The organism is Niveispirillum sp. KHB5.9, assembly GCF_048066115.1.
Lineage (GTDB): Bacteria > Pseudomonadota > Alphaproteobacteria > Azospirillales > Azospirillaceae > Niveispirillum.
This window is the reverse complement of record NZ_JBLTYX010000001.1, coordinates 687,737-745,407: the sequence shown is the minus strand read 5'-3', so window position 1 is coordinate 745,407 and position 57,671 is coordinate 687,737. Positions and strand designations below refer to the sequence as shown.

At 66.1% G+C, this 57,671-nt stretch carries 47 protein-coding genes and 1 riboswitch (2 of these 48 running past the window's edge); of the genes, 23 read left to right on the top strand and 24 right to left on the bottom strand.

Features of this window, described 5'->3' with window-relative positions:
- Both ACM9HJ_RS02960 and ACM9HJ_RS02955 read right to left on the bottom strand, forming a co-directional pair.
- Positions 1-351 carry the 5' portion of a TonB-dependent receptor gene (locus ACM9HJ_RS02960; RefSeq protein WP_416570186.1) on the bottom strand. Its footprint begins 1,887 nt before the window's first position, so the window shows 351 of its 2,238 coding nt (coding positions 1-351); its start codon is at positions 349-351; the stop codon falls past the left edge of the window.
- A gap of 95 nt (positions 352-446) precedes the next feature.
- Complete coding sequence (locus tag ACM9HJ_RS02955; protein WP_416570185.1) at positions 447-1,451, bottom strand: dipeptide epimerase; 1,005 nt, start codon at positions 1,449-1,451, stop codon at positions 447-449.
- Between the two features lie 163 nt (positions 1,452-1,614).
- On the opposite strand from ACM9HJ_RS02955, the gene ACM9HJ_RS02950 reads away from it, so the two are divergent.
- Positions 1,615-2,265 (top strand): helix-turn-helix domain-containing protein, encoded by a 651-nt coding sequence (locus tag ACM9HJ_RS02950; RefSeq protein WP_416570184.1) that lies wholly within the window; start codon positions 1,615-1,617, stop codon positions 2,263-2,265.
- A 99-nt stretch (positions 2,266-2,364) separates the two neighbouring features.
- Positions 2,365-2,471: riboswitch (SAM-I-IV-variant riboswitch) on the top strand.
- Positions 2,472-2,525: 54 nt separating this feature from the next.
- A complete protein-coding gene (locus tag ACM9HJ_RS02945; RefSeq protein ID WP_416570183.1) occupies positions 2,526-3,569 on the top strand; it encodes a threonine aldolase family protein in 1,044 nt (347 codons plus the stop codon).
- Between the two features lie 9 nt (positions 3,570-3,578).
- Here the strand turns inward: ACM9HJ_RS02945 and ACM9HJ_RS02940 are convergent, their stop codons facing one another.
- Positions 3,579-4,490, bottom strand: coding sequence for a LysR family transcriptional regulator (locus ACM9HJ_RS02940; protein WP_416570182.1), 912 nt, complete (start codon positions 4,488-4,490; stop codon positions 3,579-3,581).
- The gene (locus ACM9HJ_RS02935; protein WP_416570181.1) at positions 4,487-5,887 is read right to left on the bottom strand and encodes a coniferyl aldehyde dehydrogenase; all 1,401 of its coding nucleotides are present in this window, start codon (positions 5,885-5,887) and stop codon (positions 4,487-4,489) included. The genes ACM9HJ_RS02940 and ACM9HJ_RS02935 overlap by 4 nt, the downstream gene beginning before the upstream one ends.
- A 183-nt stretch (positions 5,888-6,070) precedes the next feature.
- On the opposite strand from ACM9HJ_RS02935, the gene ACM9HJ_RS02930 reads away from it, so the two are divergent.
- Genes ACM9HJ_RS02930 through ACM9HJ_RS02920 form a run of 3 tightly spaced genes read left to right on the top strand, consistent with a single transcriptional unit; the run spans position 6,071 to position 8,094 of the window.
- Positions 6,071-6,487, top strand: coding sequence for a hypothetical protein (locus tag ACM9HJ_RS02930; protein WP_416570180.1), 417 nt, complete (start codon positions 6,071-6,073; stop codon positions 6,485-6,487).
- Positions 6,488-6,512: 25 nt separating this feature from the next.
- Positions 6,513-7,520, top strand: coding sequence for a sterol desaturase family protein (locus tag ACM9HJ_RS02925; protein WP_416570179.1), 1,008 nt, complete (start codon positions 6,513-6,515; stop codon positions 7,518-7,520).
- On the top strand, positions 7,501-8,094 hold the full coding sequence (locus ACM9HJ_RS02920) for a hypothetical protein (protein WP_416570178.1): 594 nt from the start codon (positions 7,501-7,503) through the stop codon (positions 8,092-8,094). Before ACM9HJ_RS02925 ends, ACM9HJ_RS02920 begins: the two co-directional genes overlap by 20 nt.
- Here ACM9HJ_RS02920 and ACM9HJ_RS02915 read toward each other — a convergent pair.
- The gene (locus tag ACM9HJ_RS02915) at positions 8,048-8,353 is read right to left on the bottom strand and encodes a type II toxin-antitoxin system ParD family antitoxin (RefSeq protein WP_416570177.1); all 306 of its coding nucleotides are present in this window, start codon (positions 8,351-8,353) and stop codon (positions 8,048-8,050) included. The genes ACM9HJ_RS02920 and ACM9HJ_RS02915 overlap by 47 nt on opposite strands.
- A gap of 73 nt (positions 8,354-8,426) precedes the next feature.
- Between ACM9HJ_RS02915 and ACM9HJ_RS02910 the strand changes: the two genes are divergently transcribed.
- From ACM9HJ_RS02910 to ACM9HJ_RS02895, 4 genes are read left to right on the top strand one after another with little or no spacing between them, the layout of a single operon-like run.
- A complete protein-coding gene (locus ACM9HJ_RS02910) occupies positions 8,427-8,801 on the top strand; it encodes a hypothetical protein (RefSeq protein WP_416570176.1) in 375 nt (124 codons plus the stop codon).
- Between the two features lie 57 nt (positions 8,802-8,858).
- On the top strand, positions 8,859-10,427 hold the full coding sequence (locus ACM9HJ_RS02905) for a glycerol-3-phosphate dehydrogenase/oxidase (RefSeq protein ID WP_416570175.1): 1,569 nt from the start codon (positions 8,859-8,861) through the stop codon (positions 10,425-10,427).
- Positions 10,428-10,429: 2 nt separating this feature from the next.
- Positions 10,430-11,830 carry an FAD-binding oxidoreductase gene (locus ACM9HJ_RS02900; RefSeq protein WP_416570174.1) on the top strand — a complete coding sequence of 467 codons (1,401 nt, stop codon included), beginning with the start codon at positions 10,430-10,432 and terminating at the stop codon, positions 11,828-11,830.
- Complete coding sequence (locus tag ACM9HJ_RS02895; RefSeq protein ID WP_416570173.1) at positions 11,823-13,268, top strand: FGGY family carbohydrate kinase; 1,446 nt, start codon at positions 11,823-11,825, stop codon at positions 13,266-13,268. The genes ACM9HJ_RS02900 and ACM9HJ_RS02895 overlap by 8 nt, the downstream gene beginning before the upstream one ends.
- A gap of 7 nt (positions 13,269-13,275) precedes the next feature.
- Here the strand turns inward: ACM9HJ_RS02895 and ACM9HJ_RS02890 are convergent, their stop codons facing one another.
- Complete coding sequence (locus ACM9HJ_RS02890; protein ID WP_416570172.1) at positions 13,276-14,499, bottom strand: MFS transporter; 1,224 nt, start codon at positions 14,497-14,499, stop codon at positions 13,276-13,278.
- Positions 14,500-14,615: 116 nt separating this feature from the next.
- Positions 14,616-16,634, bottom strand: a complete 2,019-nt coding sequence (locus ACM9HJ_RS02885; protein ID WP_416570171.1) for an alpha-glucosidase — start codon at positions 16,632-16,634, stop codon at positions 14,616-14,618.
- Positions 16,635-16,797: 163 nt separating this feature from the next.
- Between ACM9HJ_RS02885 and ACM9HJ_RS02880 the strand changes: the two genes are divergently transcribed.
- Complete coding sequence (locus ACM9HJ_RS02880; protein ID WP_416570170.1) at positions 16,798-18,426, top strand: long-chain fatty acid--CoA ligase; 1,629 nt, start codon at positions 16,798-16,800, stop codon at positions 18,424-18,426.
- Positions 18,427-18,709: 283 nt separating this feature from the next.
- Here the strand turns inward: ACM9HJ_RS02880 and ACM9HJ_RS02875 are convergent, their stop codons facing one another.
- Positions 18,710-21,025, bottom strand: a complete 2,316-nt coding sequence (locus ACM9HJ_RS02875; protein WP_416570169.1) for a TonB-dependent receptor — start codon at positions 21,023-21,025, stop codon at positions 18,710-18,712.
- 177 nt (positions 21,026-21,202) lie between these two features.
- Here ACM9HJ_RS02875 and ACM9HJ_RS02870 point away from each other — a divergent pair, with 177 nt between their 5' ends.
- Complete coding sequence (locus tag ACM9HJ_RS02870) at positions 21,203-22,654, top strand: NAD-dependent succinate-semialdehyde dehydrogenase (RefSeq protein ID WP_416570168.1); 1,452 nt, start codon at positions 21,203-21,205, stop codon at positions 22,652-22,654.
- A 203-nt stretch (positions 22,655-22,857) separates the two neighbouring features.
- Positions 22,858-23,574: a GntR family transcriptional regulator gene (locus tag ACM9HJ_RS02865; protein WP_416570167.1), complete on the top strand. Its 717-nt coding sequence runs from the start codon at positions 22,858-22,860 to the stop codon at positions 23,572-23,574.
- A gap of 4 nt (positions 23,575-23,578) precedes the next feature.
- Here the strand turns inward: ACM9HJ_RS02865 and ACM9HJ_RS02860 are convergent, their stop codons facing one another.
- From ACM9HJ_RS02860 to ACM9HJ_RS02825, 8 genes are all read right to left on the bottom strand, one after another.
- Positions 23,579-25,144 carry a glycerol-3-phosphate dehydrogenase/oxidase gene (locus ACM9HJ_RS02860; protein ID WP_416570166.1) on the bottom strand — a complete coding sequence of 522 codons (1,566 nt, stop codon included), beginning with the start codon at positions 25,142-25,144 and terminating at the stop codon, positions 23,579-23,581.
- Entirely contained in the window at positions 25,141-26,643 is a 1,503-nt protein-coding gene (gene glpK, locus ACM9HJ_RS02855) for a glycerol kinase GlpK (RefSeq protein ID WP_416570165.1), read from the bottom strand. Before glpK ends, ACM9HJ_RS02860 begins: the two co-directional genes overlap by 4 nt.
- A 121-nt stretch (positions 26,644-26,764) precedes the next feature.
- A complete protein-coding gene (locus ACM9HJ_RS02850; RefSeq protein ID WP_416570164.1) occupies positions 26,765-28,096 on the bottom strand; it encodes a spinster family MFS transporter in 1,332 nt (443 codons plus the stop codon).
- A gap of 45 nt (positions 28,097-28,141) precedes the next feature.
- Entirely contained in the window at positions 28,142-29,161 is a 1,020-nt protein-coding gene (locus ACM9HJ_RS02845) for a YeiH family protein (RefSeq protein WP_416570163.1), read from the bottom strand.
- Complete coding sequence (locus tag ACM9HJ_RS02840; RefSeq protein WP_416570162.1) at positions 29,158-30,084, bottom strand: hydroxyacid dehydrogenase; 927 nt, start codon at positions 30,082-30,084, stop codon at positions 29,158-29,160. Before ACM9HJ_RS02840 ends, ACM9HJ_RS02845 begins: the two co-directional genes overlap by 4 nt.
- Positions 30,085-30,197: 113 nt before the next feature.
- Entirely contained in the window at positions 30,198-31,199 is a 1,002-nt protein-coding gene (locus ACM9HJ_RS02835) for an Ldh family oxidoreductase (protein WP_416570161.1), read from the bottom strand.
- Entirely contained in the window at positions 31,196-32,371 is a 1,176-nt protein-coding gene (locus ACM9HJ_RS02830) for a UxaA family hydrolase (protein WP_416570160.1), read from the bottom strand. Before ACM9HJ_RS02830 ends, ACM9HJ_RS02835 begins: the two co-directional genes overlap by 4 nt.
- A gap of 13 nt (positions 32,372-32,384) precedes the next feature.
- On the bottom strand, positions 32,385-32,672 hold the full coding sequence (locus tag ACM9HJ_RS02825; RefSeq protein WP_416570159.1) for a UxaA family hydrolase: 288 nt from the start codon (positions 32,670-32,672) through the stop codon (positions 32,385-32,387).
- Between the two features lie 186 nt (positions 32,673-32,858).
- Here ACM9HJ_RS02825 and araD point away from each other — a divergent pair, with 186 nt between their 5' ends.
- From araD to ACM9HJ_RS02800, 5 genes are read left to right on the top strand one after another with little or no spacing between them, the layout of a single operon-like run.
- Positions 32,859-34,601, top strand: coding sequence for an L-arabinonate dehydratase (gene araD / locus ACM9HJ_RS02820; protein ID WP_416570158.1), 1,743 nt, complete (start codon positions 32,859-32,861; stop codon positions 34,599-34,601).
- Positions 34,602-34,612: 11 nt separating this feature from the next.
- A complete protein-coding gene (locus ACM9HJ_RS02815; RefSeq protein ID WP_416570157.1) occupies positions 34,613-35,416 on the top strand; it encodes an HpcH/HpaI aldolase family protein in 804 nt (267 codons plus the stop codon).
- Positions 35,417-35,418: 2 nt separating this feature from the next.
- Positions 35,419-36,288, top strand: coding sequence for an aldose 1-epimerase (locus ACM9HJ_RS02810; protein ID WP_416570156.1), 870 nt, complete (start codon positions 35,419-35,421; stop codon positions 36,286-36,288).
- Complete coding sequence (locus tag ACM9HJ_RS02805) at positions 36,285-37,151, top strand: SMP-30/gluconolactonase/LRE family protein (protein ID WP_416570155.1); 867 nt, start codon at positions 36,285-36,287, stop codon at positions 37,149-37,151. Before ACM9HJ_RS02810 ends, ACM9HJ_RS02805 begins: the two co-directional genes overlap by 4 nt.
- Positions 37,148-37,897 (top strand): SDR family NAD(P)-dependent oxidoreductase, encoded by a 750-nt coding sequence (locus tag ACM9HJ_RS02800; protein ID WP_416570154.1) that lies wholly within the window; start codon positions 37,148-37,150, stop codon positions 37,895-37,897. The genes ACM9HJ_RS02805 and ACM9HJ_RS02800 overlap by 4 nt, the downstream gene beginning before the upstream one ends.
- A 17-nt stretch (positions 37,898-37,914) precedes the next feature.
- Here the strand turns inward: ACM9HJ_RS02800 and ACM9HJ_RS02795 are convergent, their stop codons facing one another.
- The gene (locus tag ACM9HJ_RS02795) at positions 37,915-38,658 is read right to left on the bottom strand and encodes a FadR/GntR family transcriptional regulator (RefSeq protein ID WP_416570153.1); all 744 of its coding nucleotides are present in this window, start codon (positions 38,656-38,658) and stop codon (positions 37,915-37,917) included.
- Positions 38,659-38,761: 103 nt separating this feature from the next.
- On the bottom strand, positions 38,762-41,641 hold the full coding sequence (locus tag ACM9HJ_RS02790; protein WP_416570152.1) for a TonB-dependent receptor: 2,880 nt from the start codon (positions 41,639-41,641) through the stop codon (positions 38,762-38,764).
- Between the two features lie 317 nt (positions 41,642-41,958).
- Between ACM9HJ_RS02790 and ACM9HJ_RS02785 the strand changes: the two genes are divergently transcribed.
- Genes ACM9HJ_RS02785 through ACM9HJ_RS02770 form a run of 4 tightly spaced genes read left to right on the top strand, consistent with a single transcriptional unit; the run spans position 41,959 to position 48,442 of the window.
- Entirely contained in the window at positions 41,959-44,160 is a 2,202-nt protein-coding gene (locus ACM9HJ_RS02785) for a chondroitinase-B domain-containing protein (protein ID WP_416570151.1), read from the top strand.
- A gap of 28 nt (positions 44,161-44,188) precedes the next feature.
- Positions 44,189-46,372, top strand: a complete 2,184-nt coding sequence (locus ACM9HJ_RS02780; protein ID WP_416570150.1) for a heparinase II/III domain-containing protein — start codon at positions 44,189-44,191, stop codon at positions 46,370-46,372.
- A 28-nt stretch (positions 46,373-46,400) separates the two neighbouring features.
- Positions 46,401-47,693 carry an MFS transporter gene (locus ACM9HJ_RS02775; protein ID WP_416570149.1) on the top strand — a complete coding sequence of 431 codons (1,293 nt, stop codon included), beginning with the start codon at positions 46,401-46,403 and terminating at the stop codon, positions 47,691-47,693.
- Positions 47,690-48,442, top strand: coding sequence for an SDR family NAD(P)-dependent oxidoreductase (locus ACM9HJ_RS02770; protein WP_416570148.1), 753 nt, complete (start codon positions 47,690-47,692; stop codon positions 48,440-48,442). Before ACM9HJ_RS02775 ends, ACM9HJ_RS02770 begins: the two co-directional genes overlap by 4 nt.
- 31 nt (positions 48,443-48,473) lie before the next feature.
- Here the strand turns inward: ACM9HJ_RS02770 and ACM9HJ_RS02765 are convergent, their stop codons facing one another.
- Positions 48,474-49,442 carry an ABC transporter substrate-binding protein gene (locus ACM9HJ_RS02765; protein ID WP_416570147.1) on the bottom strand — a complete coding sequence of 323 codons (969 nt, stop codon included), beginning with the start codon at positions 49,440-49,442 and terminating at the stop codon, positions 48,474-48,476.
- A 176-nt stretch (positions 49,443-49,618) separates the two neighbouring features.
- Between ACM9HJ_RS02765 and ACM9HJ_RS02760 the strand changes: the two genes are divergently transcribed.
- Positions 49,619-52,426, top strand: coding sequence for a TonB-dependent receptor plug domain-containing protein (locus ACM9HJ_RS02760; protein WP_416570146.1), 2,808 nt, complete (start codon positions 49,619-49,621; stop codon positions 52,424-52,426).
- Positions 52,427-52,484: 58 nt separating this feature from the next.
- Here ACM9HJ_RS02760 and ACM9HJ_RS02755 read toward each other — a convergent pair whose 3' ends face one another.
- Entirely contained in the window at positions 52,485-53,213 is a 729-nt protein-coding gene (locus ACM9HJ_RS02755; protein ID WP_416570145.1) for an SDR family oxidoreductase, read from the bottom strand.
- Between the two features lie 101 nt (positions 53,214-53,314).
- Between ACM9HJ_RS02755 and ACM9HJ_RS02750 the strand changes: the two genes are divergently transcribed.
- The gene (locus tag ACM9HJ_RS02750) at positions 53,315-53,776 is read left to right on the top strand and encodes a YkgJ family cysteine cluster protein (RefSeq protein WP_416570144.1); all 462 of its coding nucleotides are present in this window, start codon (positions 53,315-53,317) and stop codon (positions 53,774-53,776) included.
- Here ACM9HJ_RS02750 and ACM9HJ_RS02745 read toward each other — a convergent pair.
- From ACM9HJ_RS02745 to ACM9HJ_RS02730, 4 genes are all read right to left on the bottom strand, one after another.
- Entirely contained in the window at positions 53,773-55,182 is a 1,410-nt protein-coding gene (locus ACM9HJ_RS02745; RefSeq protein ID WP_416570143.1) for an aldehyde dehydrogenase family protein, read from the bottom strand. The two genes, ACM9HJ_RS02750 and ACM9HJ_RS02745, sit on opposite strands and share 4 nt — an antisense overlap.
- 237 nt (positions 55,183-55,419) lie before the next feature.
- Entirely contained in the window at positions 55,420-55,761 is a 342-nt protein-coding gene (locus ACM9HJ_RS02740) for a carboxymuconolactone decarboxylase family protein (RefSeq protein WP_416570142.1), read from the bottom strand.
- Between the two features lie 15 nt (positions 55,762-55,776).
- Positions 55,777-56,631, bottom strand: coding sequence for a p-hydroxycinnamoyl CoA hydratase/lyase (locus tag ACM9HJ_RS02735; protein ID WP_416570141.1), 855 nt, complete (start codon positions 56,629-56,631; stop codon positions 55,777-55,779).
- Positions 56,632-56,645: 14 nt separating this feature from the next.
- Positions 56,646-57,671: the final stretch of an acetate--CoA ligase family protein gene (locus ACM9HJ_RS02730; protein ID WP_416570140.1), read on the bottom strand. The gene runs 1,107 nt beyond the window's last position; 1,026 of the gene's 2,133 nt are visible here — the last part of the coding sequence; the start codon falls outside the window, past its right edge; the stop codon is at positions 56,646-56,648.

Genomic DNA, 57,671 nt, shown 5'->3' with positions numbered 1-57,671 from the left:
GAACGGCGTCTCGTCCATATAGACCGACACGGTCGATGCCACGCCGCCGGTATTGACGCCGCGCATCACCAGACGGCCCTGGCCGGGCGTGTCCTGGGCCAGTTGCAGGCCAGGCACCAGCTGCAGGTAATCCTGGATGGTGTTGGCCTGCTGCTTTTCCAGCGTGGCGCCGGTGACCACCGACACCGATTGCGGCACATCGATCAGCGTCTGCCGGCGCTTCTGGGCCGTGACGATGATCTCCTCCAGCAGGATGCCGGAGGATGCGGTCGGCTGGCCTTGCGCCAGGACCGGTGCGGTGACGGCCATCATACCGGTGGCCAGCAGCAGCGTATTACGAAGCATCCCCATGAAACTCTCCCGTTTCTGACCCGGTTTCGCGCCTTTTGGCTTGTTTGGGTCGACATCATCCTATTTGGAACATTATTTTCCAATTTCACTATGTGTCAAAGATTTTTCCGATCCGCTGCGTCACGCGTGCCCCAAACCTCTCCACCGACATGGATGTCGCCATCGCGATAGACGGCGCCTGGGGTGCGGTCGCGGGCCAGGAAGATCGGTGAGTCGAGATCGACGATGTCGCAAAGCTGGCCCAGGATGAAGGCGGGGGCCATGGCCAGGCTGGTGCCGACCATGTTGCCGACCATGACACCCAGGCCCAGCTTCCTCGCCTCCGCCGCCATCAGCAGCCCCTCGGTCAGGCCGCCGCACTTGTCCAGCTTGATGGTGACGACGTTGAAACGACCGACGGCGCCGGCGATGTCGGACAGCGACACGATGCTTTCATCCCCGGCGATGGGCATGGGGGAACGGTAGCCTTCGAGGTCGGCGTCGCGGTCGCGGGCCAGCGGCTGTTCCAGCAGGGCGACGCCGGCCGCCTGCAGGGCGGCGATCAGCGGGTCCAGCTGGTCGGCCGTGAAGCCCTGATTGCCATCGACGCTGAGCCAGGCATCGGGCCGCGCCGCACGGATCGCCCGGACTCGGGCGATGTCCAGGGCCAGGTCACCGGTCAGCTTGATCTTGATGGCCTTGGCATCGGCATAGTTGCGCGCGCCCTGGGCCATCACTTCAGGCGTATCGGCGCCCAGCGTGAAGGTGGTGCGCAGCGCCTTGGGAGCCGCCAGCCCGGCCAGTTCCCAGACCGGCCGGCCGCTGCGTGCCGCTTCCAACTCCCACAGGGCGCAATCCACGGCATTGCGCGCACCACCGGGCGGCAGGATATGGCGCAGTTCCCTGCGCGTCACCCCGGTCTCGATGGCGGTGCTGGCTTCGGCGAGCTGGCTTGTCATGTGGGCGACATCGTCGCCCAGGAAGAACACGCCGCCGCCTTCACCGCGGCCCTGATATTCCCCGTCGGACAGGGTCACGACGACGACGTCGGAATGTTCGAACACATAGCCGGAGATGCGGAAGGGTTGGGCCAGACGCAACCGTTCGGTCGCGACCGTCATGTGCAGTCGTGCCATTACTCGATCACCATTGTTCGGGGTGCCGCCACGGGGACGGGCCTTGCTTGCTGATTGCCCTGTCGGCCGGTTGGCAATAGAATTGCCTGGCTAAGTTGCCATGTTTGTCCTGATTGGGACAATATGATCCTGATCAGAAAATTCGTCAATGGAGTATCTGCACTTGTCCTCCGCTCTTCCCACCCTCGGTGCGTTGCTGCGCGGCCTGCGCTCCCGCAAAGGCTGGACTCTCAAGGAAATGAGCGAGAAAAGCGGGATTCCGGTCTCTACCCTGTCGAAGGTGGAGCATGACCGCCTGACCCTGACCTATGACAAATTGCAGCAATTGAGCCGGCGGCTGGGCGTGCGCATGTCGGAGCTGTTTGCCGAGCCGGAGGGGGACCCGTCGCCCGCCGCCGTGACGGCGCGGCGCAGCTTCGGCGACCTGGATCGCGCGGTTCGGGTGGAAACCGACAATTACGATTATTATTATCTGTGCACGGAACTGCGCCGGAAGCGGATGATACCGGTTCTGACCAAGATCAGGGCCAAGACGTCGAAGCAATTCGGCCAGCTCGTCCACCATTCCGGTGAGGAATTCATCTTCGTCCTGAAGGGGAGGGTGGTGGTGAATACAGAATTCTATGATCCCGTCATTCTGGAGCAGGGGCAATCCATCTATATAGACAGCACCATGGGCCATGCCTATCTGGTGGCGGAAGGGTGTGAGGAGGCGGAGGTGCTGGGCATCATGTCCAGTGCCGACGAGGAACTGATGCAGTCGCTTCTCTCCCTGCATGATGAGCGGCTGGCTTCTTAAATATCCGTCCCAATCAGGACTCTATTCTCCAATCGGGATGCATGCCTGATTGGAGAATTTCGCAGCTTGCCAATCCGGCGGCGTCCGGCTACTCACCTGTCCATGCATCGAGAGTCGGGCCGACGCCCGACACCAACCTGCTCCCGGGCAAGGTGGTGCCTCCGATAAGGAGGGATGTGGCCGGACCGGCAAAAAACGGGAAGCCCACGCGCGTCGTCACGTCACTCGAAGGCAGTCACAAGCCGGAAGGGACGTCGGACATGCAGCAATTTCCCCAGCAATTCGCCAGCGACAATTACGCCGGCATCTGCCCGCCCGCCTGGGCCGCGATGGAAGCGGCCAATGCCGGCCATGTGCCGGCCTATGGCGAAGATGCGTGGACCGACCGCGCTTCCGACGCCTTCCGCACCCTGTTCGGGACCGATTGCGAGGTGTTCTTCGCCTTCAACGGTACGGCGGCCAATTCGCTGGCGCTGGCGGTGCTGTGCCAGTCCTATCACAGCGTCATCTGCTCATCCTCGGCCCATGTGGAGACGGATGAATGCGGGGCGCCGGAATTCTTCTCCAACGGGTCCAAACTGCTGGTGGCGCCCACGCCGGACGGCAAGCTGACGCCCGACGCCGTGCGCGCCCTGGCCACCGGCCGGTCGGACATCCATTTTCCCAAGCCGCGCGCCGTCACCATCACCCAGCCGACGGAGACGGGGCTGGTCTATTCCATTGCGGAAATCCAGGCCATCTCCCGGGTCTGCCGCGAGTTGGGCCTGCGCCTGCACATGGACGGCGCCCGCTTCGCCAATGCCTGTGCCGCACTGGATTGCGCGCCGGCCGACATCACCTGGAAGGCCGGGGTGGATGTGCTGTGCTTCGGCGGCACCAAGAACGGCATGGCGGTGGGGGAGGCGATCCTGTTCTTCAACCGCGACCTGGCCCTGGATTTCGACTGGCGTTGCAAGCAGGCGGGGCAATTGGCGTCGAAGATGCGGTTCCTGGCCGCCCCCTGGGTGGGCATGCTGGAAAGCGGCGCCTGGCTGGACAATGCCCGCCACGCCAATGACTGCGCCACCCGGCTGGCGGCGGCGATTGTCGGGCTGGAAGGGGTGGTCGCCGCCTATCCGGTGCAGGCCAATGCCGTGTTCCTGACGGCCCCCATCGCGATGCTGGACGGATTGCGGGAACGCGGCTGGCGCTTCTACAGCTTCATCGGCGGTGCTGCCCGCTTCATGTTCGCCTGGGATGCCGACCCGGAACGGGTCACCGCACTGATCGATGATCTGCGGGATCTGGCGGCGGCGGCCCCATGATCTGCGCCGTCACCCCGCCACCAGCGCCTGCGCCGTCTCGCGCAGCATCCTCACGAAGGCGGTGACGGCGGCACTCTGGCTGCGGTTGCGCAGCAGGTGGATGCCGTCATTGGTCTGCTCCCCCGCCGGCATCGCGTAGGACACAAGATCGCCGTCGCGGCAGGCGGACAGCGCCAGGGAACGGGGGACGACGGTGATGGCCGGGCCCTGGCGCACCACCTCCAGGCAGGCCAAGGTGCTGTCCAGTTCGTAATTGGGAAAGCTGCGCTGGGCGATGCGGGCGCGTATGGGGGCGGCGAAGCGATGCTCGCTGCCCGGCGCCGGTCGGGGCAGGGCCCAGGGCCGCTCCACCACCGCATCGCGCCGCTCCCGCCCCTCGGGCAGCGGATGGGCAGCGGATGTGACCAGCATCAGCGGTTCGCGCGGCAGGGCGGTCACCACCACCTCGTCGGCATAGGCCGACCCGTCGAACTTGCTGATATCGCAGACCACAAGGTCCAGCGACCGGTCGACCAGCCCCTGCAACAGCACATCGGCCGTGCCCCCCGTCACCGTCACCCGCACCCCGCCATGGGCCGCACCGAACCGGCCGATGGCGCGGGTCAGCAGCGGCTGCATCGGATAGGGACCGACGCCGACCCGCACATTGCCCGACCCCGGCCGGCTCAGCTGGTTGGCGGCACTGTCCAGGTTCTCGGTCGCGGCCAGCACATCCTGCACGGGCCGGATCAGCCGGTCGCCGGCATCGGTGGCGCGGACATAGTGGGTGGTGCGGTCGAACAGGACCGCCCCCAGCTCCTCCTCCAGCTTCTGGAGGCTGCGGCTCAATGCCGACTGGGTGATGGCCAGCTCGTCCGCTGCGCGGGCGAAGCTTTGCAGGCGGTACAGGGCCTCGAAATGCTGAAGGCGGCGCAGATTCATGATGGGCCCCCGATGAACAGTCGCGTCACCCATTGCGTCATCTTTCCATAAGGGGCCGCCACCAGATGCGACTGGTTGAAGCGCCCCACGCGCAGCACGGCGCGGGCATGGGACAGGCGCTGGAACCCTTCACGGCCGTGATAGGCGCCGGTGCCGCTTTCCCCCACGCCGCCGAAGGGTAGATCCTCCTGCCCGACATGCAGCATGGTGGCATTCACCGTGACGCCGCCGGACCGGGTGCCGTCCAGCACCTTCGCTACCCGGGCGCTGTCGTCGGAATAGCAATAGAGCGCCAGGGGCTTGGGGCCCGCATTCACGAACGCCATCGCATCTTCCACCCGGTCATAGGGGATGATGGGCAGGATGGGGCCGAAAATCTCCTCCCGCATCGCCATGCAATCCACCGGCGGGTCGATCAGCAGGGTGGGGGGGAACAGCCGGGCGGCATCGTTGCCCGGATCGCGATGGCGCATCGCCTGTGCCCCCGCCGCCGTCGCCTCGGCCACCATCGCCACCAGGCGGGCATGATGGCGGTCGGCGATGATGCTGGTGTAATCGGGATTGCCGCTGATGGCGGGATACATCGCCTGCACCCGGTCCATCAGGATCTGGGCGAATGCGTCCAGCCGGTCGCGTGGCACCAGCACATAATCGGGCGCCACACAGGTCTGGCCGGCGTTGAAGAACTTGCCCATGGCGAGTGTGCGCGCCGCCTTGTCCAGCGGATAGTCAGGCAGGATCAGCACCGGCGACTTGCCGCCCAGTTCCAGAGTGACGGGCGTCAGGTTGCTTGCCGCCGCCTGCATCACCGCCCGGCCGACGCGGGTGGAGCCGGTGAAGACCAGATGGTCGAAGGGCAGGCGGGAGAATTCCTGCGCGATGTCCGCCCCGCCCGCGACCACCGCCACCCGGTCGTCGGCGAACAGGGTGCCCAGCAGGACGCGCAGCATTTCCGCAGTGCGGGGCGCCAGTTCCGACGGCTTGATCATCACCCTGTTGCCGGCGGCCAGCGCATCGACCAGCGGGCCAAGCGTCAGGAACAGGGGATAGTTCCAGGGGGCCAGGATGCCGACGACTCCCAGCGGCTGGTATTCCACCCGCGCGCTGGCCGGCTGGAACGCCAGGCCGGCGCCACGCCGCTGCGGCTTCATCCAGCCCTTCAGGTGACGGCGGACATGGCGGATACCGTTCATCAGCGGCATCAACTCGCCCAACTCCGTCTCCTGCCGGGGACGGTTGCCGAAATCGGCACTGACGGCTGCGATCAGGTCCTCAAGATGCCGGCGGACCAGGGCGGCCAAGCCATCCAGTGCCGCCAGCCGTTCCTTCAGGCCGGGCGCGCCATCGCGCAGCACGGCCAGGCGCTGGGCTTCCAGCAGGCCGCTTAAGTCCGCCATATCACTTGCTCCCCTACGCCATCGCTCTTCCGGCGAAGTGCTTTGCTGATTTTCTTATCTCCACCATACATCACCAATCCTGCCTTGATGCATGATGCGTCCTGCATCAGGTGATGATTTTTTGGCAAGAACGGGAACACTCCACCCCGAATATGATCGCCAGGGCTGCAGAGGCGGAACCTGATGACACTTCTTTATCTGATTGTGGGCAGCAGCCTGTTCATGCTGTTCATCCTCGCCCTGCACCATTGGCTGGGCCAGAGTGCCATTGCGCCCCTGGCCGACCGCGAAACCGCTCTTCGCCGCTTCCAGGAACAATTGCCCGATGCGGGTGCGGCGGGGGCGACCCTGTCGCGTGACGGGCTCTCGGCCCTGGTCGATCTGGGTGATGCCGACCGGTTCGGCCTGCTGCTGCCCATGGGGCGATATTGGGCGGCGCGGGTGGTGGGGCGGGGTGGCATCCGGCGCTGGACGCTGCGCGACGGGGCCCTGAGCCTGACCTTGGCCGATTTCACCGCACCCGCCTTCCGTCTGGTCTTTGCCGATGCGGCGGCGGCGGAGCATTGGCAGGAGCGGCTGGCGGCTCTGCCGCAGAAGTAAAAAACGAGGAAACGGGGGAGAAACGATGCCGGACAATCTGAGCTATCCTGACGTCGCCACCCTGGCCAGTCCGCTCTATCTGTTGCTCCTGGTCCTGGAACTGGTGCTGATGCGCCTGCATCTGGTGAAGGCGCATTACGAGACGCGTGACAGTGCTGCCAGCATGGCCATGGGGGTGGGGTCGGTCTTCGCCGCCATGCTGTCGGGCCTGCTGATCGGCGGTGGCGTGTCGGCCGTGATGTTCTGGGTGTATGATCACCGGCTGTTCGACCTAGGCACGTCGTTGTGGGCGATCCTGGCCTGCTTCCTGATCGACGATATGCGCTATTACTGGGCGCACCGGTTCATGCACCGCATCCGCTGGCTGTGGGCCAGCCATGTCGTCCATCATTCCAGCCAGCATTTCAACTATGCCACGGCCCTGCGCCAGCCCTGGAGCAGCATGGTCATGGGGCTGTTCGTGCTGAAGCTGCCGCTGGCCTTCCTGGGCTTCCACCCGGCCATCCTGATCTTCGCCTCCTCCCTCAACCTGCTGTACCAGTTCTGGGTGCATACCGAAGCCATCGGGCGCATGCCTGGCTGGTTCGAGGCGGTGATGAACACGCCGTCGCACCACCGGGTGCATCACGGGTCAAACCCGCGCTATCTGGACAGCAACTATGCCGGCACCCTGATCATCTGGGACAGGATGTTCGGCACCTTCGTGCCGGAGCAGGACCAAGACCCGGTGCGGTTCGGGCTGGTGCGCGATCTGGGCACCTTCAACCCGCTGCGTATCGCCTTCCATGAATTTGTCGGCATCTTCAAGGATCAGGCGCAGGGCGGGTTGTCCCTGAAGGACCGGTTCCTCTATCTGTTCGGCCCGCCGGGCTGGAGCCATGATGGCAGCCGCGACGATACCGAAAAGATCAAGGAAGCCTATCTGCGCCGCCATCCCGACCAGGCCGGCACGCCGGGCCTCCCCGTTCCCGGCGGCCCGCATCCGGTGCCCGTCATGACGCGGGAGATAGCCGATGCTGCTGGCGGGGAGTGACGCGATCCTGGCCCTGGCCTGCCTGTGGGCGGGCTGGGTGCTGCTGACGCTGCCGGGTGGGAATGGGGGCGTGCGCCTGCTGGGGGCCGCCATCCTGGCGCTTTCCATGCCGTCGGCGGCGGGGGCGGCCCGGTTCGGCGGGGTGGAGGGGGATTGGCTGCCGGCCTTGCACCAGGGGGCGTCCGACCTTTATGCGCTGGTGGGTTTCGCCAGCGCGGCGGCGGCCCTGTTCCTGGTGCCGGACGGACGGCGCTGGCCGCTGGTGCTGGGCATCGCCGTGCTGCTGGTCGCGGGGCTGGCGCTGATGGGGCAGAAGGCGCTGGTCGGACCGCTTGCCAGCCTGTTCATCCTGGCGGGGACGGTGCGGCTGATGCGGGTGGGACCGGGGCGGCTCTGGCTGGGCCTGTCGATGGCGGGGGTGGTCGTGGCCGCCCTGACGCGGGTGCCGGGCCTGCTGGACACCGATGCAAGGATCATCGGGCTGCATCTGGGGCTGGCGCTGTGGGTCGCGGCGCTGGGGGCGGGGGTCAGGGCTTATTCGTCTTCGGTGCCCGCCCCTGCTTACGCTCCTTGATCATTGCTGAATACTTGGCCTCCAATCGGTCGAAGACCTCCTCTGCTGGTGTCACGCGCCCTGCGGCAATATCTTCCATGCTCTCAGCAATGGCTGCTTCAACCTTAGCGACGGCATCGGCGTAGATGAATTGTACCAGTTGATCCCGCCGGATCAGGTCGCGGACATAGTCGCTGGCGCTGGCATAGTTGCCGCTGTCGACCTGGGACTGGACCCAGTCGCGCATACGGTCGGGTACCGAGACATTCATCGTCGCCATCGCGACCTCCATCCAGAAACAGACAGTCAGTTTGCCATCTATTGGCAAAAATTGCCATGCCGGAGACGAACCCATGTCCCATGCCGCCCGATCCGTCCGCCTGTTCGCGCTTTATCTAGGGGCCAACGGCCTGACCCTGCTGTTCGTGCCCAACCTGCTGCTGGGCCTGCTGGGGCTGGCACCGACGCAGGAGCCGTGGATACGGGTGCTGGGGGTGATCGTGTTCAATCTGGGCCTCTATTACCATGCCGGGGCGGAAGGGGTGGGGTTCCAGCGTATCACCATCGTCACCCGTGTCATCGTGCTGGCCAGCTTTGCCGGGCTGGTGCTGACGGGGCTGGCGCCGGGACTGCTGGTCCTGTTCGGGCTGGTGGATTTCGCCGGGGCGGTGTGGACGGCGCTGGCCATGCGGCGGGACAGGGCTGTTTCCCAGAACGCATCACCATAGGTCCCGCAATTCCCGTACCGTCTGAGGAAGACAAGAAGACAAAGGCGGGAGGAACGGATGGGTATGGGGGCCAGCCTGAATGCGGGGGAGCGTGCCGCCAGCTTCGCCCGGCTGGAAGCTGAAACCTTTGATCTGGCGATCATCGGCGGCGGCATCACCGGCGCCGGTATCGCCCGCGATGCGGCGCTCCGCGGCCTGTCCGTGGCGCTGGTCGAGGCGGCGGATTACGCGTCGGGCACCAGCAGCCGGTCATCGAAGATGATCCATGGCGGCCTGCGCTATCTGGCCCAGGGCGATGTGGCCCTGGTGCGGGAGAGCGCGTCGGAGCGTCAGGTGCTGCGCCGCATCGCCCCGCATCTGGCCCGGCTGACCCCGTTCGTCATCCCCACCACGTCACTGGCCACGCAGGCCAAGCTGCGCGCCGCCCTGTGGAGCTTCGAGAAGCTGGGCGGGGTGCCGGCGGCGGAACAGCATGAGGTCTGGGGCCTGGACGAGCTGGCACGGCGGGAACCGCATCTGCGCCGTGACCGGTTGAACGGCGCTGTGGCCTATCCGGAATTCCTGACCGACGACGCCCGCCTGACCCTGGCCAATATCCGGTCCGCCGCCGCCGCCGGTGCCGTGGTGCTGAACCATGCGCGGGTGGAGCAGTTGCTGGAGGAGGGCGGGCGGGCCGTGGGCCTGGTCGCCCGGTCCAGCCTACTGGGGGAGGACAGGGCGGCGCGGGTGCGGGCCAAGGTTATCGTGAATGCCGCCGGCCCCTGGGTGGATGGGATCCGGGCGCTGGCGGCGGGAGATGGCGGGCGACGGCTCGCCATCTCCAAAGGCATCCATCTGGTGCTGCCGCGTGCGTTGCTACCGGTTTCATCGACCCTGATCCTGCGGGCACCGGACAAGCGCAACATCTTCGCGGTACCGCGCGGTGGTTTCACCTATCTGGGCACGACCGACCATTTCCATCCCACCGTCGATTACTGGCCGGAGATCGGCGCCGCCGACATCGATTACCTGCTGCGCGCGACGGAGGCGGCCATGGATGTGGCGCCCATCCGCGACCAGGACATCGTGGCCCTGTGGGCCGGCATCCGCCCCCTGATCGGGGAGGCGGGCAAGAAGGCAACTGAGGTTTCCCGCAAGGACGAGATGTGGGTCGGCCCCAGCGGCGTCATCGCCATCGCCGGCGGCAAACTGTCGGCCTATCGCGCCATGGCGGCGCGCATTGTCGATGATGTGGCGGTCCGGTTGGAACGGCGCCTGCAACCTTGCCTGACCGCCGACCTGCCTTTGCCGGGGGGGGAGCGGGTGCTGGACGGCGACGACCGCCTGGACCGGCTTTATGGCACGGAGGCGATGCTGGTGCGGGCCGGGGGCGACGACGTGGCAGCAGAGGCGCGCCATGGGGTCCTGCATGAGGGGGCGGCGACGCTGGAGGATTACTGGGTCCGGCGCAGTGCGCGGGCCTGGTTCGACAAAGAGGCGGGGCGTGCCGCCTTGGCCCCGGCGGCCGATGCCATGGGCCGGCTGCTGGGCTGGGACGAACGCCGCCGGGCCGCCGAGATCCATCATTGCCTGCAACTGGACCGGAACAGCCGGCGGGCCCTATTGCCCGACGCGGGAGGAAAATAACCATGAACATCACCAACCTGCTGGCCGAACGCATCGGCCGCGACAAGGTGCTGGGCGACGCCGAAGCCGTGCGCGCCCGGCGTTTCGACCAATGGTGCGTGAAGCATCTGCGCGACTGGCGCGGGGAACAGGTGCCGGTGCCGGGCGTCGTCGTGCGGCCGGAAAGCGTGGCGGATGTGCGCCAGGTGGTACTGCTGGCCAACGAATATCGCGTGCCGCTGATCCCGTTCGGCCTGGGCAGCGGGGTGTGCGGCGGGGTGGAACCGACGCCGGATGCCATCCTGCTGGACATGGGCGGCATGGCGTCGGTGCGCTTCATCGACGAGACCAACCTGCTGGCCGGTTTCGATGCCGGGATGAACGGGTTGCTGGCGGAGGAGACGGTGGCGGCCCATGGGTTGACCATCGGGCACTGGCCGCAATCGATCGGCATCAGCAGCGTCGGCGGCTGGGTCTCCACCCGCGCCTCGGGCCAGTTCTCCACCGCCTATGGCAATATCGAGGATATGATCTACGCGGTGGAGGCGGTGATGCCCAATGGCGACATCGTCACCCTGGGCAAGGCGCCGCGCGCGGCGGCCGGGCCGGACCTGCGCCATATCCTGATGGGGGCGGAAGGCACGATGGGCGTGATCACCGGCGTCACCCTGTCGCTGCGCCGGGCGGCCCCCTTCCGCCAATGCTCCGTGTTCTTCGCCCAGGATATGGAGGCGGGGTTCGAGGCGCAGCGCCGCATCGCGCAGGCCGATTGGAAGCCTCCGGTGATGCGCCAGTATGATGGGCGCGAGGTGCGCCGCCTGTTCAAGGATTTCCAGCGCGACGGCAAAGCCATGCTGCTGATGGTGCATGAGGGGCCGCGCGAGCGGGTGGAGGCGGAATTGCCCGCCGTGGCCGCCATCGCGATGGCCGCCGGGCTGGAGCCGGGGGATGCGGAGGCGGCGGAGATGTGGCTGCGCCGGCGCAACCATGTGCCGACCTGGAAGGACATGTTCGAACGCGGCTATGTCGCCGACACGGCCGAAATTTCCGGCAGCTGGACGCAGATCGGGGCGATCTATAACGACGTCATCGCCGGGCTGAACGGGGTGGAAGGTGTGGTCAACGCCTCTGCCCACAGTTCCCATGTCTACCGGTCCGGGATTAACCTGTATTTCTCCTTCGCCGCGACGTTCGAGGATACTTCCCGTATGGAACCCGCCTATTTCGAATGCTGGCACCGCATCCTGGAGGCCACGGCCCGCCATGGCGGCGGTGTCGCCCATCATCATGGCGCCGGCCGGCTGCGCAAGCCGTATCTGGCGCATGACCTGGGGGCATCGGGTGTCGATCTGCTGCGCCGGCTGAAGGCGGCGATGGACCCCAATGGCGTGATGAACCCCGGAAACCTGATCCCCGATGCCTGAACTGCTGCTGGCCCTCGATTGCGGCACCACCGGTGCCCGCGCCCTGCTGGCCGATCCGGCCGGCACGGTGCTGGCCGGGGCCAAGCAGGCGATTCCGTCCGCGTTTCCGGCGCCGGGACGGGTGGAGCAGGATGGGGAGCAGGTCTGGGCCATCTGCCGGTCGGTGATCGCCCGCGCGCTGGAACAGGCCGGCCGGCACATGCGCGATGTGGCCGGCATCGGGGTGACGACGCAGCGATCCAGCACGGTGATGTGGGATCGGGCCACGGGCCGGCCCGTGGCGCCCGTGCTGGTGTGGAGCGATCTGCGCGGCATGGACCGGTACAAGCAGCTGCGCGCCGCCGGCTTCACACTGTGGCCACAGGTGCCGGCCGCGAAGCTGGAGGCCGCACTGGATCTGGTGCCCGACGGACGGGCTCGCATGGGGCAGGGGGAGCTGTGCTGGGGCACGCTGGACAGTTACCTCATCCACCGGCTGACCGGCGGTGGAGCGCATGTCACCGATATCGGGTCGGCCTGGCTGTCGGGTTATATCGGTTATCCCGACCATGCGGGGTGGAACCCGGCGCTGATCGCGCATCAGGGGCTGGATGCGGGTCTGTTCCCCGACATCACCGACAGTTGGGGGCCGATTGGCACCAGTGATCCGGCCCTGTTCGACGTGTCCGTGCCGGTGGCGGCGGTGATGGCCGACCAGCAGGCGGGGATGCTGGCCCATGGCGACCTGTCGTCCGGTGCATGGAAGGCGACATATGGCACGTCGGGGGTGGTCATGGCATCGACCGGCGACACCCCCATCAGCCCGCACCGCACCGTGCCGATCCAGGCCATGACAAGGCTGGATGGGGCGGTGTCCTGGTGCGTGGAGGGCATGGTCATCACCTGCGGCGCCTTCCTGACCTGGCTGTGCCAGGAGATGGGTATGTTCGCCAATGCGGCCGTCCTGTCGGCCGCTGCTGCATCGGTGTCCGACACGCGCGGCGTGGTGGTGCGGCCATCGCTGCAGGGGCTGGGGGCGCCGCATGGGCGCTTCCATGAACGCGCGCTGATCTCCGGGCTGGATGCGGGGGCCGGTCGCGCCCATGTCGCCCGTGCGGCGCTGCAGGGCATCGCGTTGCGCTTTCGCGAGATCGCCCATACCGTAGCGGCCACGCCGGGGCTGACGGTGCCCGGTCACCTTCCCGTCGATGGCGGGGTCAGTGCCAGCGACCCGCTGCTGCAATTGCAGGCGGATGCGCTGGGCATGCCCGTGCGCCGGCATAAGGTGAAGGAGGCGACGGCCTATGGGGCCGCCATCGCCGCCGGGCTGGGCGTGGGGTTGCTAGGCCCTGGCGATCTGCCCCGCTTCGCCCAGTATGACGCGGAGTTTTTGCCGCAGGTGGGAACGGACGAGGCCGAGGCGGCGTATCAGGCCTGGGCCAGGGTGGCCCTGGCCTGACCCCGCATCACGCCGCGTCCGCCGGCTTCAGCACCGGTTGCAGCAGATGCAGCCACCCCAGCGCCAGCAGATATGACACCGACACCAGCGCGAACATCGGGGCGTAGGACCCGCCGGCCGCCAGCACCCAGCCGGCTGCCTGCAGGATGGCCATGCCCGCCAGGTTGCCGCACAGCGCCCCGATCGACACCACCGTGGCCACCCGGCCCTGGGGCACGATGTCGGTGGCGATGGCGAACAGGTTGACGGAGAAGCCCTGGTGGGCGGCCAGGGTCAGGCCCAGCAGCGCCACGGCCAGCCAGTAATTCTCCACCAGCAGCACCAGCGGCACCGGCAGCACCAGCAGCGCGCAGATCAGGAGGGTCAGCTTGCGCGCCTTGTTCAGGCTCATGCCCGCCGCCAGCATGCGGCCCGACACATAGCCACCGGTCAGCGACCCGAAGGCGGCGATGGCATAGATGGTGGCCAGCGGCACGCCGAAGCTGCGCATGTCCAGCCCGAAGACCCGGGTGAACAGGTCCGGCATCCACATCAGCAGGAACCACCAGACCTGATCGGAAAACACCTTGGCGCCGGCGAACGCCCAGGTGCGGCGGTCGCGCAGCACCGTGCGCCACGGCACCTGCGCCCCGCCGGTCACCGCGGCCGGTGTCGGCGGCGTCTGGAAATAGGGCAGGCGGGTCAGCGCCCACCACGCCACCACCCAGACCAGCCCCAGCCCGCCCATGATGTAGAAGGCCGACCGCCAACCATAGGAGAGCGCGATCACCGGCACGATCAGCGGCGCGATGATGGCGCCGATATTGCCGGCGGCATTCATGAAGCCCAGTGCCAGCGACCGTTCGCGCGCCTGGAACCAGAGGGAGATGGTCTTGATGGCGGCGGGCGTGCCCAAGGCCTCCGTCGCCCCCAGGGCGATGCGCACCGCCTTGAACTCGCCCAGCGTGGTGGCCATGCCATGGACGATGGCCGCCAGGCTCCAGGATCCCACGGCGGCCGGGTTGCCGACGCGCCAGCCCAGCCGGTCGATGGTCCAGCCCGCGAAGACGAAGGCCACGGCCGCCGCGCCCTGGAACAGGGCGACCAGCATGCCGTAATCGGCATCGGACCAGCCCAATTGCTGTTCCAGCATGGGTTTCAGCACGGCGATGATCTGCCGGTCGGTATAGTTCAGGATGCCGGCCAGCATGACCAGCGCCAGCAGCATTGTACGGTGAAGGCCGAAACGCATGGGGGCGTCCTTTTGGGGAAGAAACGTAGGTCAGGTCGAGCCGAAGGCGAGCCCTGACAAGCGACGGTGCCAGTGGTGTCAGGGCTCGCCTTCGGCTCGACCTGACCTACGGCGCCTCACGTTACCCTGGCGATTCCCGCGAACAGCCCCGCCCAATCACTCCCCGCGCGGTAGAACAGTGGCGGCTTGCCCAGCGGCGCGTCCACCGTCACCTCACGCCCGCCGGCATGCGTGGCCCCCGTCCACACCTCCACCCAATCCGCCCCCTTGGGCAGATAGGTGGTCCAGCGGTCAACCCCCGGCTGGATCACCGGTGCCACCAGCAGGTCGGCACCGTAGAGATAGCTTTCCTGCAGCGCGTAGGTCGCCCGATCGTCCGGGAAATGCAGGAATAGCGGCCGCTGCACGGGCAGGCCCGTGGCCACCGCCTCCGCCGACAGGGCCCGCAGATAGGGTGCCATATGCACATAGATCCGGGTCATCAGCGCGAAATGCGCCAGGACCTGCGCATCCTCATCGATCTGCACATTCTCGCGCGGGCGGTTGCCCTCATGGCTGCGCATGAAGGGGGTGAAGGCGGCCATTTCCGACCAGCGCATCACCAGTTCCGGCGTGCGCACATTGCCGAACAGGCTGGTGTATCCGCCGATGTCGCTATGGTGATAGGCATTGCCCAGCAGGCCCGACGACAGGGCCGCCGTGATCACCGTGCCGATACCGTCATGGCGGCTGAAATCCACCGACTGGTCGCCGGCCCACAGCAGGGGGCAATGGCGCTGCACACCGCTATAGCCGGCGCGCATGAAGAACACGGCCTCCCCCGTCTTGCCCCGGCTGGCCAGCGCCTTGGCATTCACCTCCGCCCACAGCACGGGCCAGGCATTATGGGCCAGCATGCCGTCGGTGCCGTCGAACAGGCGCACATCGGTGGGCAGATATTCGCCGAAATCCGCCATCCAGCCCGACAGGCCGAAATCCAGCATGTTCTGCCCGATCACCCGTTCGGCGAACCAGTCGGCGGCGGCCGGGTTGGTGAAATCCACCACGCCGCAATCGAACTCCCCGAAATCGACCGTATAGGTTTCCTCACTATCCAGCTTCTTCGCCAGATAACCAGCGGCTTCCGCTTCGGGGTACAGGCTGCCATCAACGCAGAGATAGGGGTTCACATAGCCTAAGAACCGGATGCCGCGTTCATGCAGCTCCTTCATCCGCACATCCAGGCCGGGATAGCGGGTTTCGTTCCATTTCCAGTCCCAGAACAGCCGGTTGCCGAAACTGGTGATGCGCAAGCCCACCCAATCCTCGCACCACAGGCCGGACAGGGCCGCCCCGGCATCGGCATATTTCTCCAGCCGCTCGAAGCTCTTGGCACCGTCCTTCAGGCCGATGACGGCCCCTTTCAGCACCCAGTCGGGCAGCGCCGGCTGCCGGCCGAACCGGTCGGCGAGCGCGGTGACCAGATCGGTGAAGCTGTCCCGCGCCCACAGCTCGATCACCGCCGGGGCGGCCCAGATTTCCAGCTCGTGCCAATCGGGTTTGCGGAAATCGAAGGCGCTGTAGGCCGTCGTGTCGATATGCAGGGCATAGCGGCGCGACGACAGGTATGTCGGCTGGGGATAGTTGGTCTTGTAATAATCGCCGCCGGCCTTGCCCTTCTGGTCGGCCTGGAAGGTCAGCAGGGTGGACTTGTCGCGCCCCACGCCCGGTTCCGAGGTCCAAAGCGGGAAGCGCCGGCCGCGCATGTCGAAATAGGAAAGCTGTTCGCCTCCGCCCCACAGATGCTCCCCATCCTCGGCCACCACACGCAACCACAGGCGGTTGAGGGATGGGTCGACGGCATCGATGCGGATGCTTGCATCCTGCACCCCGCCCGACAGGGTCAGCATGACCAGCGGCGGCAGGGACGGGGCGATCGACAGGGCAATGCGGATGGCATCGTCGTGCGTGACCGCGGCGTGACGCAGGCCCACACGCTCGATGACATTATCCTCGATATCGAAATGGCCATGATACATCTCCACACGCGGATCGCCCAGGCCGACATAGAGGCAGGGTGCGTCAGGCCGGTGGCGCAGAAGCGGCCGACCTGCCAGGATCAGGTCGAAGCCGCCCGCCGTTTCGATCAATTGCATCTTGTTCCCTTCCCTCAACATCCCATGCGCGGCGGGCAAGGCCCGACGGTGGGCTTCCTGTTTCTTGAAACTCTTATATCTAATATAAGACTTAACACAGCGCCCTGTCCAGCCATCGGGTTGGGAATAAGGAAATGAGGGCGCACTGAAAAGGGAGATGTGGATGCTCGGGCTGATGCAGGACTGGCCGCTGACCGTGAACCGTATCATCGACCATGCCGCGCGCTGGGACGGGGCGCGGCCGGTCGTGACGCGGCGGGTGGAGGCATCGGCGGATGGCGCCCTGGCGGTCACCAATTATGCGAGATTGCGCGATCGGGCGCGGCGCCTGACGACGGCCCTGCGCGGGCTGGGCATCGGTCTGGGCGATCGGGTGGCGACGCTGGCCTGGAACAGTGACCGGCATGTGGAGGCCTGGTTCGCCATCATGGGCATGGGGGCCGTCTGCCACACGCTGAACCCGCGCCTGTTCAAGGACCAGATCCGCTTCATCATCAACCATGCCGGTGACCGGGTGATCCTGGCCGATCCGGTCTTCGCCTCCCTGGTGGCGGAATTGCTGCCCGATTGCCCGACGGTCACGCATGTCGTGCTGCTGTGCGGGGAGGGGGACGTGGACCGTTCCCGGCTGCCCCAGGCCATCGCATATGAGGACTGGATCGCGGCGCACAGCGATGATGGCCGACCCTGGGGCGATTTCGATGAGCGCCAGGCCGCCGCCCTTTGCTACACCTCGGGCACGACGGGCAATCCCAAGGGCGTGCTCTATTCCCATCGTTCCACCATGATCCATATGTGGATGAGTTTGCAGCCCGACGTCATGGGCCTGTCGGTGCGCGACGTTGCGCTGCCCATCGTGCCCATGTACCACGCCAATGCCTGGGGCATCCCGCTGTCCGCGGCGGCCGTGGGGTGCAAGCTGGTGCTGCCGGGGGCGCGGCTGGACCCCGCCTCGCTGCTGGACCTGATCCATGGGCAGGGGGTGACGTTCGCCGCCGCCGTGCCCACCATCTGGCAGGCCCTGATCCAGCATCTGGAACGCCATGGCGGGGATTTCGGGCCGCTGCAGCGGGTGCTCATCGGCGGGGCGGCCTGTCCCGAGGCGGTTTTGCGCCGGCTGCATGATTACGGGGTGGAGGCACGCCATGCCTGGGGCATGACCGAAACCTCGCCCATCGGCACGCATTTCAAGCTGGTGCCGGAACTGGCGGGCACGGATTTTGACGCCCAGATGCAATACCGCATCCGTCAGGGCCGCCCGCCGCTGGGCATCGATCTGGCCCTGCGCGGCCAGGACGGGGACTATCTGCCCCATGACGGGACGCAGATGGGCCGCCTGCTGGTGCGCGGGCCGGTGGTGGCTGGCGGGTATTTGCAGGGTGATGGCGGGCAGGTGCTGGATGGTGACGGCTGGTTCGACACGGGCGACATCGCCGATATCGACCAGTACGGCTATATGCGCATCGCCGACCGGGCCAAGGATGTGATCAAGTCCGGCGGGGAATGGATCAGCTCGCTGGAGATCGAGAATATCGCCTCCAGCCACCCCAAGGCCGCCCTGTGCGCCGCCATCGCCATACCCGACCCGAAATGGGACGAACGGCCCTTGCTGGTGGTACAGCTGAAACCGGAGACGCAGGCGACGGCGGCGGAAATCCTGGCGCATTTCCAGGGCCGCCTGTCGAAATGGCAGATCCCGGACGATGTGATGTTCGTAGATGCCATGCCGTTGGGCGCCACGGGGAAGATCGACAAGAAGGTGCTCAGGGGGATGGTGGGTACGTCGCGTTAACACCTGCACTTTTCCCTACCCCTCGCGAAAGCGAGGCCGCTGCGAGACCTTTGGGCACCACCGTTGCCACCCTTTCCACCGTCACCCCGGCGAAGGCCGGGGCCCAAGTGACAAGCGCTTTGCTCTACGACTTGGGCCCCGGCCTTCGCCGGGGTGACGGTAGATATTGCTGAACCCCCACAGCACAGACCGTCGCGGGAAAACACGCTATCCCCCAACAAAAAATCCCCCGGCGCACGTGGCGCCGGGGGGTGGAAAAGGCTGGTAGTTGGGAAGTCCCAAGTCAGAAACCGACCCGGACGGAGGCGCCGAAATACCGTTCGGCGTCACGCGGGGTGATCTGGCGCATGAAGGCGGTGCCATTGGGAATGCGCAGGATCACGTACTGTTTGTCCGTAATGTTCTTGGCGATCAGCGAGACGCGATACTTGTCGTCATCCGACTGCCAGGCCAGCACCGCGTCCCAGGTGGCATAGCCGTCCTGGACCGCGTTGGGGTTCTGGTTGATGTCGAACCCCTGCTTGGAGGTGAACTGGACACTGTTGCTCAGGTTCAGGTCGCCATTGGGCAGGTCCACCGGCAGGCGCCAGTCGGCCGTGACCGACCCTTTCCATTTGGCGGAGAAAGGCAGGCGCTTGCCATTGATGGCGTCGGCGCAGGTCGGCGTCGTCGTCGGGCACTTGAATTTGTCGATGCGGGCCTTGGTGTAGGACAGGCCGCCATTGAATTCCAGGTCGCGGGTGGCGGCCCAGGTGAAATCGGCCTCCAGACCGCGGGTGGACACCGAACCGGCATTGGTCAGGCGCGTCACCACCTGGCCGGCCACCAGTTCCAGATTGTTGGCCTGGTACCCGTCATAGACGGTCTTGAAGGCGGCGAGGTTCAGCATCAATCCTGCTTCGGGGAAGCGGGTCTTCAGGCCGGCCTCATAGGCGTTGGACGTTTCTTCGGAGATGGGCAGCGTGTCGGTGGCGATCATGTTGAAGAACACGTTCAGCGCCGGGCCCTTGTAGCCACGGGTGTAGGTGGCGTAGCCGATGATGTCGTCGGCGAAATCGTACTGGATGCCAGCATTGCCGGAGATGCCGTCCTGTTTGGTCGATCCGCTGGCCGCGAAATAGGGGCGGACACCGGCGAAGGCGGCGGCGGAGGTGGAGCGGCGTTCGAAATCGAACGACACCTTGTCCTCCGTATAGCGCCCACCCAGGATGGCGCGGAAATCGTCGGTGAAGTTCACCGTCGCCTGACCGAACGCGGCATAGTTCTTCAGCTTGGTGGTGAAATCGGCATTGCCCTGTTGGGTGACATAGGTCGATGCCCCCTCGCGGCAGGGCAGCAGCCCGTTCACCGCCGCCAGCGTGGTGGCGGTACAGGCGGTGACCGTGCGGTTGAAGAAGTCCACCTCCTTGGTAGTGTAATAGTAGAGCCCGGCCACGTAATCGATGAAGTTCAGGCCGCTGGAGGCGATGCGCAGTTCCTGGGTGAACTGGTCGAAGGACAGGTCGCCGCGGTCATGGGAGCGGGCATCGCTGGCCGCCACACCGGTGGCGACATAGGCCGGTGCATCGGAGCGGAAATCGCCGTCACGCTGCTGGTAATTGTACCAGTGGCGATAGGCGGTGATCGACGTGATGGACGCATCGCCCAGGTCGATATCGGCCTGCAAGGAGACGCCGGTATTCTTGTCCCGCGTCTTGGGGTCCAGGTCGTTGTCGATATCCTTGTTCTTCGCACCCGGCGTCAGCGGGGCCAGCGACGGCTTGAAGATCTGGTCGTTGAAGGCGCCGGCGAAGACGGTGCCGATGCTGTCGGCATAGCCATTGTCATTGCCCTTGGCATAGTCGGCGATGGCCGTGAAGCTGACATTCTCCGTCGCTTCCAGCTCCAGCTTCATGCGCGCGCCATAGCGCTCGTAGCCGTTGACGTCATGGCCGTTGAACACGTTCTTGCCGTTGCCATCGAAATGGCTGAAGAAGCCGGTGATCAGGCCCGACAGCTTGTCCGACAGCGGGCCGGAAACCCCGGCCTTCAGCCGGTATTCGTTGCCCTCGTAATACGAGCCCTCGACAAAGCCCTTGGGCGTGGCGCCGGGGGACCGGGTGGTGATGTTGACCACGCCGGCGGACGCGTTCTTGCCGAAGATCGATCCCTGCGGACCGCGCAGTACTTCCACGCGTTCCAGGTCCAGGAAATCGGCCGTCTGCTGGCCGGCGCGGGCATAGACCACGCCGTCGATGACGGTGGACACCGACGGTTCCACGCCCGAGGCAAACGAGATGGTGCCGACGCCACGGATGGAGATGGCGCTGTCCTTGTTGGTGTTGCCCTTGCGGAAGGTGATGGTGGGCACACGCTGGAACAGCTGCTCAGCCGAATTCACATTGGCCTGTTCCAGCTGATCGCCCGTCACCACGCTGATGGCCACCGGTACATCCTGCAGGTTCTGCACGCGCTTCTGCGCGGTGACGATGATTTCCTCCAGCAGGATTTCCTGGGCCATCGCCGTGCCGGACAGGCTCACCAGGGCCAGCGCCGTGCCGGCCAAGCCTGCCAGGGCCGTGCCGGCCATCGGGCGTGTCAGATGCTTTGCACGCTGCATGTCATTTCCCTCCCTGTTCAATTGTCGGCTCCCCTTGTTGGCGGGGTTGCATCATTCCTACCGCATGGTCTTGGGTAAGACAAGAGTTGTATCTTATATAAGAGTTGGAATAGATATTCGTCCAGTCCGATTTTGGGCGCCTGGGCGCCCGTTCAACGGTCCGAAGGAAACCCCGACATGACGATTTCCCACCCGCTGCTGCGCCAGCAATGCCTTATCGACGGCCAATGGCAGGATGCCATGGATGGGGCCGACATCGCTGTTTCCAATCCCTCAACAGGTGATGTGCTGGGGTCAATACCACGCGGTGGCCGGGCAGAGACGAAGGCCGCCATCGCCGCCGCCCACCGGGCCTTCCAGGATTGGCGTACATGGACGGCATCAGACCGTGCCAACCTGATGATGAAGCTGCATGACGCCATCCTGGCCAACAAGGCGGAACTGGGCCGGCTCTTGACCCTGGAGATGGGCAAGCCGCTGGCCGAAGCGGTGGGGGAGGTGACCCTGGGTGCGGCCTATATCCGCTGGTTCGCGGAAGAGGCGCGGCGGGTCTATGGCGATGTCATCCCGTCACCCTGGAAGAACCGCCGCCTGTTGGCGGTACGGGAGCCGGTGGGGGTGGTGGGTGCGATCACCCCCTGGAACTTCCCCAACAGCATGATCGCCCGCAAGCTGGGGGCGGCCTTGGCCGCCGGCTGCACCATGGTGGTGAAGCCGGCCAGCCAGACCCCCTATTCGGCCCTGGCCGTGGGTGTGCTGGCCGAACAGGTGGGGTTTCCGCCCGGTGTTTTGAACATCGTCACCGGCTCCGCGTCGGAGATCGCGGCGGAGATGTGTGAGAATCCGTTGCTGCGCAAGATCACCTTCACCGGGTCCACCCGGGTGGGCAAGGCGCTGGCATCAAAGGCCATGGCCAATATGAAGCGCGTGTCCATGGAACTGGGCGGCAACGCGCCCTTCATCGTGTTCGATGATGCCGATCTGGAGGCGGCGGTGGCTGGGGCCATGCTGGCCAAGTTCCGCAATACCGGCCAGACCTGTGTCTGCGCCAACCGCATCCTGGTGCAATCGGGCATCCATGATGCGTTCGTGGAACGGATGGCAGCGGCGGTGAACGCCATGAAAGTGGGCGATGGCCTGGCCGACGGCGTGGTCCAGGGCCCGCTGATCGACATGGGTGGGGTGGCGAAGATCGAGGAACATATCGCCGACGCCGTCGCCAAGGGTGGGCGCATCATGGCCGGCGGCGCACGCCATGCGCTGGGTGGCAGCTTCTTCCAGCCGACCCTGATCGCCGGGGCGACGCCCGACATGCTGGTGGCCAGGGACGAAACCTTCGCCCCCCTGGCGCCCGTCTTCCGGTTCGAGACGGAGGCCGACGCCCTGCGCATGGCCAACGACACCGAATATGGCCTGGCCTCCTATGTCTACACGCGCGACCTGGGGCGGGCGTTCCGGATGATGGAGGGGCTGGATTACGGCCTGGTCGGCATCAATGAAGGGCTGATCACCACGGAAGTGGCACCCTTTGGCGGACACAAGGAATCAGGCGTGGGCGTGGAAGGTTCCCGCCACGGCATCGACGACTACACGACGCTGAAATACGCTTGCATCGGCGGGTTGGGATAAAGGAACCGTAGGTCAGGTCGAACCGGAGGCGAGCCCTGACACTTCGCTGGCACTGTCGCCTGTCAGGGCTCGCCTCCGGTTCGACCTGACCTACGGAACATGTTCATTGAACGACCGTTCAGGGCAAAATCCTTGATGATTTCGCTTGGAACTGTTTTATCTTATATAAGTCTTGGCCACTCTCCGCAGGATGCCTTCCCCGCATGGACGTTCCAGGTTACCGCCCCCTCTACCGGCAGGTCTACGACATCATCGTCGCCAAGGTGGCCGAAGGCGTGTGGCGGCCGGGGGAGGCCATTCCCAGCGAACATGCACTGGCACGTGAGCTGGGCGTCAGCCAGGGCACGATGCGCAAGGTGCTGGACGCGCTGACGGCGGAGAAGCTGCTGGTCCGCCACCAGGGCAAGGGCACCTTCATCGCCGAGAATACCCAGGAACGCTCACTGTTCCGTTTCTTCCGCATGGTGCGGGCAGGGGGCGAGCGGGTGACGCCCGGCATGGGCGAACAGAGCGTGAAGGTCCGCGCCGCCCGCATCGCCGATCAGCAGAAGCTGGACCTAGCCAAGGGCAGCAGGGTGGTGGAGATCAGCCGCGTGCGTCTGGTCGATGGCAAGCCCACGGTGCGGGAAACCATCATCCTGCCTTCAGCCCTGTTCCCGAAGATCGAGGAACGGATGCCACTGCCCAATACGCTCTATTCGCTGTACCAGACGGATTTCGGCATCAACATCGTCTCCACGAACGAAGAATTGCGGGCGGAGATCGCCACTGCGGACGACCAGCGCCTGCTGGCCGCCCCGGCCGGTGCGCCCATCCTGTGCATCGACCGGGTGGCCCTGTCGCTTCAGGACCGCAAGGTCGAATGGCGCATCAGCCGCGTCCATGCCCGCGACCTGTGCTATGCGGTGACGTTGAGCTGAGCCGTCAAAGGACGGACGCCGCCGCCAGCGCCCGGAACTCCGCCACCTGCGCCGCTACCCAGGCCTCATCACGCCCCAGTTCCGCCGCCAGGATAGCCGCCACGGCCGGTGCGGCCTCCGCCGCCGCACGGGCGTCCAGCAGCAGGGACCGGGTGCGCCGGGACAGCACATCCTCCACCGTGCGCGCCATCAGGTGGCGGACAGCGTAGGCGGCCTCGCCCAGGAAATAAGGCAGGTTGGGATGCATCGGTGCGTCCCAGCCGGGCTTTTCGGCCAGCACCGCCCGCACCAGGGGGGCGTCGGCGCCATAGGCGGACAAGGGATCGGCGGGGCCGCCCCGTTCCTTCCAGCCATGCAGGTGCAGGCCAGCCGTGGGGCAGGGAACGGGGGCCAGGCCGCCGGCGCGGGCGGCGGCATCCACCGTCTGTTCCGCCATCTCGCGATATGTGGTCCATTTGCCGCCGGTGATGGTGACCAGACCGCTGTCGGCCACCATCAGCACATGGTCGCGCGGCACGGCCGAGGTGCCGGATGCCCCCTTCACCCTGACCAGCGGCCGGATGCCGGTGAACACCGACAGCACATCGAACCTGGCCGGCGGGCGCTTCAGATAGTGGGCGGCATGGGACAGCAGGAATTCGATCTCGCTTTCCAGCGCGTGCGGTTCCAGGCTGGCCGTTTGGATGGGTGTGTCGGTGGTGCCCACCACGGTACGGCCCAGCCAGGGCAACACGAACAGCACCCGCCCGTCCGCCGTCTTGGGGATCAGGATGGCGTCGTCACCAGACAGGAACGATGCGTCCAGCACCAGATGCACGCCCTGGCTCAGTGACAGGCCCGTATCCAGGTCGGGCCGGTCCATGCGCCGGATCTCATCCATGAAGATGCCGGCGGCATTGACCACCGCCTTGGCCTTGATCCGGTAATCCGTGCCCGTCTCCATGTCGCGCGCCGTCACTCCGGCGACCTTGTCGCCCTGCTTCAGCAGGCCGGTGACACGGACATAGTTCAGCAGGGTGGCGCCATGGTCTGCGGCGCTGGCGGCGATAGTGGCGGCCAGACGGCTATCATCGAACTGCCCGTCGTAATAAAGGATGCCGCCGCGCAGATTCTCGTCCCGGACCGTGGGCAGCCGCTTCAACACCTCCGCGCGCGACAGCAGACGCGACCGGCCCAGCCCCAGCTTCCCGGCCAGCAGGTCATAGGCGAACAGGCCGATGCCGTAGAACGCCAAGTCCCACCAGCGATAGCAGGGCACGACGAAGCCCTGGCGCCGCGTCACCTGCGGCGCGTTGGCCAGCAGCCGCCCACGCTCATGCAGGGCGTGGCGGACCAGGTGGATATTGCCCTGGGCCAGATAGCGCACGCCGCCATGCACCAGTTTGGTGGCGCGAGAGGACGTGCCCTTGGCGAAATCATGGCCCTCCAGCAGCAGGGTGCGGTACCCGCGCGCGGCGGCATCCAGGGCCGTGCCCAGGCCCGTGGCCCCGCCGCCGATGATGACGATGTCCCATTCGGAACCTTCATCCAGCCGGGCCAAGCCGCCCGCGCGATCCAGTCCCGTGCTCATGCCGCCCATCCGCGTGACTTCTCCAGCGCCTTGGTCCATCGATCGTAAAGCCTATCACGCTCCGCCTGCTTCATTCCCGGTTCGTACCGGCGGGCCAGCTTCCAGGTGGCGCGGATTTCCTCGCGGTCCTTCCAGACGCTGGTGGCCAGCCCCGCCAGATAGGCGGCACCCAGTGCCGTCGTCTCCGCGATGCGCGGCACCTCCACCGGCACGCCCAGCAGGTCGGCCTGGAACTGCATCAGGAAGCCATTGCCCACGGCCCCGCCATCGGCGCGCAGCTCGGTGAGCGCGATGCCCGTCTGCGCCTCGATGGCGCGGACCACGTCGCGGGTCTGGTAGGCCATGGCCTCCAGTGCGGCCCGCGCCAGATGCGCCCGGCCGGTGCCGCGCGTCAGGCCGGTAAGCAGGCCGCGCGCATAAGGATCCCAGTGCGGGGCGCCCAGGCCGGTCAGGGCCGGGACGAAATAGACCCCGTCATTGTCGGGGATGGAGCGGGCCAACGCTTCGGTCTCCGATGCTGCCCCGATCAGGCCCAGCCCGTCGCGCAGCCATTGCACGGCGGCACCGGTGACGAAGATCGCCCCCTCCAGCGCATATTCCAGCGGCTGGTCGCCGATGCGCCAGGCGACGGTGGACAGCAGTGGGCCGGGATCGCGCAAGGTGCTGGCGCCGGTATGCATCAGCAGGAAGGACCCGGTGCCATAGGTGTTCTTGGCCAGGCCGGGTCCGTGGCAGGCCTGGCCGAACAAAGCCGCCTGCTGGTCACCGGCCACGCCGGCGATGGGAATGCCGGCCACGCCCAGGAACCCGCCTTCGGTGGTGTGGCCCAGGATGGCGGAAGAGGATCGGACTTCCGGCAAGCCCCTGGCCGGCATATCCATCAGGGCCAGCAATTCCTCATCCCAGGCGCTGGCATGGATATCGAACAGCTGGGTGCGGGCGGCATTCGACGGGTCGGTGACATGGGTGGCCCCACCCGTCAGGTTCCAGATCAGCCAAGTGTCGATGGTGCCGAACAGGATGTCACCCTTTTCCGCCCCCGCCCGCAGACCGGGCACGTTTTCCAGCAGCCAGCGCAGCTTTGTGCCGGAGAAATATGGATCGATGACAAGGCCGGTCTTGGCCCGGATCATCTCCGTCACCTCGGTACGCGACCGCAGCTCGTCACAGAAGGGGGCGGTGCGGCGGTCCTGCCAGACGATGGCGCGGTGGGCGGGCTCGCCGGTATGCCGGTTCCAGGCCAGCACCGTCTCGCGCTGGTTGGTGATGCCGATGGCTTTCAGGTCGCGCGGCGCGATGCCGGCGGCTTTGATCGCACGCGACGCGGTGTCCAGGGTGATCCGCCAGATCTCCGCCGCGTCATGTTCCACCCATCCGGCCTGCGGGTAATGCTGGGTGAACTCGGCATAGGCGCGGCCGACAATGTGGGTTTCGCGGTCGAAGATGATGACCGTCGTTCCGGTCGTGCCTTGGTCGATGGCCAGGATATGGTCGGTCATGCTTGCACTCCACCCTTCGTTCCTCAAACGCCGGCGCCGCATCCGCGGCTTGGCTTCACGCCGCACGTGCGGCGCGGCGGCAGCCGCCGCCGGAGTGGCTTCCGGTTTCCCGGAAACCACTCTAACTCACCGTTTCTTCCCGCAGCGTCTTGCGCGCCATCCAGAATAGGGTGGAAGCCAGGAAGCCGAACAGGGTGAAGATCACCAGCGACCAGCGCACCCCCTCCGCCCGGCCCAATCCAAACGGCCCGCTCAGCAGGTCCGACACCGCCCCGACCCCCAGCGGGCCCAGGCCCAACCCCACCAGATTGATGATCAGCAGCAGCACGGCGGTGGCCGTGGCGCGGGTCTGCGGTCGCACCAGCCCCTGCACAGCGGCATAGCCCGGCCCGTACCACAGCGTGTTCAGCACGGGCGGGAAGGCCAGCATGGCCAGCGCCAGGGTCGTGTCCTCCACCGTCAGCCCGACCATGTAGAAGGGGATACCAAGCGCCGTGGACACGGCCGGGATGGACATGTAGGCGCGCAAATCCTTGGCCCCATGCTTGTCGGCCAGGAACCCGCCCAGCCAGGTGCCCACCGCCCCGGTCAGGCCCAGGATCAGGCCCAGGGCCACGCCCAGGAACCCGGCCACGCCCAGCCCGAAGGCCTCCGCCATCTCCGCCAGCGGGGCGGCATGATTGCGGAAGAAGAAGGGACCCAGGAAGGACGCGGCACCATAGCCGATGAAGGCCTTGATGGCCGCCCCGAACGCGATCAGCCAGAAGGCACGCTTGCCCCGCAATTCCACCAGCGCCTCGCGCAGGCCGGGGGCGGCGGCCCGCCTTGCGGCAAGGTCGGCGGCCAGCATCTGCCGGCGCGGTTCACGCAGGGTCAGGGCCGCGACCACGGCCATCAGCACGCCGGGCGCGCCCGCCACCAGGAAGGCCATGCGCCAGCCCCAGGCATCGCCGATCAATCCCCCCAGCACCATGCCGAACAGGCCGCCCAACGGCGTGCCCAGGGAATAGAAGGCCAGCGCCGATGCCCGCTTCTCCCGCGGGGTGTAATCGCTGATCAGGGAATGGGCGGGCGGGGTGCAGCCGGCCTCCCCCACGCCGACACCGACACGGCACAGGACCAGTTGCGCGAAATTCTGCGCCATGCCGCACAGCATGGTGAAGCCGCTCCAGGTGCCCACGGCGGCGGCGATGATCAGCGGCCGGTTGCCGCTTTCGGCTACCCGCGCGATGGGAATGCCCAGCACCGTATAGAACAAGGCGAAGGCCAACCCGGTCATCACGCCCAGCTGCCAGTCGGCCAGATGCAACTCGTTGCGGATCGGCTCCGCCAGGATGGCGACGATCTGCCGGTCCAGGAAGTTCAGGATATAGATGACCAGCAGCACCCACAGCGCGTAGCGGCGATAGCCGTCGGTGACGGGCGGTGGTGCCGGCCCTTGGGTCTGCTGCATGGTCCTGCCTCCCAGCTTTATTATTTTCCACTTTTGCGGGGGGCGTTACCCCACCAGCTCGATCCAGCCCAGCACGAACAGCGCGATGAAGGCGGTTTCCGCCACCACCAGGATGATGGCCGTGCGCCCCACTTCCATGATGTCCTTGGCCGAGGTCTTCATGCCCAATGCTGCCACGGAGATCAGCAGCAGCCAGCGCGAAACCTCCGTCAGCAGTCCGCTCACCGCGCCGGGCACCCAGCCCATGCCGTTCAGGAAGGCCAGCACGACGAAGCCGATCAAAAAGCCGGGCAGGGGCGTCACCTTCGCCTCCCCATCCCCGGCCTTGCGCCCACGCGCCGCCAGCAGGGTGATGGCCACGACCACGGGCAGCAGCATGGCCACCCGCATCAGCTTCACCACCGTCGCCGTGTCGCCGGTCTGCGGCGACTGGCTGTAGCCGGCACCCACCACCTGGGCCACGTCATGGATCGACCCGCCGAAGAACCGTCCTGCCGCCACCGGGTCCAGCCCCAGCCAGCCGCCCACGGCCGGATAGGCCAGCATGGCCATGGTCGACAGGCTGGTGATGCAGGCGATGACCACGACGGTATCGCGTTCGCTATCCTTGCGCGGCCAGGCGGCGGCGATGGCCATGGCGGCCGACGCGCCGCAGATGCCGACCGCGCCGCCCGACAGCACCCCGAACCGCCCGCCCACACCTGTCAGCTTCGACAGGATCCAGCCAAAACCGATGGTCAGGGGCACGGCACAGACCACCATGGCCGCCGTGGACCAGCCCAGTTCCCCCACCTGCGCAAAGGTGATGCGCAGGCCCAGCAGCGCCACGGAGATACGCAGCAGGGTGCGGGCCGACAGGATGATGCCGGGCGCATAGCGCGGCTCCCCCGGCAGCGTGTTCAGCGCCATGCCCAGCAGCAGGGCGAAGACCATGGAGGGGGCATTGTAATGGTCGGACAGGTAGGTGGCCGCCAGCGCCACGACGATGGTGGCGATCAGGCCGGGCACCAGGGCGTGGGCCTGCTGCATCCTGTCCTGCATCGATGGCGCGGCGGCGTCACTCATGCGCCCAGTTCCTCCAGCACCGCGCGGGCCGTCACCTCGCTGACCCGCGCATTGCTCTCATCGGTCACGCCGGCGATATGCGGGGTCAGGATCAGGTTGGGCACGCCCTGGAACATGGCACCCGAGGAAGCCGTCACCGGTTCGGTGGCGAACACGTCCAGCGCGGCACCGCCCAGGCGGCCCTCCACCAGGGCGGCGCACAAGGCCTCCTCATCCACCACGCCGCCGCGTGCGGCGTTGATCAGGATGGCGTCCTTTCTCATGCGGGCGATGGCGGCTTCGTTGATGATGTTGGTGGTCGACGGGGTCAGGGGCACATGCAGGCTGACCACATCGGCACTTTCCAGCAACGCGTCCAGCGACTGCCGCTCCACCTGCACCCAGGCAGGGTGGCGTTCGGGCAGGTGCGGGTCGTAGGCGGCGATGGAGAAGCCGAGCGCGCGGGCCTTCTGCGCCGTCAGCCGGGCGATGGCGCCATAGCCGATCAGGCCCAGCCGCTTGCCGGCACCCTCCCGCCCCATCAGGTCGGTGCGCGGCCATTCGCCGGCCGCCACGCGGGCCGACGCGAACCAGGATTTGCGCAGCAGCATCAGGGCGGCGGTGATCACATATTCCGCCACGGCCAGGTCGTTGGCACCGGTGGCCGGGCGAACCTTGACGTTGCGGGCGGCGCAAGCCGCCGTGTCGATATTGTCCAGCCCGACGCCCAGGCGGCCCACGACCTTCAGGTTGGGCGCCTTGTCCAACAGCGCCTGACGTACCTGGGTGCGGTTGCGCACGATGATGGCGCGGGCGTCGGTGAGTGCGGCGGCCAGCCGATCGGGCTGATCCACCAGCTTGGGATCGTACAGGACGTCGCGGCCGGCCAGGACCTGGGCGATCGCGTCCTCGTCCATGAATTCGGTGATGACGATATCGGGCATGATTGCCTCTCTTGGAATTCGTAGGTCAGGTCGAGGGCGAAGCCCGAGCCCTGACAGAAAAGGCTTCAAGCGATGCTGTCAGGGCTCGCCTGCGGCTCGACCTGACCTACGGCTCACGCCAGTGCCATTATTTCCGCATGCAGCGCCGCCGGAATGGTCACCCCGTTTGCCGCCGCCTTGGCCCGCAGTGCCAGCCGCCGGTCGCCCGGCAGGCGGGCGGGGGCCTGACCCTCGACGGTCAGCAGCATCTGCGCCATGTGCCCGACATAACCCCCGCTGCCGAAACGGCCGGGGTCCAGCACGATCAGCAACTGGCCCAGATCGGGCGGGCCGCCGTCACCATCGAAGAAGCCGCTGGCGTTCCAGCCGAAATTGCCGCCGACCAGGGCGGCGCAGATGACCTCGATCATCAGCGCCAGCGCCGCCCCCTTGGCCCCGCCGATGGGCAGCAGTGATCCGCCGAGTGCGGCCTTGGCATCCGTTGTCGGGTTGCCGTCGGCGTCCAGGGCCCAGCCTTCGGGGATGGGCTTGCCGGCCTTGCTGGCGGCCATGATCTTGCCGCGGGCCGCCACCGACAAAGCCATGTCGATGACCAGCGGCGCCCGACCAGGCATTGGGGCGGCAAAGGCGATGGGGTTGGTGCCCATCAGCGACCGCCGCCCGCCGGGCAGGGCCATGGCGGCCGGGGTGTTGGCGAAGGCCAGACCGACCAGCCCATGCTCCGCCAGCCGTTCGACATGCCGCCCCGCCTGACCGAAATGGTGGGAGCGGTGGATGGCGGCGGCGGCGATGCCGGTCTTGGCCGCCAGCCCCACCAGCCCCTCGATCGCCAGATCGACCGCCGGATAGGCGAAGCCGTGCCCGGCATCGATGCGCAGCCCGGCTTCGCCGGCCGTCGACACCGTGGGTACCGCCGTGCCATCCACCTTTCCCACCCGCGCATGCAGCGCGTAGGAGGGGACGCGGGACAGGCCGTGACCGGCCTGTCCATCCACCTCCGCCGCCACCAGGGCGGTGGCGGTGGCCCGCGCGTTGGCGGGGGCGACACCGGCCTTGACCAGTGCCGCCTCCGCCAGCCCCAACGCTTCTTCCAGCGACAGGGTGACCGTGCTCATGCCGACCGGTACAGCTTGGTCATGACGAACTCCTTGTGGCCCAGCGCCTCGGCCGCCGTCAGGCGACCGTTGGACGTGCGGGCGATCATGTCGATCAGCACGTCGCCCGCCTGGTCGATGGTCATATCACGGCGCACGATGCCGGACACGTCCACGTCCACATGCTCGCTCATCAACCGCACGGTGCGCGGGTTGCCGGTGATCTTGATGACCGGCATGATCGGGTTGCCGATGACATTGCCCTGGCCGGTGGGGAAGCAATGGACGACATAGCCGGCGGCGGCCTGCAACGTGCAGCATTCGGCGGCGGCGGATGAGGTATCCATGAAATACAGGCCCGGGCCCTTGGCGGGTGCCTCGGCCGGTTCCAGCACGTCGATATAGCTGGTCTTCTTGCCGATCTTCTCCAGGTTGCCCAGGGCCTTTTCCTCGATCGTCGTCAGGCCGCCGGCGATATTGCCCTTGGTCGGCTGGCTGTCGGACAGGTCGGAGGTCTTGTGCGCCTCGATCACGTCATCCTGATAGGATTGCCAGGTCTTCATGAACTTGGCGGCCACGTCGGGGTTGGCGGCGCGGGCGGCGGCCAGATGCTCGGCTCCGGTCAGTTCCGACGTCTCGCCGAAGCAGCCATAGAGGCCCAGTTCCACCATCTTGTCATACATGTTGCCAACGGTGGGGCAGGAGGCCAGACCCGTGGTCGTGTCGCTCTCCCCGCACTTGGCGGCGACCCACACTTCCGACAGCGGGCATTCGGTGCGCACCAGTTCAGAGGCCCATTGCGAGAATTCCTTGGCCTTGCGCGATGCGGCGGCGACGGTGGCGATGTCGCCATTGCCCTCGATCCAGAAACCGGCGACAGGCTTGCCGGTGGCGGCGATGCCATCCACCACCTTCTGCGTCCAGCCTTCCTCGATTCCGATCACGACGCAAGCGGCCACGTTCGGGTTGGCGCCGGTGCCGATGATGGTGCGGAAATGCAGGTCCAGGTCGGCGCCGAACTGCAACCGGCCATAGGAATGGGGCAGGGCGATGGTGCCCTGGATATGGGCGGCCACGGCCTCGCACGCTGCGTTTGAGATGTCGTCCAGCGGCAGGATGGCGACATGGTTGCGCACGCCCACCCGGCCGTTTTCGCGGCGGTAACCCCAGATCTTCTTATCAGCGTAATTCATGATCCAGGTCCCCTTACCAGCGCTTGGTCTTCAGATTGTGGGTATGGACATGGGCGCCCTTTTTGATGGGCTGCACCACCTTGCCGATATCCTCGCCATATTTGATGACGGTGTCGCCGACCGCGAAATCGCGCAGCGCCACCTTGTGCCCGATCTGGACATCCTGATTCACGGTTGCCCGGAATTCGCTGTTGTCCTCGGTCACGACGCACAGCATGTCGGTGCCGGCCGTCAGCCCTTCCACGACGACGACGCCGACATTGTCGGCCCGGTCATGGACCAGAAGATGTGGTGCGCCCACGGATGCCTCCCTTCCTTCGTTGCAAGCTTGAAGTCTTATATAAGACACATAAGCTCACAGACATCGGCGCTTGGCAAGACGGGTTTTTGATGATTTTCAGGAATGGCGGTATTCCGCCGATTTTTGCGTTGACTTTGCCCGCCAAAGCGCCGTTGATGTCAGCGGTCTTATATAAGAGCTGGTGATATGAGCAACCCGCCATCCGACCCGAAACGCCCCTTGCGCAGTGCCCGATGGTTCGCATCCCCCGACATGCGCGGCTTTGCCCACCGGCAGCGGACGCAGCAGATGGGGCTGCGGCGGGAAGAGTTCATGGACCGCCCGGTGATCGCCATCGTGAACACCTGGAGCGAGATGAGCCCCTGCCACATCCATCTGCGCGATGTGGCGGACGCCGTGAAGCGAGGGGTCTTGCGGGCCGGCGGCTATCCGGTGGAACTGCCCGCACTCAGCGTGGGGGAGGTGATGGTCAAGCCCACCACCATGCTCTACCGCAACTTCCTGGCCATGGAGACGGAGGAGTTGCTGCGCTCCCACCCGATCGACGGCGCGGTGCTGCTGGGCGGGTGCGACAAGTCCACGCCGGGGCTTTTGATGGGGGCGATCAGTGCCGGGCTGCCGGCCATATACTGTCCCGCCGGGCCCATGGCCAATGGGCAGTGGCGCGGCACCAAGACCGGGGCGGGGACGCATACCAAGAAATACTGGGACGAGCTGCGGGCCGGGAACATCACGCCCGCCGACTGGCTGGATCTTGAGTCGCGAATGACGCGGTCCATCGGCACCTGCAATACCATGGGCACGGCATCGACCATGACCGGCATCGTCGATGCCATGGGCATGACTCTGCCTGGCGCCTCGTCCATCCCCGCCGTGGATAGCGGGCATCGGCGCATGGCGTCGCTGTGCGGGGAACGGATCGTGGAAATGGTGGGCGAGGATCTGACGCCGCAGAAGATATTGACCCGCGATGCCTTCCTGAATGGCGTTACCGCCTATATGGCGCTGGGCGGGTCGACCAATGCCGCCATCCATATGATCGCCATGGCTGGGCGGGCTGGCGTTGACCTGGACCTGGACGATCTGGCCGATGCCGCACGGCGCATCCCGGTCTGCGCCAACCTGTTCCCGTCCGGCAATGCACTGATGGAGGATTTCTTCTTCGCCGGCGGGATGAAGGCGCTGCTGTGGAAGCTGCGCGATCATCTGCGGCTCGATTGCCTGACCGTATCCGGCCGGACGCTGGGGCTGGAGATTTCGGATGCGGAATGTTACGATGACGATATCATCCGCGATGCGTCGAACCCGGTCGTGCCGCTGGAACGTGGTGCCACCCTGGCGCTGCTGCGTGGCAATCTCTGTCCCGACGGGGCGGTGATGAAATCGTCCGCCGCCGATCCAAGGCTGCTGCGCCATACCGGCCGGGCCATCGTGTTCGATGGCAACGCGCAGATGCTGGCCGCCATCGATGATCCGACGTTGGATATCGATGCCGACAGCGTCATCATCCTGCGGGGTGGCGGGCCGGTGGGGGCGCCGGGCATGCCGGAATGGGGCAACCTGCCCATCCCGAAGAAGCTGCTGGCCCAGGGGGTGCGCGACATGGTGCGCATTTCCGATGCCCGCATGTCCGGCACCCATTACGGCGCCTGCATCGTGCATGCGGCACCGGAGGCGGCAGTGGGTGGGCCCCTGGCCCTGGTGCGCACCGGCGACCTGATCCGGCTGGACGCCGTGGCCGGCACCCTGGACATGCTGGTGGATGAAGACGAACTGGCCCGCCGCCGCGCCGCCTGGGTACCGCCGGCCAATACTTACGAACGATCCTACGCCGCCCTTTACCGCGCGCATGTAACCCAGGCGCCGGCAGGCTGCGATTTCGACTTCCTGGCCGGTACCGCCAAGGTGCCGGAACCGCCGATCTATTGAGGACGCCCCTGATGCATGAAGTTTTGAACCCGCTGAAGCGCCGGCTGGCGGATACGTCCAAGCTGCTGACCGGCACCTGGCTGATGTCGGGTGCGCCCAGCACGGCGGAAGCGATGGGCCATTGTGGCTTCGACTTCCTGGTGGTGGACATGGAACATGTGCCCATCGAGATGTCGGACCTGGCCAATATCCTGCGCGCCATCGAATGCACACCGGCCCAGGCGATCGTGCGGCTGGCCTGGAACGACCAGGTGCTGGTCAAGCGGGTCATGGATGCCGGTGCCCGCACGGTGATGCTGCCCTTTGTTGAAACCGCCGAGGAGGCGCGGGCCGCCGTCTCCTACACCCGCTATCCGCCCGACGGCGTGCGCGGCGTGGCCGCCATCCATCGCGGATCGCGTTATGGCCGCGTTGCCGACTATCTGAAACGCGCCAATGACGAGGTGGCGGTCATTGTGCAGATGGAAACGCCGGGTGCCGTCTCCCGCGCGGCGGAGATCGCCGCCGTGCCGGGCGTGGATGCGCTGTTCCTGGGGCCGGGCGATCTGTCGGCCGCCATGGGCCTGATCGGACAGGTGGGGCATGCGGCGGTGCAGGACAAGATCGCCGAGGCCGCGAGACTGGCCAAGCAGGCGGGCAAGCCCATCGGCATTGTCGGCCCCAATCCGGAGATGGTGGGCCGCTTCATCGATTATGGCTACAGCTTCGCCGCCGTGGCATCCGACATCGCCATGATGACGGGCCGGGCTGTGGAATGGCAGGCGGCACTGCGCGGACAGGCGCCGGCGGCGCCTGTCGTGGCCGGTCCCTATTGACCATGACCAGCACCATCACCCTGTCGGCCGGTCCCATACGGGCAGAAGTGGCGCCCGCCATCGGCGGGGCGCTGCTGTCGCTGACGCGTGACGGGGTGCCCATCCTGCGCCCGACGCCGGAAGGGGCCACAGTTCGGCAGACCGCGTGCTATCCCATGCTACCCTATGCCAACCGCATCGCCGATGGACGGTTCCTGTTCGCCATGCGCTGGCACCAGCTGCGCCGCAACACGCCGGACATCGCCCATCCCCTGCACGGGCTGGGCTGGCAGCGGGAATGGGATGTGGAGGTGCTAGGCGGCGACCATGTCACCCTGCGCCTGTCGCACAAGGCGGTGGATGAGGGGGAGTGGCCCTATGCGTTCACCGCCCGCATGGAATATCGGCTGACCGATGCGGGGCTGGAAATCGGGCTGCAGCTGACCAACGACAGTCCCGGCATGGCGCCGGCCGGCATGGGCTTGCACCCGTTCTTCCCGCGCGGTGCCGGCACCATGCTGCGTTTCTCCGCCCTGTCCTATTGGCGCAGCGGGGCGGACGGGCTGCCGGAACGGGTGGTGATGCCGCCCGACCCGGATTTCCGGCATGGGCGGATGCTGGATGATGGGCTGGTGGATGGCGATTTCCCCGGCTGGGCCGGCATCGCCCATGTCACCGGATCGGCGCCCGGCCTGCTGGTCAGCCTGCGTGCCGACCGGCTGTTCGGCACGCTGCGCGTCTATACGCCAGCCGGCCGTGATTTCTTCGCCGTGGAGCCCGTCACCCATGGCGCCAACGCCCTGAACCAGCCGGAACTGCCGGCCATGGCCATCCTGGCCCCCGGCACCAGCCTGTCCGGCACGGTGCGCATCCTTGCGGAGCCTTTGGCATGAGCCTGTTCGAACCCGTCCTGTCCCTGCGCACGGCTCTGGGCGAAAGCCCGGTCTGGGGCGGGAACAGCCTGTCCTTCGTCGATATCATCGGCAAGAAGCTGCACCGCTACCGCCCCGCCGATGGCACCCTGTCCAGCCTGGACCTGCCCGAACATCCCGGCTGCGCCGTGCCCCTGGCCGGTGGCGGTTTCGTCATGGGCATGCGTACGGGCATCTATCGCGTCGGTGCCGATGGCGCGGTTGGGCCGATGCTGGCTGCCAACCCGACCGATCCCGCCGATACCCGCTTCAATGACGGCCGCGTCGATCCCGCCGGGCATCTGCTGATCGGCACCATCGATGAGCCCAAGTCCGGGTCGCGCGGCGGGCTCTATCGGCTGGAAAAGGGGGGATTGCGGCGGCTGTTCGGCGGGTTGCTGACCTCCAACGGGCTCGCCTTCTCCCCCGACGGGCGCATACTGTACCATTCCGATACGCCACGCTTTGCCGTGCATGCCTATGATTATGATGCGGCCAGCGGGCAGGTGGCAAACAAGCGCCTGTTCGCGCAGCTGGACCCGGATGCGCCCGACCGTGGCCGGCCCGACGGGGCGGCGGTGGATGCGGATGGCTGCTATTGGACCGCCCTTTATGCCGGCGGGCGGGTGCAGCGCTACGATCCCGACGGACGGCTGATGGCGGAATACAGGACCCCGGCCCGGTCGCCCACCATGCCCTGCTTCGGCGGGCCGGACCGCAAGACGCTGTATGTCACCAGCGTCGGGGCCGGCTTCGACGGTCCGCTGGACGGTGCCCTGTTCGCGATGCCGGTCGATGTCGCCGGCCTGCCCACTACACTTTGCCAGCCGGAGAGCCTGCCATGAGCGTGCGGTATCACAGCCTGGAGGGCCGATCCGTCCTGATCACCGGTGGCGCGTCGGGCATTGGCGGGGCGATGGTGGAGGCGTTCGCCGGACAGGGCGCACGGGTCAGCTTCATCGATATCGATGAGGCGGCGGGGGCGGCCATGGCGGCGCGCACCGGGGCCCGCTTCACCGCTTGCGACGTCACCGATATCGCCGCCCTGCGCGCCACCATCGCCACGATCGAACAGGCGAGCGGCGGCATCGGCGTGCTGATCAACAATGCCGGCAAGGATGACCGGCAGGCGGTGGACAGCGTTGAGCCGGAAAGCTGGCGGCGCATGCTGGCACTCAACCTGGATCACCAGTTCTTCGCCAGTCAGGCGGCGGCTCCGGCGATGATGGCGCGGGGCACCGGGTCGATCATCATGCTGGGCAGCATTTCCTGGATGCGCGGGCGGCCGGGCATGGTCAGCTACACTACGTCCAAGGCCGCCATCAACGGCCTGACCCGCACCCTGTCGCGGGAATACGGGCCGGGCGGGGTCCGGGTGAACTGCATCGTGCCCGGCGCCATCCTGACCGACCGGCAATCCGCCCTGTGGCTGACCCCGGAACTGAACCAGCAATTCATCGACCTGCAGGCCCTTAAATTCCGCCTGACGGCGGAACATGTGGCCCGGATGGCGCTGTTCCTGGCATCGGATGAAAGTGCCGGCTGCACCGGCGCCAATTTCATGGTCGATGCCGGGCTGACGCAGAACTGACGGGCCCCTACCGCCGGTCAGATCTGGGTGGTCAGCAGGAAGCGCTGGCGGTCCTGGCTGGTCCGGCGCTTGATCTCCTCCAGCTCCCGCTTTTCGCTGGCGGTCAGCATCGCTTCGAACAGGCGGTGGAAATGCTCGCGCATCGCGGCGCGCGACGCGGCGGGATCGCGACGGCGCAGGGCCTCCAGGATGGCGGCATGCTCGTCGGTACGGGCCTGGGCGTCTGACACGCAGACACTTTCATAGACATCGCGCACGCGCGGCAGTTCGGTCCGCATGCGCCAAAGGTTCTGCACCGTATGTTCCACCACCGGGTTGCCGCCCAGCTGGGCGATGGTCAGGTGGAACTGCCGGTCCAGGGCATCGCCGGTTTCGATGTCGCCATGCTTCACGGCCGCCATCTTGCGGACGATCTGGTCCAGCGTGGCCAGGCCTTCCTCCGTCATGTTGGCGGCGGCAAGGGCCGCGGCTTCCGCCTCCAGCACCGCGCGCGCCGCCGTCAGTTCGAAGGCCGACACGTCGGGCAGCTGGGTCCCGGCCTCGCCCTTGGGCTTCTGCACATAGGCGCCGGAACCGATCTTGACGGTGATATAGCCGAGCGCTTCCAGGGCGATTTCCGCCTCGCGGATGGTGACGCGGCTGACATTGAACCGCTCGCTCAACTCGCGTTCGCCGGGCAGGCGGCTGCCCACGGGGAATTCCCCGCTCTCGATCAGGTCCATGATGGCCTTGGTGACGGTCTGGTATAGACGCTGCTTCACTTTGGTTCGGTCCTGATCCCTGCCACTGGTCTGGAGTGTGATTACCATAAGGATTGGCGGGCGGCAAAGCCGGTCATGACTTTACCGCCCTTCAATACCTGCATCAGAAGCGGTAACGCGCGCCCATATAGTAACGCGAACCGTAGAGATGCACCTCGCGCACGCCGCCGGTGATGGGCATATCCTCCACCCGCTCGGCATTGTTGATGTTGGACCCTTCGAACGACAGGCTCAAATTCTCGTTCACGCGGTAGGTCGCCCGGAAATCGATGACGCCGGCGCCGCGGACGATGCGGTTCTGGGCGGCAGCGCCCACGAACTGCTGGAAATAGGGCGAGCGGTATTTGTAGATGCCCTGCAACTCCACCGGCCCCAGCTCGTAATAGACGGAGCCGGAGACGACATGCTTGGACAGGCCGAAAATGTTCACCGGGTCGATGATGCCGGGGATGGTGCGGCCGGTGACAGGATCATACTGGTCACCCAGGCGCAGATCCTCGTTCTCATAATTGCTGTTGGCGTAATTGTAGCTGGCCTTGGCGCCCAGCCCGTCGAACGGGTAGGGCAGGTCGGAGAAGCGGTAGCTGCCCGACAGTTCCAAACCATAGATGCGGCTCTTGGTGTCGCTGGTTTCCGTCAGGATGACCGGCACGGTGATGTCGCGGCCGCCGACATTGAACTGTTCATTGACGACACGGTTGGTGAAGCCGCCCTGGAACTTCTTGTAGTACACGGCGGCGCTGAACAGGCTGTCGCGGTTCAGGTAATATTCGAACGACAGGTCGGCGTTCCAGGACAGAAGCGGCTTGATCGCCGGGTTGCCGGCGGCCGTGATCGACCGGATGGCCTGTTCGACCGAGGTGAAGCTGGTGCCGCTTTCCAGGGTGAAGGTGCGGCCGGCCCCCAGATCCTCCGGGTCCGGGCGCGACATGGCGCGGAACAGGCCCAGGCGGACGCGGAAATCATCATGAAGGTCGAAGGCGGCGTTGAAGCTAGGCAGCCAGGCATCGTTCCTGCCCTTGAAGGTCTGGCTTTCGAACTGGCCGTTGGACACCAGGCGGATGCTGCCATCGGGATTGGTGACGACGTTGAAGCCGCCACGCAGGCCGATGGAATTGACCTCCGTATGGACATAGCGCAGGCCGAAATTGCCGCTGACCGGCAGGTCGCCCAGCTGCGTCTCATATTCGGCTATGCCATAGCCGGCCGTGGCCTTTTCCACCATGTCGCGATTGCCGATGGCCCGCATGTCGGTGTTACGGCCAGGATCGTCACTGCCGATCAGCGAATTCATCAGACAGCTGGCATCGAATGCCGCCCAGGATGAAATGGGCGTGCCCTTGGCATCCTTCATGAAGTCCTTCTGCGGGAAGGCGATCTGGCAGGCGCGGTTGGCAGCGGCGTTCGCGGCCGCATCGGTGATGTTATATTCCTTGCGGTCCTGCGGCACGTCGCGGAACAGATGCTCGCTGTAACGTGCGCCAAGTTTCACCGCGGTGATCGGCCCGTCCTCCAGCGTGTAGGCGGCATCCAGCTTGCCGGCATCGATCTGGTCCCAACGGATCTGTTCGGTGCGGCGCACGCGGGCGGCGGCGCTGAAATTGGCGTGACGGGTCACGTCATAGCCGCCGCCGACCCCGATGGTGGGCAGCCAGCCATTGGTGGCGTCATAGGTATAGGGGATGCGCTGGCCGCCGGTGACCCCGGCGATTGTGGCGCCATTGATATCGGTGGCGTTGGAGCGCATGCGCACCTCGCGGTCCAGACGCGACCGGTAGGTGTCGGACCAGCCGTAATCGGCGGAAACGGTCAGCGCATCGGACAGGCTGACGGCGACATTGATGCCGCCACCATCATATTTCTCGATCTGGTAACGCTCCATCGGCGTGGATTCCAGCGTGCTGTTGCCGGAATAGGCCAGCAGATTGCCACGGGCATCGACGGTGCGGTTGGTGATGCCGCGCAGCGTTTCGGAGAAATTCAGCTGCTGCCGGTCCTCCCAGAACTTGTAGACCGAATTCTGGTAATCGAGATTGACGTCCAGCCAGTCGCGCGGCTTCCACTGGATGGAACCCATATAGGCTTCGCGGTCGTCATGTTCGGTGATCTGGGCGAAGGTGCGGCTGCCTGGTGCCAGATAGAAGGGCGTGCCCGCCGCCGTGGCGCCCGATGCATAGCTGGCCGGGGTCACTTCCGCGCAATTGGCGGTGGCGGCACTGGTCACGCTGCCGTTGCAGGCGACATAGGTGGAGCTGGCGGTATAAAGCTCCTCGGGATTGTTGCTCTTGCCCTTCTGCACACCGAAAGCGATGCCCAGTTCACCGGCATTGCCCAGATCATACTGGTCGACATAGGTGCCGGTGCCGCGCCAGCCCAGGCCGTTCTTGTCCTCCAGCCGCTTGTCATAGGATTGGTAGATGCCGCGCCCTTCCACCTGGATGCGCTGCTTGCCGAAATCCAGGGGTTTCATGGTCTGCATGTCGATGATGCCCGACACGCCGCCTTCGACGAAATCGGCCTGCTGCGACTTGTAGATGGCGATGCCGTTGATCAGTTCCGACGGGAACATGGAGAAATTCACCGACCGGTCGCCGGAGCCGTTGCTGGCCTCGCGCCCGTTGAAGGTGGTGGCACCCAGGAACGGACCCAGGCCGCGCACGGCGATTTCCGATGCACCGCCCTTTTCACGGTGGGTGGCCGCACCGGTGATGTTCTCGATCGCCTCACCCACCGACAGGGCCGGGATGTCGCCGATATCGTCTGAGGACAGGACGTCGGACACGACCGAGGCTTCGCGCTTCTGTTCGATGGAGCTTTGGATGGCCGCACGCACGCCGGTCACCACGATCTCTTCCAGCACCACGTCGCTGGCGGCCGGTGTACCGGTCTGGCCCTGGGCGGCGGCCGTCAAGGCGGCCAATGCCACACCGCAGAACAGGCCCATGCGCACGATGCCGGCGCGATTATCCATTCGCTTTGCCACGCGTTCCTCCCTCGTCACTGTCTTGGTCACAGGTTCTTATTGAAGTGAACCCCTAAATCCACACGACCAGTATGTCAACCAGATTTCCATGCCAATTTATCGGAAAATATCCAAACCAATTTACCGATCCGGTTGGTAAAGTGGAATCATCGACTGGTATGGGGGCGGAAAAGCCGCGCAATGCTTGGCATTGGGTGTCCGGGCGAGAAGGATTGGCTGATGGGCTGGATAACTGGCCCTGCAATCTGGTCTGTCAAATAGGTTGACAGATTGGTCTAAATTGGTCTGAATGCCGACCAATCCGATGCGAGGTCAGAATGTCCCCGTCCTTCCGTACCCTGCTGCACCTGTCGATCGCCCTGCCGCTGCTGGCGGGTTTGCCGGCCTGCGCTCCGCATGCGGCGGGTCCGGCAAAGGCGGCGGTTGCCCAGGGCCGCACCCTGCTGGCCCGTGATCCGGCTCAGTTCCAGGCGCTGCTGGCCACGGCGAAGCCGGGCGACCGGCTGGTGCTGGCCGATGGGGTGTGGCGGGATTTCCGCATCGATTTCTTCGCGCAAGGGACGGAAGGCGCGCCCATCACCCTGGCGGCGCAAACGCCGGGCAAGGTGATCCTGTCGGGCAAGTCCAACCTGCGGCTGGCCGGATCGCATCTGGTGGTGACGGGTCTGGTGTTCCGCGACGGCTATACGCCGACGGGCGAGGTGATCGCGTTCCGGGGGGAGAAGGGGGCGGTGGCCAGCCATTCCCGAGTCACCGAGACGGTGATCGACGCCTATAACCGCCCGGCCCGGCAGGAGAGCGACCATTGGGTGGCGCTTTATGGCAGCGACAACCGCTTCGACCATAATCATATCGCCGGCAAGACCAACCAGGGCGCCACCCTGGTGGTGATCCGCGATCCGCAATACGGCCTGGATAACCGCCACCGCATCGACCGCAATTATTTCGGCCCCCGGCCCAGCCTGGGCTCGAACGGTGGGGAGACCATCCGCGTCGGCACCAGCCATCAGTCGCGCAGCGATAGCCACACGACCGTCGAATATAACTATTTCGAGCGCTGCGACGGGGAGGTGGAGATCATCTCCAGCAAGTCGGGCGGTAATATCTATCGCGGCAATGTGTTCATGGAATCGGCCGGCGCCCTGACCTTGCGCCATGGCAACGGCAATGTCGTGGAAGACAATGTCTTCTTCGGTAACGCCAGGCCGCACACCGGCGGCATCCGCGTCATCAACCGCGACCAGATCGTCCGCAACAATTACCTGGAAGGCTTGGCGGGCAAGAGCTTCGCCAGTGCCGTGGCCGTGCTGAACGGCGTGCCCGACGGGCCGATCAACCGCTATGACCCGGTGGTCAATGCGCAGATCACCAATAACAGCATCATCGACGCCGCCTCCATCGAGTTGGGGGCGGGTGCCGACAAGGAACGCTCCGCCCCGCCCACGCAAAGCCGCTTCGCCAGCAACCTGATCACCGGTGGTTCGGAGGAGATTTTCCGGATCATGGATGATGTCTCCGGCATCACCTTCGACGGCAATGTCCAGACGCCGGTGAAGCAGCCGGCCCTGGCGGGCATCACCCGCCGGCCGGTCGAACTGCGCCGCGCGGAGAATGGCCTGCTTTACCCGACCGATCCGGCGCTGGCCGGCACCGGCGTTCGCCGCGACCTGAAACCCATCACCAAGGCCGATGTCGGCGTCTCCTGGTACCCCAAGGACGTGCCCCAGGCCGGGTTCGGCACCGGCCATACCCTGGATGTGGCGCCGGGCGACGGCACCCTGTCCGCCGCCTTCGCCAAGGCCGGGGCCGGCGACATCCTGTCGCTTTCCACCGGGCTTTACCGGGTGGAGGAGGTGCTGTCCGTGGCCAAGCCGCTCTGGCTGCGCGGCGCCGGTGAAATCCGTTTCTCCCGCCCCACCCTGTTTAGGATCGAGGAGGGCGGGGCGCTGCGCCTGACCGGTGTCACCATCAGCGGTGCCGACGCGCCCGACGCCACCGGCAATGCCGTGATCCGCACCGCCGACGGCATGGGCCGGAATTATGAATTGCGGTTGGAGGACAGCCGCTTCACCGGGCTGGACGTCAATAATGCCTTCCATGTCGTGGCGGGGGGGAAGGGCTCGCTGGCTGGTCTGATATCGGTAAATCATTCCATATTTCAGAACATCACCGGTGCCGCCCTGAAGCTGGACGCGGAGACCGACGATCTGGGCCTCTACAATGCCGAACGGGTGGAGATCGCGGGATCGGAATTCAGCCATGTGAAGGGCGGGGTCCTGTCGCTTTATCGCGGCGGCAAGGATGAAAGCACCTTCGGGCCGAAGCTTGATTTCATCGACAACAAGGTCACGAAGGCCGGTTCGGCCGATATACCATCCCTGCGTCTGCATGGCGTGCAGGCCATCCGCATCACGGGCAACCGTTTCACCGACAGCGGTGCGATCAAGGTGACCCGCACGGTGGGTGAACCGGTCACCATCATCCAGAACAATGAATTCAAAGGCACGCCCGCGCCATAGGCCCAAAGCCCTGATGGGAGGAAACCACATGCATCAACGCCATTCCTTCGCCTTGGCCGTATTGGCGGTCATGGCCGTGGCGCCGGCAGCAAGGGCCGATACCGTTCCCGTGCTGGTGGACGAGGTCGGCCGGTCGGCCATGCGCGATGCCCGGCAGAACCCGCTGTTCGCCGCCGAATTCGCCCGCGCCATGGCGAATGTGGAAGCCGCGCGGCAGGCCGGCATCCAGGTGCCGGTGCCCAAGGACCCCGGCGGCGGTTACACCCATGAACAGCATAAGCGCAATTTCCGGGCGCTGTACGATGCCGGCGCGCTCTATGCCATCACCGGGGACAAGGTCTATGTGGATTTCAGCCGCGACATGCTGCTGGCCTACGCGAAGATCTATCCCGGCCTGGGGCCGCATCCGGCGGGGCGGGGGGAAATCCCCGGCCGGCTGTTCTGGCAGACGCTGAATGACAGCAACTGGCTGTTCTATGCCATCCAGGGCTATGACGCGGTGCGCGCCGCGATGGCGGAGAAGGACCGCAAGATCATCGAGGACAAGGTGTTCCGGCCCATGGCCCGGTTCCTGTCCGACGGATCGCCCCGCAATTTCAACCTGATCCACAACCACGCCACCTGGGCCGTGGCAGCGGTGGGCATGACGGGGTACGTCCTGCGCGATCGCAATCTGGTGGACAAGGCGCTGCTGGGCCTGGACAAGTCGGGCACGGCCGGCTTCCTGAAACAGGTCGACCAGCTGTTCTCCCCCGACGGTTATTACGAAGAGGGGCCGTATTATCAGCGTTACGCGCTGCTGCCCTTCATCGGTTTCGCCCGCGCCATCGATCAGAACGAGCCGCAGCGCGGCATCTTCCAGCGCCGCGACGGCGTACTGCTGAAGGCGGTGCGGACCACGATCAACCTGACCTATGGCGGCCTGTTCTTCCCGCTGAACGACGCGTTGAAGGACAAGGGGCTGGCGACGGAGGAACTGTACCAGGCGGTGGCCATCGCCTATGCCCGCACCGGCGATACCGGCTTCCTGTCGGTGGCACAGGGGCAGGGAAGGGCGGTGCTGACGCCGGACGGGGCGGCCCTGTCGGCCGGTATCGCCGCCGGCAAATCCACGCCGTTCGCCTTCACGTCCCAGAACCTGGGCGACGGGCCGGACGGCACTCATGGCAGCCTTTCCATCCTGCGTGCCGGCACGGGGCCGAAGCATCAGGCGCTGGTGGCCAAGAACACCGCCCAGGGCATGGGCCATGGCCATTTCGACAAGCTGTCCTGGATCTTCTACGACAATGGCGCGGAGGTGGTGGCCGATTACGGTGCCGCGCGCTTCCTGAATATCGAAAGCAAGGCCGGCGGCATCTATCTGCCGGAAAACAAAAGCTGGGCCAAGCAGACCATCGCCCACAATACTCTGGTAGTGGACGAGGCCAGCCATTTCGACGCGGACGTGAAGCGGGCCCAGCCCGTCGCACCGACGCCGCTGTTCTTCCATGCCGATGATGACATGCGCATCGTGTCGGCCCGCATGGACGGGGCCTATCCGGGTGTCACCTTCACCCGCACAATGGCGCTGCTGGGCCATGCGGAGCTGGACAGGCCGGTGGTCATCGACCTGCTGAAGGTGGCGTCGGACAGGCCGGCCAAGCTGGACCTGCCGCTGCATTACCGCGGCCATATCATGGATGTCGGCTTTCCGCTGTCCTCCAACACCGACACGCGCCCAGTGCTGGGCACGGCGTCGGGATACCAGCATGTCTGGGTGGATGCGACGGGCAAGCCGGAAGCGGGTAATGCCACCCTGACCTGGCTGCTGGGTGACCGGTTCTATACCTACCGCTTCCTGCCGCAGGCCGGGGCCACCGCCATACTGGCGGAAAGCGGGGCCAACGATCCCAAGTTCAACCTGCGGCGTGAACCGATCCTGGTCCAGCGGCTGGAGGGGGCCAAGGCAGCCAGCTTCGTGGGCGTGCTGGAACCGCACGGGGAATATAATGGTGCCGCCGAATTCACCCTGCGCGGTCGCACCCGCATCACCGGCCTGACCCATGCGGAAGGCACGACGGGCGACATCGTCACCCTCACACTGACCAACGGTGCCCGCCTGCGTCTGGCCGTGTCGGCCGATCCGGCCAGGGAGACCTGGCACGAGGTGAATGTGGACGGGCGTCCCATCCGGTGGCAGGGCCCCTTTGCCAGGGTCGATGAGAAGCCGTGAAGAACCATAAGAACGGGGAGGACGGGCGATGAAACTGCCCAATCTCAGATGGTTGATCATCGCGCTGATCGGCGTGGCGACCATCGTGAACTATATCGACCGCAACGCGCTGGCCGTGATGTGGCCGGAGATCGCACCGCAGATCGGGGCGACAAAGGAGGATTACGCGCTTCTGGTCACCATCTTCATGCTGTTCTACGCTCTGGGCCAGTCGCTGTTCGGCCGCCTGTTCGACCGGATCGGCACGCGCATCGGCTTCGCCCTGTCCATCGCCGTCTGGTCGGTGGCCATCGCCCTGCATGCCGCCGCCAGTTCGATCCTGTCTTTCAGCCTGGCCCGTGCCCTGCTGGGCGTCAGTGAGGCCGGGGCCTGGCCGGGTGCGGCGAAAGCCAATGCCGAATGGTTTCCGGTGCGCGAACGCGCCTTCGCCCAGGGCCTGTTCAATGCCGGGGCGTCGCTGGGCTCCATCGTGTCCGCACCACTGATCGCCATCCTCTATCTGGCCATCGGTTGGCAGGCGACCTTCCTGCTGGTCGGCCTGCTGGGCTTCGCCTGGCTGGTGCCCTGGCTGCTGGTCTATCGCGCCGGGCCGGAGGGGCACCCCTGGATCACGGCGGCGGAGCGCGAGCATATCCTGTCGGGCCGGCAATCGGCCGGTGCGGCCGCGGACAGCGATTACGCCCCGACCTGGGGCCAGATCCTGCGCCACCGTGAAAGCTGGGCCGTCATCCTGTGTCGGTTCTTCATCGATCCGGTCTGGTGGCTGTTCGTGTCCTGGCTGCCCATCTATCTGGCGGAAACCTTCGGTTTCGATATCAAACAGATCGGCCTGTTCGCCTGGGTGCCCTATGTCGGCGCCATGCTGGGCAGCCTGTTCGGCGGCTGGCTGGCGGGCAGGTTGTTGCGCCGAGGCTGGCAGGTCGGCCGGGTGCGACGGACCGTAATCACCCTGGGCGGGGTGATCATGCTGCCGTCGCTGCTGCTGACGTCCAGCGCTGCCACGCCGCTGGCCGCCGTGCTGCTGATCGCCGTGATCCTGTTCGGGTTCCAGACGGCGATCGGCAATATCCAGACCTTGCCCAGCGACCTGTTTTCCGGCCGTTCCGTGGGTACGCTGGCCGGGATTTCCGGCACGGCGGCGGTGGCCGGCGTGCTGATCACCACCTGGCTGGTGCCGGCGATGACCGCCCAATCCTATGCGCCGATCTTCGCGCTGGGGGCGTCGCTGGTGCCGCTTTCCATCCTTTCCGTCTGGCTGCTGGGCGGGCGTCTGACGCCCGTGCAGCCGACCCCATCATCGAAGCAAGGAGCAGGAGCATGAAGCTCAAGGACAAGGTCGCCATCGTCACCGGTGGCGGCCGCGATATCGGCCGTGCGGTCTCGCAGCGGTTGGCAGCCGAAGGCGCTGCCGTCGTGGTGAATTACTGCAACGGTGCCGACAGTGCCGAAGAGACGGTGCGGTCGATCAAGGCGGCCGGCGGTCGGGCCATCGCCCACCGCGCCGACATGACCAAGCCCGACGATGTGACGTCCCTGGTGGCGGCCGCAACGGCGGCCTTCGGCGAACAGGTCGACCTGCTGGTCAATGTCACGGGCGGGCTGGTGGCGCGCAAGGTGCTGGCCGACATGGATGCCGATTTCTTCGCCCATGTCATGGACCTGAACGTGAAATCGGCGTTCCTGGCCACCAAGGCGGTGGTGCCGCTGATGAAGCAGGGCGGCGCCATCGTCAATTTCTCCTCCCAGGCCGGCCGCGATGGCGGCGGGATGGGGGCGTCGGCCTATGCCACGGCCAAGGGGGCGGTGATGACCTTCACCCGCGCCATGGCCAAGGAACTGGGCCCGTCGGGCATCCGCGTCAATGCCGTCTGCCCCGGCATGATCAGCACCAGCTTCCACGATACCTTCACCAAGGCCGAGGTGCGCAAGGCTGTGGCCGGGTCCACGCCGCTGCGGCGCGAGGGCGTGGCGGAGGAAGTGGCGGACCTGACCGCCTATCTGCTGTCGGACGAGGCCGGGTTCGTGAACGGGGCCTGCATCGACATCAATGGCGGCACCTTCTTCTCCTGACAGGTTGGCACCCTGGGGTCCTGCATAGGTCTCAGGGTGCCATCGCCTCGCGCAGTACCGACCGGTCGATCAGCTTTTCCAGTTGCGCACGGTCGCGTGCCGGGCGGTTGGCCTGGGCGGCCAGCCACTTCTCCTCATCCACCATCACGTCCAGCAGGTCACCGGGCAGGCCGGCCGGGAAACGGTGATGGTGCCAGGAGGCGGCGACCAGATCCTGCGGATACAAGCTGGAGGCGGCGACCAGGGGCCAGACCTTTTCCGGTTCCTGCACGCAAACCCGCGCGGCGGTGACCAGCCGGCGCACGAAATCCACGATCCGCGCCCGGCGCACGGGGTCGGCCAGGGCCTGGGCCGTAGTGTTCAGATTGTAAAGTTCGCGATAGATCGTGGGGTCGGACAGGCTGACCGCGTCATCGCCCAACGCCATCATGCTGCGCTCGCTCTCCGGTTCCCAAATGGCGACCGCGTCCACCTTGCGCGTTGTCAGGGCCGGTTCCATCTCGCGCGGGCGCAGGGGCACCAGCGTCACCTCACCTGCGGCGACACCCGCACGGGCCAGCAGCCGGTCCAGGAAATAGGCGGCTGACGTTCGTTCGAAGACACCGATGCGCTTGCCGCGCAAATCCTCTGCCGTTGCAATCCCCGCCGACCGCCGGGCGACGACCCGGTAAAGCCCCTCCGTCACGGTCAGGATGATGCGCAGGTCGGGATTGGCCACGGATGCGCGCAGCGCCTGGGTTTCTGCCTGCGCGGCCAGGTCGGCCGTGCCCGGTGCATGGTCGAAGCCGCCAGCGGGGGCGGCACCTTCCACCTTGAACAGGTTGTCGACACCGCCGCTGGCAAAGACCGCGATGTCGGGGCCGGCCTGCTGGATGGCGTAGAGCACTGGCCCCACCTCCATCACATCATGGCGGCCCACCACCTTCAGCGGTTCGCCCGCCTGTGCGGCAATCGATGCGATCAGGCCGGCGGCCAGTCCCAGGGCTTGGAGCGCCCGCATGTTTCCTCCTGCCAATGATGATTCTTATTCGTCAATGTATAATCAAGTTCGTTATGATGCCGCAAGAGTATCGATCCTGTCGAATTAAACGATTGGACGACCCCTACGCCCTTCATGTGAAGGTGCTGCAAAAGCGCGATCCGGCAAACGGTTTGCGATCTGAACGGGAGGGCAGAATGCGGGATAATCAAAAGACTCCAATTGCGTCCGCTTACGGGCGCCGGCGGTTGGCGACGGCGGTGGTGGCCCTGTCGATGGGCCTTCTGGCCGCACAGGGCGTATCCGCACAGGAAACGCCGGCGGAAGAACCTGAACTGTTCGAAATCATCGTTACCGGCACGCGCATCAGCGGCTTCGCCGCCCCCACGCCGGTGACCTCCATCGGTGAGGCGGAGCTGGAAACGCGGGCCATCCGCAATCTGGCCGACATCATGTTCGACACGCCGACCCTGAAGCCGGCACAGAATAGCGGCCAGTCCAGCCAGCCGATCGGCGCTAGCAATTTCGACCTGCGCGGCCTGGGCCCGAACCGGACGTTGATCCTGGTCGATGGCCGCCGCTTCCCGGCGACCGACCCCACCGGCGGCATCGACGTCAACGTCATCCCGGCCGCACTGATCAAGCGGCTGGAGATCGTGACGGGTGGCGCGTCCGCCGCCTATGGCTCCGACGCGGTGTCGGGCGTGGTCAATATCTTCCTGGATGACCGGTTCGAGGGGGTGAAGGGTTCCGCCCAGTACAGCCAGTCCAAATATGACGACCACCACAAGCCGGCGGCATCGGTCGCCGTGGGCAAGGCGTTCGGCAATTTCCATCTCGTCGTCTCCGGCGATTACTTCAAGGATGACGGCCAGTTGAACCAATCGTCGCGGCCCTGGGGTCGGGATGATTACGCCGTGCTGACCAACCCGGCCTATCCGGCGACGGCGGGCCAGACCCGTCTGGTGGTGGCACCCGATGCCCGCTTCTCCCAGATGACGTTCGGTGGCGTGACCGCGTCCAACAGCATCGCGGCCTTGCGCAATCTCCAGTTCGGGCCGGGTGGCACGGTGCTGCCCTTCACCCGCGGCACCTATGTCGGCGGCACCTTCATGGCCGGCGGCGATGGCGCCAGCCTGGCCGATACCGCCAATATCTCCCCGGAGATCGAGCGCGGCACCGGCTTCGCCAAGCTCAGCTTCGATGCGACGGAGGATCTGACCTTCTTCGCCGACGCGCTCTATTCACGCGCCGACATCTATTCCGACGGCACGACGTCGACGGATAATGGCAATATCCCCATCCAGCGCGACAATGCCTTCCTGCCCAGCCAGATCCGCAACATCCTGGTTGCCAACAACCTGGCCCGGTTCTCCATCGGCCGTGTCGGCGGGGAGGAGGGGGCGTTCTTCAACACCGTGGATAACGAGGTCCAGCGCTATGGCCTGGGCGTGAACGGCAAGTTCGGGGATGGCTGGCGCTGGGATATGTCCGGGCAGTTCAGCCGGGTGAGCTATTACCGCGAGGATGGCAATAACCGCAACAATGCCCGCTTCACCCTGGGCGTGGACAGCGTCATCAACCCGGCCACGGGCCAACCCATCTGCCGCGCCCTGCTGAACAATCCCAACCCGACGGCGGCGCAGGACCCGTTTGGCGATATCCGCGCCTGCGTGCCCATCAACCTGTTCGGTGCAGGTTCCGTGTCGCAGGCCGCATTGGATTATATCGGCGGCACCGCCATCCTGGATGCGCACCAGGAACAGGATGTCTATGTCGCCAATGTCGAAGGCTCGCCATTTGCGACCTGGGCCGGCGACGTGTCGGTGGCCCTGGGCATCGAATATCGGCGGGAGGCGGTGCGGGCCACCAATGACGATGTCTCCAAGCGCTCCGGCTGGAAGACCGTCAACCCGCAGGCCCTGCGCGGCGGGCTGAACGTCAAGGAAGGCTATGCGGAGGTGGTCTTGCCGCTGGCGATCGACCAGCCATTGGCGCAATCCCTGGACATCAACCTTGCCGGCCGCGTCACCGATTATTCCACCAGTGGTCGGGTGGAAACCTGGAAGGTCGGCGCCAATTACCAGCCGATCGACGATGTCCGCCTGCGGGCGACGCTGTCGCGCGACATCCGGGCCGCCAATATCAATGAGCTGTTCTCCGGCCAGAACCAGCTGATCAACACCATCACCAACCCGATCACCAACCTGGCCCTGTCGACGCCGCAGCTGACGGGCGGCAATCCCAACCTGCGGCCGGAACGCAGCAAGGCCTTTACCGGCGGCATCGTGTTCCAGCCGGAATGGCTGCCGGGCTTCCGCGCCTCCTTCGATCATTTCTCCTTCAAGATCGAGGATGCGATCACCGCGCTGACCGGCCAGCAGATCGTTGATGCCTGTCTGGTGCAAAAGCAGGACAGCCTGTGCAGCGCCATCACGTTCAGCGGCGATGTCATCACGCGGGTAGAGGCGACTTTGCTGAACGCCGCGCGGTCCACGGCCAAGGGCTTCGACATGGAGGCGGCCTACAGTTTCGACCTGGACGAGGCCAAGGTTGCCGTCCGTGCACTGGCCACCTATGTCGATGAGCTGACGGTGACCAGCAACGGCATCACCACCGACTTCGCCGGCACGGTGGGCAGCACCGGCACGCTGGGCCCGGCCGGCGGCATCCCGAAATGGCGCGGCACCCTGTCGGTCGATTACACGGCCGAGGCTTATGCGCTGGGCGCGGTGGTGCGCTATATCGATGGCGGCAAGCTGAACGTCGCCTATGTGGAGGGCGTGGACATCGCCGATAACAGCATCCCGTCGCGCACCTATGTCGATATCAACGGCAAGATCAGCGTGACCGATGCGGTGGATATCTATGGCGCCATCGACAACCTGTTCAACAAGGCCCCGCCGATGACGCCGGGTGCCGTGACGGCGCCCAGCTACGCGTCGTCGGTGTTCTATGACCGTATCGGCCGTACCTATGCGGTGGGCGCGCGGTTCAAGTTCTGAGCGACGTTACGTACAAGAAAGCCCGCCAACTTGAAGGAGTTGGCGGGCTTTTTGTTGTTTATCCACGTCCCAGGAAGGGCTGCCCGATCGGCAGGATCACGCTTTCCAGCACATTCACCTCCGGCGGCATCGCGGCGATGCAATGGACCAGTTCGGCAACCTGTTCGGGCCGCATGGATTGTTCGGCACTCATCCGATCCAGGCCGGGCACGAAATTGGTGATGGTGGAGCCGGGGTGGATGATGCCGGCGGTGATGCCATGCTCCCGCCCGTCCAGCGCGATGGACCGGGTCAGGCCGTCCAGGGCGAATTTGGTGGTCGTATAGGCGGCCGTATGCTCGCGCGGCACCAGGGCGGAGATGCTGCCGACCAGCAGGATGCGGCCTTGCCGACGCGGCTTCATCATCCGCACGGCGGCACGGCAGCAGAGGAACGAGGCGGTGAGGTTGATGTCCAGCACCTCCTGCCAGCGCGCAAGGCTCAGATCCTCCAGCGGTGTCTTGTCGGCGATGCCGGCATTGCTGACCAGCAGGTCGGGCGTGCCCCATTCCTGCGCCACCGCCGCGAACAGGCCATCCACCTGATCCTCGCGCGTCACGTCGGCGGCATGGATGCGCGCCGTGCCGCCGGCTTTCTCGATTTCCGCGACGATGGTGGCCAGCTTGTCCCGGCTGCGCGCGACCAGAGCCACCTTCATGCCGGACGCCGCCAGTCGGCGGGCCGTGGCCTCACCGATACCGGAGCTGGCCCCGGTCACGATGGCCACTTGTTGAAAGAGGTCCTTCATCGATGATCCTCGTTTTCAAGGTTGATGGGCACTCGATCCGATAGATCGAATGTGGTATAGTTGAACGATACATCATATTAACGAACGCTGCCGGTGCGCCCATGCAAGCGGATCAGAACGCCATCCCGTGTGATGGCTGCATTCAATGCTGCAAGAACGATCAGGTGATCCTGCATCCCGACGCGGGGGACGATCTGTCCTTCTACCGCTGGGAACCAATCGCCTCGGCGCTGTATCCCGGCCGGTCGGTGGCCGCGCTGAAGCGCGATCCCATCACCGGCCATTGCACCTATCTGACGGCGTCGGGCTGTTCGATCCATGACAAGCGCCCGTCGGTCTGTCGCCGCTTTCATTGCGCCCGCACGGCCCTGGCGCTGGAAAAACTGCCGCACCGGACCCGGAAAATCCTGCGCCGGCGGGGTGACGTGTTCGACGCGGACCTGCTGGACCGGGGCCGCGACCGGCTACAGCGCGCCCGGGAAATGGGGCTGGAGCAGGTGCTGGACACCGACCAGCAGGTGGCGGCGTTCGAGCGCATCGCGGCGATGACGAAGGGGCGTTAATCCCCAGCCCCATGGAGAACCCGGATTTCGGCGTAGGAGCGCAGGCCGGCCAGACCCATGCCGCGGCCGATGCCGGATTCCTTGAAGCCGCCGAAGGGCAGGTCGGGGGCGGCACCGCCATGGCCGTTGATCCAGACGGTCCCGGCCTCCAGCCGCCTCGCCAATGCTTCCGCTCGTGTCCGGTCGCCGCTCCATACCGAGGCACCCAGGCCGAAACGGGTGGCATTGGCGCGGGTCACGGCCTCCTCATCGCTGTCGAAGGACAGGATGGGCAGGACGGGGCCGAACTGTTCCTCATCCACCAGCCGTGTACCCTCGCGCAGGCCGGTGACGATGGTGGGGGCGATGAAATAGCCGGGCCGGTCAAGGGCGTGGCCGCCGGTCAGGATATGGCCGCCTTGGGCGCGGGCATCATCAATGATGGCCAGCACCTTCTCGAATTGCGGGCGGTTCTGCACCGGGCCGAATTCGACATCCGGCTCGAGCCCGCCGCCGACGCGGGCCTTGTGGGCCTCCGCAGCCAGGGCTTCGGCCAGGGCCCCGGCGATGGGGGCCTGGGCCAGGACGCGCTTCACCGCCATGCAGATCTGGCCACTATTGACGAAGGCGCTGGCGAACAGGCGCGGGGCGATTTCCGCAACATCCACATCATCCAGCACGATGGCAGCGTCGTTGCCGCCCAGTTCCAGCGACACGCGCTTCAGGCTGGCCGCAGCGGACGCCATCACCTTCTTGCCGGTCGCGGTGGAGCCGACGAAGGCGATCTTGTCGATGCCGGGATGGTTGGTCATCCATTGGCCCAGGTCGTTGCCGCCCGACAGGGTGTTGACCAGGCCCGGCGGCAGGGTGCGGGCCGCCAGCTCGCCCAGGCGCAGGGTGGAAAGCGGGGTGAAGGGGGATGGCTTGACCACTACCGCATTGCCTGCGGCCAGCGCCTGGGCCACCATCTGCATGGCCAGGATCAGCGGCGCGTTCCAGGGGGCGATGACGCCCACCACGCCCATGGGCACGTAATCCAGCCGCACCGGACCGAGCGGCCCTTCACGCAGATAGCCGCCGCCGATGTCGAGGGCGGCCGTGCCGGCGATGCGGTCAGCGGCGAAGGCCACTTCGCGCCGGGCGACGGCAAGCGGCTTGCCCTGTTCGCGGGTCAGCAGGACCGCCAGCGGTTCGGCTTCGGCTCGGATGGCGTCGGCGAAGGCGGTCATGGACGTGGCGCGGACGGCGATGTCCAGATGGCGCCAGGTGGCGAAGGCCTGGCGTGCGGCGGCGACGGCGAGGTCCAGCTGGGCCTCGCTGGCATCGGGCGCCATGGCGAATGGCTCACCGGTGGCGGGGTCGATGACGGGGAATGACATGGCGGCGGGCACGGAAGCGCCGCCGATGGAAAGCAGGAAGTTCGTCATGGCGACGCACCCTGTTTGGGCTATGGGAACGGGTAGCGCTGTCCCGTGGAATAATATCTACCGTCACCCCGGCGAAGGCCGGGGCCCAAGTGACAAGCGCTTTGCTCTACGACATGGGCCCCGGCCTTCGCCGGGGTGACGGTGGAGAGAGTGGTAACAGCGGTACCCAAGAGTTTCGCTGGATCCCCGCTTTCGCGGGGATGACGGTTGAGTGGGTGGAAGCGGAGCGGGAGCCCCTCACCCCTCTTTCCCCTTCGCCTCCCGCTCCTCGACAACCTCCAGGAACTTGCGGCTGGCGGAGATGGCGGATGGCCAGGAGGCGTAGAAGGCGAGATGGGCGATGGCCTCGCCGATCTCCTCCTTGGTCAGGCCGTTATCCAGTGCCAGACCCAGATGCGCCGGCAGCTGCTCCGGCCGGTACATGGAGATCAAGGCCGCGATGGTGACCAGGCTGCGGTCGCGCTTGGACAGGCCCGGCCGCTCCCACACATCCTCGTAAAGCACGCGGTCGGTCAGTTCCACCAGGGTGGGGACCACCGCGGCCAGCTCGTTACCCTTCTTGGCGCTCGGCCGTTTCATGGAGATACCCCTTGTTTATTCCGGACGATTGTAGGCACCCATGCCGGGGCGGAAAGTCTTTTCGTCCAGGAACTGCCTCAGCCCCTGCTCCTTGCCCTTTTCCGGGTCCACGAAATTGGTCTGGTCGACCTTGGCCGTCAGATATTCCGACGCCTGTTCCCAATTCATCTCGCGGGCGTATTTATAGGCCAGCTTGGCCTGGCGCAGCACGGTGGGGTTCTTGCCCAGCAGCGTGCGGGCGATCTCCGTGGTGCGGGCGCGTAGCCGTTCCTTGGGTACCGCCTCGTTCACCAGGCCCATCGACAGGGCCTTGGCGCCGTCGAACTGTTCACCCGTCATCACATAATAGAGCGCCTGACGGTCGCCCATGACGGTGGCGATGGCCTTGGACACGGCACCGCCGGGGATGACGCCCCAGTTGATCTCCGACAGGCCGAACACCGCCTTCTCATCGGTGATGGCCAGGTCGCAGGCGATCAGGGGCGTGAAGGCGCCGCCGAAGCACCAGCCATTGACCATGGCGATGGTCGGCTTGGCGTAATGCATCAAGTTGCGCCACTGCCAGGCGCGGGTGGAGCGATAGGCGCGGTGGCGTTCGATATCGCCCAGCCCATCGGTGGCCCGGAAGAAATCCTTCAGGTCCATGCCGGCGGAAAAGGCCTCGCCCACGCCGGTCAGGACCAGGACGCCGCAGCGCGGATCGGTCTCCAGCGCGTCCAGCACCTCGTTCATTTCCTTGGCCAGGGCGACGCTCATGGCGTTGCGCTTGGCGGGGCGGTTCAGCTGTACCCAGGCGATGCCGTCCTCGAACTCGACCAGCACGTCGTTGCCGCCGGGGATAGGCCGTTCAATGGCTTCGGTTGTCGTCACGTCCGATGTCCTTTTCATTCAGCGATGAACAATGCGTCGAGCGCCATGACCCCTTCGCCCTTGGCGAAAACAGTCAGCGGGTTGACGTCGACTTCCCTGATTTCAGGGTGGGCGCGCAGGATGGCGCCCAGGGCCAGGATGGCGTCGGCCGCCGCTTCCACATCGCGGGCCGGCTGGCCCCGGAAGGGGCCCAGCAGCCTGGCGCCGCGCATCTGGTGCAGCCGTTCCAGGATCTGGGTGCGGCCGGCATGGGAAGGCAGCATCTCCACGGCGTCCAAGGCTTCCACCCAGACGCCGCCCAACCCGAACACCACGAACGATCCCCATTCGGGATCGTTGCGGCCGCCCAGAACCAGTTCCAGGCCGGGCCGCGCCATCTCCTCGATCAGGATGCCGTCCAGGGTGCCTTCGGGCACATGAAGCTGGGCGCTGTCCATCAGGCGTTGCCAGCCGGCACGCAGGGCGGCCTCGTCCTTCACGCCCACGATGACGCCGCCGACATCGCTCTTGTGGGTCAGGCTGGCGGCTTGAAGCTTCATGACGACCGGATAGCCGATACGGCCAGCCAGTTGTGCGGCGGAATCCACGTCGCGGAAGACCAGCACGCCCTTGGGCGTACGGATGCCGAATTCCGACAGCAGCGCCTTGCCCTCATATTCTGGCAGCGGACCCTGGCGGGGCAGCTTCTGCGCCGGCACGGGCGGGGCCGTGCGGCTGGCGACACGGGCCAGGGCGTCGGCGTAATTATGCACGGCGCGGAAGGCACGCAGCGCCCGGTCAGGCGACCGGAACAAGGGCGTGTCGGTCTCGCGCAGCGGCGTGACACAGCCGGGGTCCAGCGGTGCCTCATCCCCGATGATGGCGACGGCCACGGGTTTGGGGGCCGTCCGGGCCAGGGGGGCGATCACCTCCGACTTGGCCCGCTGCTGCCAGGGGCCGCCACCGGCCAGGGCCAGCAGGACGGAGCCCACCGAGGGATCGGCCATCATGGCGTTGGTGGTGTTGGCGAAGACCGAGGCGTCGGAGAAGCCGGCGATGCC

What these genes read in the sequence shown, in the direction of transcription:
- ACM9HJ_RS02955 (WP_416570185.1), bottom strand. Translation starts at nt 1,451, where the DNA reads ATGACGGTCGCGACCGAACGGTTGCGTCTGGCCCAACCCTTCCGCATC.
- ACM9HJ_RS02950 (WP_416570184.1), top strand. Translation starts at nt 1,615, where the DNA reads ATGGAGTATCTGCACTTGTCCTCCGCTCTTCCCACCCTCGGTGCGTTG.
- ACM9HJ_RS02945 (WP_416570183.1), top strand. Translation starts at nt 2,526, where the DNA reads ATGCAGCAATTTCCCCAGCAATTCGCCAGCGACAATTACGCCGGCATC.
- ACM9HJ_RS02940 (WP_416570182.1), bottom strand. Translation starts at nt 4,490, where the DNA reads ATGAATCTGCGCCGCCTTCAGCATTTCGAGGCCCTGTACCGCCTGCAA.
- ACM9HJ_RS02935 (WP_416570181.1), bottom strand. Translation starts at nt 5,887, where the DNA reads ATGGCGGACTTAAGCGGCCTGCTGGAAGCCCAGCGCCTGGCCGTGCTG.
- ACM9HJ_RS02930 (WP_416570180.1), top strand. Translation starts at nt 6,071, where the DNA reads ATGACACTTCTTTATCTGATTGTGGGCAGCAGCCTGTTCATGCTGTTC.
- ACM9HJ_RS02925 (WP_416570179.1), top strand. Translation starts at nt 6,513, where the DNA reads ATGCCGGACAATCTGAGCTATCCTGACGTCGCCACCCTGGCCAGTCCG.
- ACM9HJ_RS02920 (WP_416570178.1), top strand. Translation starts at nt 7,501, where the DNA reads ATGCTGCTGGCGGGGAGTGACGCGATCCTGGCCCTGGCCTGCCTGTGG.
- ACM9HJ_RS02915 (WP_416570177.1), bottom strand. Translation starts at nt 8,353, where the DNA reads ATGGCGACGATGAATGTCTCGGTACCCGACCGTATGCGCGACTGGGTC.
- ACM9HJ_RS02910 (WP_416570176.1), top strand. Translation starts at nt 8,427, where the DNA reads ATGTCCCATGCCGCCCGATCCGTCCGCCTGTTCGCGCTTTATCTAGGG.
- ACM9HJ_RS02905 (WP_416570175.1), top strand. Translation starts at nt 8,859, where the DNA reads ATGGGTATGGGGGCCAGCCTGAATGCGGGGGAGCGTGCCGCCAGCTTC.
- ACM9HJ_RS02900 (WP_416570174.1), top strand. Translation starts at nt 10,430, where the DNA reads ATGAACATCACCAACCTGCTGGCCGAACGCATCGGCCGCGACAAGGTG.
- ACM9HJ_RS02895 (WP_416570173.1), top strand. Translation starts at nt 11,823, where the DNA reads ATGCCTGAACTGCTGCTGGCCCTCGATTGCGGCACCACCGGTGCCCGC.
- ACM9HJ_RS02890 (WP_416570172.1), bottom strand. Translation starts at nt 14,499, where the DNA reads ATGCGTTTCGGCCTTCACCGTACAATGCTGCTGGCGCTGGTCATGCTG.
- ACM9HJ_RS02885 (WP_416570171.1), bottom strand. Translation starts at nt 16,634, where the DNA reads ATGCAATTGATCGAAACGGCGGGCGGCTTCGACCTGATCCTGGCAGGT.
- ACM9HJ_RS02880 (WP_416570170.1), top strand. Translation starts at nt 16,798, where the DNA reads ATGCTCGGGCTGATGCAGGACTGGCCGCTGACCGTGAACCGTATCATC.
- ACM9HJ_RS02875 (WP_416570169.1), bottom strand. Translation starts at nt 21,025, where the DNA reads ATGCAGCGTGCAAAGCATCTGACACGCCCGATGGCCGGCACGGCCCTG.
- ACM9HJ_RS02870 (WP_416570168.1), top strand. Translation starts at nt 21,203, where the DNA reads ATGACGATTTCCCACCCGCTGCTGCGCCAGCAATGCCTTATCGACGGC.
- ACM9HJ_RS02865 (WP_416570167.1), top strand. Translation starts at nt 22,858, where the DNA reads ATGGACGTTCCAGGTTACCGCCCCCTCTACCGGCAGGTCTACGACATC.
- ACM9HJ_RS02860 (WP_416570166.1), bottom strand. Translation starts at nt 25,144, where the DNA reads ATGAGCACGGGACTGGATCGCGCGGGCGGCTTGGCCCGGCTGGATGAA.
- glpK (WP_416570165.1), bottom strand. Translation starts at nt 26,643, where the DNA reads ATGACCGACCATATCCTGGCCATCGACCAAGGCACGACCGGAACGACG.
- ACM9HJ_RS02850 (WP_416570164.1), bottom strand. Translation starts at nt 28,096, where the DNA reads ATGCAGCAGACCCAAGGGCCGGCACCACCGCCCGTCACCGACGGCTAT.
- ACM9HJ_RS02845 (WP_416570163.1), bottom strand. Translation starts at nt 29,161, where the DNA reads ATGAGTGACGCCGCCGCGCCATCGATGCAGGACAGGATGCAGCAGGCC.
- ACM9HJ_RS02840 (WP_416570162.1), bottom strand. Translation starts at nt 30,084, where the DNA reads ATGCCCGATATCGTCATCACCGAATTCATGGACGAGGACGCGATCGCC.
- ACM9HJ_RS02835 (WP_416570161.1), bottom strand. Translation starts at nt 31,199, where the DNA reads ATGAGCACGGTCACCCTGTCGCTGGAAGAAGCGTTGGGGCTGGCGGAG.
- ACM9HJ_RS02830 (WP_416570160.1), bottom strand. Translation starts at nt 32,371, where the DNA reads ATGAATTACGCTGATAAGAAGATCTGGGGTTACCGCCGCGAAAACGGC.
- araD (WP_416570158.1), top strand. Translation starts at nt 32,859, where the DNA reads ATGAGCAACCCGCCATCCGACCCGAAACGCCCCTTGCGCAGTGCCCGA.
- ACM9HJ_RS02815 (WP_416570157.1), top strand. Translation starts at nt 34,613, where the DNA reads ATGCATGAAGTTTTGAACCCGCTGAAGCGCCGGCTGGCGGATACGTCC.
- ACM9HJ_RS02810 (WP_416570156.1), top strand. Translation starts at nt 35,419, where the DNA reads ATGACCAGCACCATCACCCTGTCGGCCGGTCCCATACGGGCAGAAGTG.
- ACM9HJ_RS02805 (WP_416570155.1), top strand. Translation starts at nt 36,285, where the DNA reads ATGAGCCTGTTCGAACCCGTCCTGTCCCTGCGCACGGCTCTGGGCGAA.
- ACM9HJ_RS02800 (WP_416570154.1), top strand. Translation starts at nt 37,148, where the DNA reads ATGAGCGTGCGGTATCACAGCCTGGAGGGCCGATCCGTCCTGATCACC.
- ACM9HJ_RS02785 (WP_416570151.1), top strand. Translation starts at nt 41,959, where the DNA reads ATGTCCCCGTCCTTCCGTACCCTGCTGCACCTGTCGATCGCCCTGCCG.
- ACM9HJ_RS02780 (WP_416570150.1), top strand. Translation starts at nt 44,189, where the DNA reads ATGCATCAACGCCATTCCTTCGCCTTGGCCGTATTGGCGGTCATGGCC.
- ACM9HJ_RS02775 (WP_416570149.1), top strand. Translation starts at nt 46,401, where the DNA reads ATGAAACTGCCCAATCTCAGATGGTTGATCATCGCGCTGATCGGCGTG.
- ACM9HJ_RS02770 (WP_416570148.1), top strand. Translation starts at nt 47,690, where the DNA reads ATGAAGCTCAAGGACAAGGTCGCCATCGTCACCGGTGGCGGCCGCGAT.
- ACM9HJ_RS02765 (WP_416570147.1), bottom strand. Translation starts at nt 49,442, where the DNA reads ATGCGGGCGCTCCAAGCCCTGGGACTGGCCGCCGGCCTGATCGCATCG.
- ACM9HJ_RS02760 (WP_416570146.1), top strand. Translation starts at nt 49,619, where the DNA reads ATGCGGGATAATCAAAAGACTCCAATTGCGTCCGCTTACGGGCGCCGG.
- ACM9HJ_RS02755 (WP_416570145.1), bottom strand. Translation starts at nt 53,213, where the DNA reads ATGAAGGACCTCTTTCAACAAGTGGCCATCGTGACCGGGGCCAGCTCC.
- ACM9HJ_RS02750 (WP_416570144.1), top strand. Translation starts at nt 53,315, where the DNA reads ATGCAAGCGGATCAGAACGCCATCCCGTGTGATGGCTGCATTCAATGC.
- ACM9HJ_RS02745 (WP_416570143.1), bottom strand. Translation starts at nt 55,182, where the DNA reads ATGACGAACTTCCTGCTTTCCATCGGCGGCGCTTCCGTGCCCGCCGCC.
- ACM9HJ_RS02740 (WP_416570142.1), bottom strand. Translation starts at nt 55,761, where the DNA reads ATGAAACGGCCGAGCGCCAAGAAGGGTAACGAGCTGGCCGCGGTGGTC.